The sequence below is a fragment of the Cellulosimicrobium cellulans genome (assembly GCF_042723955.1).
GTDB lineage: Bacteria > Actinomycetota > Actinomycetes > Actinomycetales > Cellulomonadaceae > Cellulosimicrobium > Cellulosimicrobium cellulans_H.
Map to the genome: position 1 here is coordinate 1 of NZ_JBHXIC010000031.1, position 46,114 is coordinate 46,114.

Below are 46,114 nucleotides of genomic sequence, written 5' to 3' on the forward strand. Positions count from 1 at the left end.
GCGCCGCCGCGGCGCCCCCCCGGGCCCCGGCGCCGCTGAGCGGGTCCGCGACGCCCCGGCCGCCCCCCCCCCCCCCCCACGACGATCCTCACACCGACCGGCGCACCGCGCTCGATACGGACTCTCCCGGCCGCGAGCAGGCTCATGCTGGACGGCGTCGTGTCACCAGGACGCGTTGCGCGCGAGCTCGAGCGCGACCTCCTGCCACCACTGGCCGGCGGGCGGCCCGCCGTTGCACGACCCGTCGCTCTCGCCGGGCAGCTTGACCCACAGCAGCGCGTCGAGGTGCGTGCCGTCGTCGACCGCGCGCGGCGGGTCGCCGAGCGCGCGACCCCGCGGGTTGCACCACTCGCCGTTGCTCCCGTTGCCGTTGCGCGACGTGTCGACGACGAACGACACGTCCCCGCCGAGCAGCGCGGCGACCTGCTCGCCGTACGCGCGCGACTCGGCCGTCGTGCGGTAGTTCGACGTGTTGAGCGCGAACCCGACGGCGTCGTCGAGGCCCACCTGCTGGAGGCGGGCCGCGGCGGTCGCCGGGCTCAGCCACGCGGAGTGGCCCGCGTCGACGTAGACGCGCGCACCGGCGTCGGTCAGGATGCGCGCCGCGTCCCGGAGCATGCCTACGCGGTCGCCCTGGCCGGAGCAGTCGCCGAGCTGGGCGAGCGCGTCGGGCTCGAGGACGACCCACGGCTCGCCGACGATGCCCGACGCGACCGTCTGGACCCAGCTCCGGTACGCCGCCTCGGCGGTGCCGCCGCCCGAGTGCGAGCCGCAGTCGCGGCCGGGGATCGCGTAGATCGTCAGGAGCGGCGTCGCTCCCTCGGCCGCGGCCGCGGCCGCGCTCGTGAACGCGGCGACCTTGGCGCGCGACACCTGCGCGTCCGCGTCGGTGACCCACGACGACTGCGGCGTGAGCGCGATCTTCGCGAGCAGGTCCCGGTCCGTGCCCGACGCCGCCTGCCAGGCTTCCCACGCCTGGTTCGTCTCGTCCACGTGGAACGTCACGTCGTCCGGGGTCTCGGGCGGGGCGTCGCCACCGCACGCGACGCCGTCGAGCGTGAAGCGCGCGGGCTCGGCCGGAGCGGACGCGGCCGTGCCCACGAGACCGAAGGAGGCGCTGCCGCCCGTGGCGAGCGACGCGTTCCAGCCGGCGTCGCCCACGGTGACGCGGCCGCCGTCGCGCACCAGCGTGCCGTTCCAGAGCTGGCTGATGCCTTCGCCCGCCGGCAGGTCCCAGGCCAGCTCCCAGCCCGAGCGCGGGGCACCGAGGTTCGTGACGGTGACGTCGGCCTGGAAGCCGCCGGACCACGAGCTCGTGACGCGGTAGTCGACCGTGCAGGCCGCGGCGGGCGCGGCCGCGCTGGACGTCGCGAGCGCCGCGCCGGCGGTCGCCGTGGCGCCCAGCGTCGCGAGGGTCGCGACAGCGGCGACGAGGGTCGCCGCACGGGGTCGTCGGGTGGGGGAGGTCGCTCTCATGCTCGGGGCTCCGTCGCCTCGGGGACAGGACACCGCCACGGTAGGGACCGTTGCGGAGCGGCGGGGAGGGTGCGAAACGTTTCGCCCGCGGCGTGTCGAGCTTCATAGGTTTGTCACGAGGGTATGTTCGTCGCCATGTCATCCAAACCGCTCCAGGAACCCGCGTTCCTCGTCCTGTCGGCGCTCGCCGCCGGTCCGCTGCACGGGTACGGCATCGCGCAGGACGTCGAGTCCAGCTCCGACGGCCGCGTGACGCTGCGTGCCGGGACGCTCTACGGCGCGATCGACCGGCTCGTCGCCGCCGGGCTGGTCGAGGTCGACCACGAGGAGGTCGTCGACTCGCGCCTGCGCCGCTACTACCGGCTCACCACGGAGGGCGGGACGCGCCTCGCCGCCGAGGCTGAGCGTGCCGAGGCCCAGGCCCGCCGCGCGCTCGAGCGTCTCGGTGCCCGACGCCGCGCGTCCGCGGCGGCGCACGACGGGGCCCCCGCGCGCGGCGTACCCCGTGGCCTGGCCGACGGCGGGGCGGTGCCGGCATGAGCGGGGACCGCGGGGACGATCTCCGCGCGGCAGGTGGCGGGACGGCGGACGCACGGGGCGCGGGGAGCCCGACGCCGGAGCCCGGCGCGACGGTGCTCGTCACCCCGGTGCTCGTGCGGGACTACCGCCGCCTCCTGCGGCTCTTCCCGTACACGTACCGGCGGGCGCACGAGGCCGAGATGCTCGGCCACCTGCTCGACGGCGCGGGGCCGGGCCAGTCGCGCCCGACCCGGGCCGAGCGGTGGGACCTGCTGCGCGCCGCCGCACGAGAGTGGACCCTCGCGCCGCTGGGCCCGACCGAGCGGCAGCGTGCCGCGGCGGCCGTCGTCGTGCTCGTCGCGCTGACGGCGGTGCTCGCCGCCCCCGCGTCGCAGGACCTCCTGCGCGTCGGCCTCGCGCTGGGGGACGAGTCGGCGCGGGAGGTGGTGGGAACGGCCGCCTCGCCGGCGTGGCTGGCCGTCGCGACGGCGCTCGTCGCGGTGCCCCTCGCCCCGGCCTGGCTGCTCTGGGCCGGGTCGGTCGTGGCCCTGGCCGCGCGCCTGCGGCGGACCGGGGTCGTGCTCGCCGCGCTCGCCACCGCGGCGGGCGTCGTCGCGGTCGGGTCGCTCGTCGCGGCGGAGCGCGCGTTCGTCGCGTTCCAAGAGACCGGGTGGGTCGTCGCCCTCGTCGCCTCCCTCGGGGCGGTCGTCGCCCGCGTGCGGCAGACGGGTCCCGTCCTGGGGGCGCGCGCGGGTGTGGCCGCGGTCTGGCTGACGGCGGCGTCCCTCGCGATCTCCGTCCCACGGAGCGCGACGGTCGTCGCGGAGGAGGGCGCCTGGGTCGCCGCCCCGGGCTACCCCTTCACGCTGGCGGCGGACGTCGCGATCCTCGTGGGGCTGGCGGTGCTGCTGGTGGCGGTCCGCCCCGTGCGGCAGGCCGCTCCCGTGCTGGCCGGGGTCTTCACCGCACTGTTCCTCAGCGGTTCGGACCTCTTCTGGTCCGGCGCGCTCGACACCACGGCCGTGAACCTGGGCAACGTGCTCGGGGTCGTCGCGCTGTCGGCCGCCGTCACGCTCGTGGCCCGATGGGTGGTCAACCGCCTCGACGAGCTCGCCGCGTCGCGGGCTGCGCACCGCGCGCTCCTGGCGGCGTCGACGGACGGCACGGCGGCCGTCGCATGACCGCCGCAGAGACCCCGGTCGCGGCACCGCTGGTCCCACCTGTGCTCGTCCGGGACTACCGCCGCCTCCTGCGGCTCTTCCCGTACACCTACCGGCGGGTGCACGAGGCCGAGATGCTCGGTCACCTGCTCGACGGCGCGCGGCCGGGGCAGTCGCGCCCCACCCGCGCCGAGCGGTGGGACCTCGTGCGCGCCGCTGCCCGGGAGTGGCTGCTCGCGCCGCTGGGCTCGACGCCGCGGCAGCGGCGGGCGGCGACCGGGCTCCTGTTCGTGCTGCTCCCGGCCGTGCTCGCGATCATGGCGGCGCGCGTCCTCGCGTTCGCCGCCGCGATCGTCCGGGCGATGGGGGACCCGGACGGCAGCGCGCCGCTCGTGGCGACCGTTCCGACGGCGCTGATGTGGGTTCTGTGGGTCGTAGCGGTCGCCCTTACTCTCGTCGGCGCGCGACGCCTCGGACTCGTGGTCGCGGTGCTCGCCGCCGGGGCGGGTGTGGCGACACTCGTCGCGTCGGTCACGGTGGGCAGCGCCTATGCCGCGTACCTCGACGCACCGTGGGTCGTCGGACTCGTCGCGTACGCGGGAGTGCTCGCCGCGCGGCGGACGTGCCGGGTCGGTGCGGAGCCGGTCGCGCTCCGGGCAGCGACCGTCGGAGCCATGGCGCTGGCCCTCGGCACGTTCGTCGTCGCGACGATCTCCGACGCCGCGTACTTCGGGGAGCCGTGGTGGTCAGGTGTCGTGCTGAGCACGTGGACGCTCCAGTCGCTCGCGGCGCCGGTCGTCGTGCTGCTCGGCGCCGCGCTGGTGTGGCGCCGCACACGGCAGGCGGTCCCGGTGCTCGGCGGCCTCGCCCTCGCCGTTCTGCTGAGCCGGTCGGGCTTCTTCTGGTCCGGCACCGTGAGCATCCAGACGGCAGACCTCGGGAACCTCCTCGGCCTGCTCGGGCTGGCCGCCGCGGCGACCCTGGTGCTGCGCTGGGCCGTCAACCGCCTCGACGAGCTCTCCGAGGCGCGCGCAGCGCACCGGGCGCTGCTCGCTGCCACGGGAGGGACGCCGGGACCGGGGTCGCCGCACCCGGGCGAGCCGACCGCCGTCTGACACCCGCGCCGTCGAGCACGACGCCGCGCGCTCACGAGCACGACATGAGGGCCGTTATCCACCGGATATCGGCCCTCATGTCGTGCTCGGCGCTGGGCCGGGTCAGTCCAGGTAGTCCTTCACCAGGCGGGTAGCCAGGCCCGTGTAGGTCGCCGGGGTGAGGTCGGAGAGGCGCTGCGCGACGTCGTCGGGCAGGCCGAGGCCCGCGACGAACTCGCGCAGGCGCACCGCGTCGACGCGCTGGCCGCGCGTGAGGTCCTTGAGGCGCTCGTACGGGTTCTCCATGCCGGGCACGCCCGCGACGGACGCCGCGCGCATGGCGGACTGGATGGGCTCGCCGAGCACCTCCCAGTTCTCGTCGAGGTCCGCGGCCATGAGGTCGGCGTTCGCGGCGAGGGCCTTGAGGCCGCGACGCACGTTGTCGATCGCGAGGAGCGAGTGGCCGAACGCGGGGCCGACGTTGCGCTGCGTCGTCGAGTCCGTGAGGTCGCGCTGGAGGCGCGAGGTGACGAGCGTGGCGCCGAGCGTGTCGAGCAGCGCGGACGAGATCTCGAGGTTGGCCTCGGCGTTCTCGAACCGGATCGGGTTGACCTTGTGCGGCATGGTCGACGACCCGGTCGCGCCCGGCACGGGGATCTGCGTGAAGAACCCGAGCGAGATGTACGTCCACACGTCGGTCGCGAGGTTGTGGAGGATGCGGTTGAAGCGCGCGACGTCGGCGTACAGCTCGGCCTGCCAGTCGTGCGACTCGATCTGCGTCGTCAGCGGGTTCCACGTGAGCCCCAGGCCCTCGACGAAGTGCTTCGACACCGACGGCCAGTCCACGCCCGGGACGGCGACGGTGTGCGCGCCGTAGGTGCCCGTCGCGCCGTTGAGCTTGCCCAGGTACTCGGCCGCGCCGATCCGGCGGAGCTGGCGGCGCAGGCGGTGCGCGAGGACGGCGAGCTCCTTGCCGAGCGTCGTCGGCGTCGCGGGCTGGCCGTGCGTGCGCGAGAGCATCGGCACGTCGGCGAGGTCGCGCGCCATGTCCGCGAGCTGGTCGGCGAGCGCCGTCGCGGCGGGCAACCACACCTGCTCGACGGCGCCGCGCACCATGAGCGCGTACGACAGGTTGTTGACGTCCTCGCTGGTGCACGCGAAGTGCACGAGCTCGCCGACGCCGGGCAGCACGGAGTCCCCGCCCAGGGACTCGGGGGCCGCGGCGAGGCGGCGCTTGACGAAGTACTCGACGGCCTTGACGTCGTGCACCGTCTCGCGCTCGATCGCGGCGAGCTCGGCGATCTCCTCGCCGCCGAACGTCGCGGGGATCTGGCGCAGGTACGCGACCTCCGCGTCGGAGAGCTGAGGAGCGCCGGGCACGACCGGGCGCACCGCGTTCTCGTCGACCGCCTGGACGCCGTTGCACAGCGTGATCAGCCACTCGACCTCGACGTGGACGCGCTCGCGGTTGAGCGCGGCCTCGCTGAGGTGGTCGACGAGGGGGGCGACCGCGGCACGGTAGCGGCCGTCGAGCGGGCCGAGCGCGATCGGCGGGGTCACCTCGGCGAGCGACACGCGGGCAGGGGCGTCTGCGGCAGGGTTCTCGGGCACGCCCCTGATTCTCCCACGCGTGCCCGACGGCGGCCCGCGCCTCCCACAGTCCGAGCACGCGGTCCGGGCGGGCGGGCGATCCGTGGCGCCGCCGGAGTCGTCGCCGTCCCCAGGGACGCTCCGCCGGGGGTCCGTCCACAGGGCACCCTCGACCGTGACGGGCGGTGCACGGCTCTGCGTACGGTCCTCGCCATGTCCTCCTCGTCGCCTCCGCCGCCCTCGCCGTGCGCCGCCGCCCCCTTCGGCGTCTCGCTCGCCCGGACCCGGGTCCTCACCGCTCAGGACGACGTCGCGCGAGCGGGTGCCGCGCTCGTCGCGCCCGACCTGCCGTGGGCGGGTCACGCCCGCGCGTCGTACGACGACGCGGCCGCCGAGCGCCGGAGCGGTCTGCTCCGGCTCGGCATGCTGCTCGACAGTTGCCTCCTGCGCCTCGACGCGCTCACCGTCCTCGCCGAGGCCGAGGTGGCGCGGATCCGGGCCGAGCTCGCCGCGGCGGGCGTGCCGTGAGCGGCCCTCGCCCGGCACCCGTGGTCGTGGTCCGCGGGGGCACGGAAGCGACCGCGGTCGAGACGGCGGCGGTCGTCGGGCAGGCCGTGGCCCTGGGCGCCCGGGCGGACCTCGTCGCCGGGACCGTGGCCGCGCTCCGGGACGCGCGGGACTCCGTGGACGTCGCGACCGCGACGCCCACGGCGTTCGGGGGACGCTTCGCGGCGCCGGCGCCGTTCCCGGCCACGTCGGGCTGGGACGTCCACGCCACGCCGTACTGGTCGGCCGAGGTGCGTGCGGCACGCGCGGCCGCGCTCGAGGCCTTCGACCTCGCGATCGGCGTCGCGGAGCAGCAGGAGGGAGGCCTGAGGTTCCTCGCAGCGCGACTGCACCAGGCCGTCCGCGTGTACGACGCCGGGGACGCTGCCGCGGCCGCCCTGTGGCAGGACCTCGCGCTCCTGGTCGTGGGCGGCATGAGCCCGACCGGGGCGGCCGCGGCGGGGCTCGGCCTCGTCCTGACCACGGGATCCGCGGGTTTCCTGCGCTCCCTCCTCCTCGGCCGACCTTCGGGGGGCGCGATCGCCTCCACCGGAGGGGTGTTCCACGCGGCCACGATCCGTGCGCTGAGCCGCGTGATCGGTCTGGCGGACAAGGAGCGTGCCTGGTACCAGATGCCCACCGTCGGCAACGCCGCGTCCGTGCTGCGCGGGATCATGCAGCCGTTGCGGGACCGGTTCCTCCCCGATCCCGAGGTCCGCCTCGTCGACACGGGCCGCGCGCTGCCGACGCCCACCGACATGCGCTCCGCCCTCGGCGCGGTGTCGGCGCTCGACGCGGACTCGACGCTGAGCATCCAGAAGTTCGTCAAGGACGACGGGACGCCGACCTGGCTCGTCGCCGTCCCCGGCACCCAGATCTGGCCGACCAACCTTCGTACCGTCTTCAACATGACGTCCAACTACGACCTCGCGGACGACGACCTCGCGGTGCGGGCCCAGGCCGACAGTGCGCGCGCCACGATCGAGGCGATGCGGCAGGCCGGGATCGAGCCGGGCGACGACGTCGTCCTCGTGGGGCACAGCCAGGGCGGCATGGTCGCGACGACGGTCGCGGCGGCGACCGTCGGCACGTACAACGTGCGCCACGTCGTGACAGCGGGGTCCGCCGTGTCCAACCACGGCCTGCCTCCGGGGATCAAGGCAACGCACATCGAGACGCAGGGTGAGGGTGTCTCGGCCGCCGACGGAGCGGAGAACCCCGCGACACCCGACCAGGTCACGGTCACCGGCGTCCTGCCGGCACCGGACGGCGGCCCCCCGATCGAGGTCCCGCACAGCGTGCACTTCCACCAGGAGGTCCTGGACGCCGCCGTCGAGGTGGGCGACCGGGGGCTCGAGGAGCACCTGACCGACGTCGAGCGGCTGCTCGACGGCGAGGCGGAGGAGCCCCTCGTCTACGAGGCGCGGCTGGTGCCCGACCCGGACACCACGTTCTGCATCGGGGACGTGACGGTCCCGCGGTCGCTCACGCCCCCGTGGGCCCCGGGCACGCCGTTCCCGGGCGCGCCCGGGGTGCCGTTCCCCGGGGTACCGGCGCCCGGGTCGTCGTCGCCCGGGGTGTCGGGGTACCCCGCCATGGGAGGGCCGGGGGCCGGCGACCTCACCGCACCGGGCCCGGACGGCGGGGGAGGCGACGGTGACGCGCGGTAGCGACGCCGGTACCCGCGGGCCGGGGCGGCCGAGGTCAGCGGTCCTGGGCCTTGGGCACGACGGCCGAGACGGCGAAGTTGATGAGCCCGATGATCAGCGCCGCGAGCAGGGCCCACCAGAACCCGCCGACGATGCGGATGCCCCAGTCCGTCTGCTCGGTGATCCACGCGGTGAGCATGAGCATCAGCGCGTTGACGACCAGGGAGAACAGCCCCAGCGTGAGGATGTAGAGCGGGATGGACAGGATCTGGACGATCGGCTTGATGACCGCGTTCACGAGCGAGTAGAGCAGCGCCACCACGAGGATGATGACGACCTTCCCGCCGGCGGTGTCGGAGCCGACGATCTGGAAGTGCTCGTCGATGAACAGGCTCGTGAGCCAGATCGCGAGGCCGGTGACGAGGACGCGGACGACGAAGCTCATGCCGCCATCCTGTCATCCGGGCCGCGCGGGGGCACGGCACCGAGCCGCGCGCCGCCGGGCTGGGTCGAGCAGGTGGCATGATCGAGGACCGTGGCCCACGAACCCCGCGTCCCCCTGCGTCCCGCCGTCGCCGCGCTGCCGGCCTACGTCCCCGGGGCCCGCGTCGCCCCGGGTGCGGCGGCGTTCAAGCTCTCCTCCAACGAGAACCCGTACCCGCCGCTGCCGTCAGTCGTCGCGGCGATCGCCGACGCGGCGGCGGACGTCAACCGCTACCCGGACATGTACGCGACGGAGCTCACCGAGGCGCTCGCGGCAGACCTCGGTGTCGGTGCCGACCAGGTCGTCGTGGGCAACGGCTCGGTCGCGGTGCTCGCGCACGTGCTCCAGGCGGTCGTCGAGCTGGGCGACGAGGTGGTGTACCCGTGGCGGTCGTTCGAGGCGTACCCGATCGCGGTCGCCGTCGCGGGCGGGACGTCGGTCCAGGTGCCGCTGCGGACCGGGGCCGACGTCGGCCGGCTCGACCTGCCCGCCATGGCCGCGGCGATCACGGAGCGCACGCGCGTCGTGATGGTCTGCACGCCCAACAACCCGACGGGTCCGGTCGTGCACCGCGATGAGCTCGAGACGTTCCTCGCGGCCGTGCCGTCGGACGTGCTCGTCGTGCTCGACGAGGCGTACCTGGAGTTCGTGCGCGACCCCGAGGCCCCCGACGGCCTCGCCGTGCATGCGCAGCACCCGAACGTCGTGCTGCTCCGCACGTTCTCCAAGGCCTACGGCCTGGCCGGCCTGCGCGTGGGCTACGCCGTCGCGCGCCCGCGGCTCGCGGCGGGGATCCGCGCGGTGTGGACGCCGTTCGGCGTCTCCCACGTCGCGCAGCGCGCGGCGATCGCGTCGCTCGCCGCGCGCGACGAGCTGCTCCAGCGGGTCGAGCACCTCGTCGCCGACCGCGCGCGCCTCGTCGAGGGTCTGCGCGACCAGGGCTGGGTGCTGCCGGAGTCGCAGGCGAACTTCGTGTGGTTCGACCTGGGCGAGCGCACCATGCAGCGGGCGGAGGAGGCCCGCGCGGCGGGGGCGATCGTGCGCCCGTTCGCGGGCGAGGGCCTGCGCGTGAGCGTCGGCGAGCCGGAGGCGACGGACCTCTTCCTTCGCGTGAGCGCCACCTGGCTCTGAGACCGCCCGGCCGGCACGGGCACCGGGCCTGTACCTGTTGCCGGGCGCCGGTGGCGCGAGAACACTCGCGTCCATGGACACCATCGATACCGACCAGCTCGTCGACGAGTACGGCTGGGCCTTCGGCACCGCCGCGCTGATCGTCTACGTCGCGGTGGCGGTGATCTTCTTCATCGCCTACGTCCGCATCATCCAGAAGGCCGGCTACTCGGGCTGGTGGATCCTCGTCGGCCTCGTGCCGATCCTCAACGTCGTCATGTTCCTCGTCTTCGCGTTCTCGCGCTGGCCCGTGCTGCGCGAGCGCGACGCGCTGCGCGCGGGCGGCGCGTACCCCCGGTAGGGCGGGCCCCCGACGGCGCGGGGGTCGTCCGGTGGGGATTGGAGGATCCCTACAGCCCGCCGCGGCGGATGTTGGGCGACACGTCGGCAGCCGAACCTACGGTGTCGTAGCCTACGCTTGCGTAGGCTACGGAGACGTAGGTTCCGACGGCGCCCCGACCGGGCGCCTCCTGCCCCCGAGCGGGCCGGCCGCACGGCCGGGCCGCAGCGAAGGAGAGTCGCGTGACCGAGAACGACGCGAGAACCAGCGCGCGGGACGGCGCGAGCACGCCCCCCGACCTCCCCGACGTCGCGGGCGGTCCCGACGACGCCCCCCTGCTCCAGCTCGTGACCCCGGCTGGTGCCCGCGTCACGACGCCCGAGACCGACGGCTACCGGGAGCGGGTCGCCCACCTCGACGCCGCCGCCCTGCGCGGGCTCTACCGCGACATGGTGCTCACGCGCCGCTTCGACGATGAGGCGACGTCGCTCCAGCGCCAGGGCGAGCTCGGCCTCTACGCGCAGGCCAAGGGCCAGGAGGCGGCGCAGATCGGCTCCGGCCGCGCGCTCGCCCCGCAGGACTACGTCTTCCCGTCCTACCGCGAGCACGGCGTCTCGCACGTGCGTGGCATCGATCCGACGGCGCGCCTGCGCCTGTTCCGCGGCGTCGACCACGGCGGGTGGGACCCCACGGCGCACAACGTGCACCTCTACACGCTCGTCATCGGGTCGCACGCGCTGCACGCGACCGGGTACGCGATGGGCGTCCAGCGCGACGGCCTCGTCGGCTCGGGCGACCCGGAGCGCGACGCGGCCGTCGTCACGTACTTCGGCGACGGCGCGACGTCGCAGGGCGACGTCAACGAGGCGCTCGTGTTCGCGGCCGTGAACAACGCGCCCGTCGTGTTCTTCTGCCAGAACAACCAGTGGGCGATCTCCGAGCCCACCACCAAGCAGACGCGCGTGCCGCTCTACCGCCGCGGCGGCGGGTTCGGCGTCCCGAGCGTCCGGGTCGACGGCAACGACGTCCTCGCGTGCTACGCCGTGACCGCGGAGGCGCTCGAGCGGGCGCGGTCCGGCGGCGGCCCGACCTTCGTCGAGGCGTTCACCTACCGCATGGGCGCGCACACCACGTCGGACGACCCGACCAAGTACCGCTCGCGGGCCCAGGAGGAGTACTGGCGCCGTCGCGACCCGATCGACCGGCTCGAGAATCTGCTCCGCGCCGAGGACGCGTGGGACGACGCGTTCGCCGCCGACCTCGCGGCCGAGGCCGACGCGCTCGGCGAGCGGCTGCGCGACGAGGTCCGCGCGCTCGCCGCGCCCGACCCGTCCACCATGTTCGACCACGTCTACGCCACCCCGAACGCCGTGGTCGAGCGCGAGAAGGCGTGGTTCGCCGACTACCAGCAGTCCTTCGAGGAGCCGGCCGCGGAGGTGGCCCGATGAGCGAGAACAAGACCCTGACCCTCGCCCGCGCGATCAACGAGGGCCTGCGCCGGTCGCTCGAGACCGACCCGAAGGTCCTGCTCATGGGCGAGGACATCGGCGCGCTCGGCGGCGTGTTCCGCGTGACCGACGGGCTCCAGAAGGACTTCGGCGAGGACCGCGTGGTCGACACCCCGCTCGCGGAGTCCGGCATCCTCGGCACGGCGATCGGCCTCGCGCTGCGTGGCTACCGCCCGGTCTGCGAGATCCAGTTCGACGGCTTCATCTTCCCCGCGTACGACCAGATCACGACGCAGCTCGCGAAGATGGGCTACCGGTCGGGCGGAAAGCTCCAGGTGCCCGTCGTGATCCGCGTGCCGTACGGCGGCGGGATCGGCGCCGTCGAGCACCACAGCGAGAGCCCCGAGGCGCTGTTCGCCCACACCGCGGGCCTGCGCGTCGTGTCGCCGTCCACGCCGCAGGACGCGTACACGATGATCCAGGAGGCCATCGCCTCGCCCGACCCGGTCCTGTTCTTCGAGCCCAAGGGCCGCTACTGGGAGAAGGGGCCGGTCGAGACCGCCGGGCGTGGCGAGGGCGCGACCGTGCTCGACCGCGCGCGCGTCGTCCGCCCCGGGACCGACCTCACGCTCGTCGCCTACGGCCCGACCGTCGCGACCGCGCTCCGGGCCGCCGCCGCGGCCGAGCAGGAGGGGCGCAGCGTCGAGGTCGTGGATCTGCGCAGCATCTCCCCGCTCGACACCGCGACCGTCGTGGAGTCCGTGCGCCGGACCGGGCGCTGCGTCGTCGTGCACGAGGCCCCGACCTACCTCGGCTCGGGCGCCGAGGTCGCCGCGCGCGTGACGGAGGAGTGCTTCTACTCGCTCGAGGCGCCCGTGCTGCGCGTCGGCGGGTTCCACACCCCGTACCCCGTCGCCAAGATCGAGCACGACTACCTGCCGAGCCTCGACCGCGTGCTCGACGCCGTTGACCGCGCGTTCGCGTTCTGACGCGACCGTAGCGACCTCGACAGCGCCGACCGGGACCACCAGGAGGACCACGCAGTGCCCACCTTCGAGAAGTTCAACCTCCCCGACGCGGGCGAGGGCCTCACCGAGGCCGAGATCGTGCACTGGCACGTCGCCGTTGGCGACGCGGTGACGGTCAACCAGACGATCGTCGAGATCGAGACGGCGAAGTCGCTCGTCGAGCTGCCGTCCCCGTACACGGGCGTCGTCACGGAGATCCTCGCGCCCGAGGGGACGACGGTCGAGGTCGGCGTGCCGATCATCGTCGTGGACACCGACCCGTCCGGTGCCGCGCCGGCGCCGAGCGCGCCTGCCGGCGTCGTGCCCGACGGCGCGGACGCGGCCCCGGAGCCCGCCTCGCCCGCGGGTACGGGGACGGGGACGGGGGGCGAGGCGATCGCCGCGGCCGGCGGCTCCGGCTCGGTGCTCGTGGGGTACGGGACGGTCGAGCCGGGCACGGCCCGCCGCCGCCGCCGCGCTCCGGAGGTGGCCCCGGCCCCGGCGCCGACCGCAGCCGTCCCGGCTCCTGCCCCGGCACCCGCAGCCGTCCCGGCACCCGCCGCCGTCCCCGCGGCGAGCGCGCCGACCCCCACGCCCGCCGCCGTCGGGCACGTGCACCTGCCCGTGCTCGCGAAGCCGCCGGTGCGCAAGCTCGCCAAGGACCTCGGCGTCGACCTGGCGAGCGTCGCGGGCACCGGCCCGGGCGGGATCGTCACGCGCGAGGACGTGCAGGCGTACCACGAGCAGGCGAAGGCGCAGCCGCTCGCGACGTACGCCGACGACGACCAGCCGTGGCTCGCGTCCGGCGCGGTCACCGCGGACGGCCGCCAGACGCGCGTGCCCGTGAAGTCGGTGCGCAAGCGCACGGCCGAGGCGATGGTCACGAGCGCGTTCACCGCCCCCCACGTCACGGTCTTCCACACGGTCGACGTCACCAGGACCATGCGGCTCGTGCACACGCTGCGTGAGGACCGGGAGTTCGCCGACGTGCGCGTCACGCCGCTGCTCGTCACCGCCAAGGCGCTGCTCCTCGCCGTGCGGCGCCACCCGGAGATCAACGCGAGCTGGGACGACGCCGCGCAGGAGATCGTCTACAAGCACTACGTGAACCTGGGGATCGCGGCCGCGACGCCGCGAGGGCTCGTGGTGCCGAACATCAAGGACGCGCACCGCCTCGACCTGCACGGTCTCGCGGGCGAGATCGCGGACCTCACCGCGACCGCGCGGGCGGGCCGCACGTCGCCCACCGACATGTCCGACGGCACGATCACGATCACGAACGTGGGCGTGTTCGGCATCGACACGGGGACGCCGATCCTCAACCCGGGCGAGGCCGCGATCCTCGCGTTCGGCGCGATCCGCGAGCAGCCGTGGGTCCACAAGGGCAAGATCAAGAAGCGCTGGGTCACGCAGCTCGCGCTGAGCTTCGACCACCGCCTCGTCGACGGCGAGCTCGGCGCGCGCGTGCTCGCCGACGTCGCGAAGGTGCTCGAGGACCCGGCCCGCGGGCTCGTCTGGGGCTGACGCGGGCGAGGGCCGCCGCCGTCAGCCCTGCGGCTCCCCGACGAACGGCAGGCGGAACGCGAGCCGTCCGCCGCCGTCGGGGTTGGTGCCCAGGGTGAGCGACCCGCCGCGGTGCGCGATGCGGTCGTGGTGCCGGCGCAGGCCGTGCAGCACGGGGTCTGCCTCGGCGAGCCCCGTGCCGTCGTCGTCGACGACCGTCTCGAAGACCCAGCGGTCGGGCTCGGCGACGGGCTGCGCCTCCGCGCGGACGCGGACGGTGCGGGCACGCCCGTGCTTGAGGGCGTTGGTCACCGCTTCCTCGACGGTGTAGATCACGACGAGCCGCTCGGCCATGGGCATCCTGGCCTCGCCGCGGCGGACCAGGTCGCGGTAGGTGGGGCCGAGCTCGATCGAGGCGTCGACCTGCGGCGGCAGGCGGCGGAGCAGGATCTCGATCGCGTCCTCCGTGCTGAGGTCCGCCCCGGACGGGAAGACCGCGTGGCTCAGGGAGCGCACGTCCTGCTCCCGGATCTCCTCGAGCGTCTCGGCCCAGCGGCGCAGGTCCCGCGCGTGCTCGGCGTCACCCGCGTCGTCGAGCTGCTCGGCCACGCGGTCCAGGCCCGCGGTGACCGTGACGAGGTGGTACTGGAGCGTGCCGTGGAGCTGGTCGAAGACGAGGCGGCGCACGCGGATCTCCTCCTCCTGGAGCTCCTCCACCGCCCACGCGGCCCGCCGCGCCTCTTCCTCGCGGCGCTGCTCCTCGGTCCGGGCACGGTCGACGAGGGTCGCCGCGAACAGCGCGGCGAGCATCCCCACGACGCCGGAGAACAGCCCGAGCAGCCCGACGGCGGCCACGTACACCCCGCTCTCGGGCGTGCTCGTGAGCGCGGAGAGCGCCAGGATCCGGGGCACCGAGGCGACGGTCGCGACGGCGGTGACCACGAGGACCCGGCCCGGCCAGCCGCGCGAGAGCGCGCGGAACCAGAGCGACCCGGCGAGGACGACCGTGCCGTACGCGAGGTTGACCAGCACGACCGCGATCCCGTCGCCGACCACGCCCACGACGCTGCGCTCGTGGGAGACCGCGGTCTGCAGGCCGCCCCAGCCGGCCCAGCCGGCCAGGGACACGACGGCGTAGAGGGAGAAGTTCGTGACGGCGACGACGATCGCGACGCGCAGGCCGTCGAGCGTGCGGCGGCGCGGCGCGGTGGGGTCCGGCGCGCCGTCGGGGCCGCCGGCGTCCGACGTCAGGTCCGCCACGAGCGACCCGTCTGCTCGAGGAACGCGAGGACCGCGGCGACCCGGCGGTTGTGCCCGGCGCCGTCGATCCCGAGGCGCTGGTAGATCGACTTCAGGTGGCTCTCGACCGAGCGCTCGTTGATGCCCAGGCGCTCGGCCGCGGCCTGGTTCGACAGACCCTCGGCGACCAGGCGCAGCACCCCGAACTGAGCCGGGGTGAGGCCCGCGACGTCGGACCCCGCGCGCGGCGTCGAGCGCCGGACGAGGTAGGGGTCGAGCACGACCTCGCCCCGCGCGGCGGCGACGACCGCCCGGACCAGCACGTCGCGGGCGAAGCTCGACCGCTTCGACAGGTAGCTCCACGGCCTGGTCGCCTGGTCCTGCACGGTCGTGAACAGCCCCATGACGTCCTCGCTCGACAGGAGCATGACCGCCAGGTCGGGGTCGGCACGCTGGAGCGCGAGGCCGAGGGCCACCCCGTTGCCGTCGGGGAGGTTGACGTCCAGGAGCGCGACGTCGCACGAGCCGGGGGCGAAGACCAGGCGCGCCTCGGTCGCTCCGGGCACGGCGTGCACGACGCGGACCGACTCCTGGGCCGACAGCGTCTCCTCGAGCATCCCCCGCATGAGGGCCTCGTCCTCGACGATGCCCACCCGGGTGACCTGCGTCACCATCCCCCGATCCTAGGGCGGGGGACGACGGCCACGCCTGCGGGCGGCCCCGCCCGCCCTCGGTCGGCGGGCGAGGCCGACGTCCCGCCGCGGGTCAGACCGCGGCCTGGACGGGGACGGGGACGGGGTCGGTGGCGGGTGCGGTGTCGTGCTGGCCGGTGACCAGGACGGGACAGGCGGAGCGGTGCAGGACGGCCTGGCTGGTGGATCCGAGGAGGAGGCCCTTGATGCCGCCGCAGCCGCGTGCTCCGACGACGAGGAGGTCGGCCGACCTGGAGGCGTTGATGAGGACGCTGGAGGCGGTGCCCTCGACGGCGCGGGCGGTGATGGTGAGGTCGGGGTGGGTGGTGCGGAGGTGGTCGATGGTGTCGTTGAGGTCGGCGCGGGCGGCGGTGAGCAGGTCGTGGCGGAATCCGGGGTGGAGCCAGGGGGAGTGGGCCCAGGAGGCCATGGGTACGGCGCGGACGACGAGGAGCTCGGCTGACCAGGCGTGTGCTTGGTCGATGGCGTGGTCGATCGCGGTCTGGGCGACGGGTGATCCGTCGAAGCCGACGACGACCTTTCTCGTGGGGTGCGTGGTCTTGGCCTTGCGTGCGCGGTCGCCGGCGCGGCCTGTGGGGTGGTAGGGCACGACGACGGTGGGGCAGCGGGAGTGGGCGGGCAGGTTGGAGGAGACGGTGCCGAGCAGGCGTTCGGTGAGTCCGCCGGCGCCGCGGGCGCCGACGACGACGAGTGCGTGGGCGGTGGAGCGTTCGACGAGGACGCTGGTGGGTTCGCCGGTGGCGATCTCGGTGGTGGCGGTGACGCCGGCGTGGGTGGCGCGTTGGTGGGCGACGGTCAGGAACTGTTCGACGCGGTGGCGTACGTAGGGGTCGTCGACGAGGGGGAGGTCGTAGGGGTAGTGGGTGCGGCCGACGAAGCCGGGCAGCATGTAGCTGCTGACGATGTGGACCGGTCGGTCTTCGTGGCGGGCGTAGGTGGTGGCCCAGTCCAGGGCGTGCAGGCTTTCGTCGGATCCGTCGATCCCGACCAGGACGCTGTCGTGGCGAGTCATCTCATGCCTCCAGGGGTGGTGTCGTGGGGTGATCGTGCAGGTGCGGGGGACGCACGGCGCGGGACCGGCGTCGAGGTGCGGGGACGGGTCACGGTCCCCAGCCCCCGTGCCCGCCGACGACCGGGACGGTGTCGCCGACGCCGGCGAGCGCGAGGACGTCGGTGACCGTGGCGGGCGGGTCGACGAGGAGGACGGGGGCGCCCGTGGCCAGGCACGCGCGCCGGACCTGGTCCACGAGGGCGACGCCGGTGGAGTCCATGAACGTGACGTCGCGGGCGTCGAGGAGGACGGGCAGGCCGGGTTCTGCGGCCTCGAGCGCGGCGAGGGCGCCGCGCGCCTCGTCGAGCCGGGCGGCGTCGATCTCCCCGGACAGGTGGATCACGGTGCTCTCGGGGAAGGTGTGGGCGACGATCCCGGTCGTCGGGGCGGTGACGCTCGCGTCGTCGGTGGTGTGCGCGGGTGCGGGTGCGGAGTCGGACCGGGTGTGGTCGAGAGCGAGGCCGATCGCGACGACGGCCGCGGTCATCCCGCCGACCGTGGCGACGAGGGCGAGAGCGAGGGTGCGGGTGGACTGCATCGGTGTCTCCAGGGGTGAGTGCGAGGGGGCGGGTGCGGGCACGGTCAGGCGCGGGGCCGTCGCCGGTCCCGTCGGCGTCCCAGGGCCTTGGCGGCCTCGGTGGCGAGGAGGACCACGACGGCGAGGGCGAGCGCGAGCGCCCACTCCCGGGCGCCGATCGGCTGGACGTCGAACGTGCGCTGCATGAAGGGGAGGTAGAGGAACGCGGCCTGGAGCGCGAGCAGCGCGCCCGCGGACCACCAGACGGCGGGGTTCCCCCGCAGCGCGGCGAGGGTGAGGCTCGACCGGTCGAGGAACCGGCAGCTGAAGAGGTAGGCCAGCTGGCCGAGCGCGAGCATCGTGACGGCGGTGGCCTGGGCTCGCGCGAGCGGGGCGCCCTGCGCGACCTCGAACGCGAACAGGCCGAGCGTCGCACCGCCGATGAGCACCGAGACCAGCGCGATCCGCCGCAGGAAGGCCGCGTCGACGAGCGGGGCGTCGGGGCGTCGCGGCGGGCGACGCATCACGTCCGCCTCGGCGAGCTCGCGCGCGAGCGGCAGCGAGAGGGTCACCGACGTGACCATGTTGATCCACAGCACCTGGGTCGGCTGCAGGGGGAGCGCCATGCCGAACAGCACCGCGACGAGCAGCACGAGCGACTGCGCGCCGTTGGTGGGCAGCAGGAACAGGACCGCCTTGCGGATGTTGTCGTAGACGCGCCGGCCCTCGACGACCGCGCGCTCGATGGTCGCGAAGTTGTCGTCGGCGAGCACGACGTCGGCAGCCTCCTTGGTCGCCTCCGTCCCCTTGATGCCCATCGCGACCCCGACGTCGGCCTGGGTCAGGGCCGGGGCGTCGTTCACGCCGTCGCCCGTCATGGCCACGACCTCGCCGCGCGACTGCAGCGCGCGCACGATGCGCAGCTTGTGCTCCGGGGTGGTGCGGGCGAACACGGGGACGTCGGTCACCTGGTCGCGCAGCACGGCGTCGTCCATCGCCTCGAGCTCGGGGCCGGTGACGGCACGCGCGGTGTCGTCGGCGATGCCCATCTCCCGGGCGATCGCGAGCGCGGTCCCGGCGTGGTCGCCGGTGATCATCGTGACGCGGACCCCCGCGCCTCGTGCCTCGGCGATCGCATCGATCGCCTCCGGCCGCGGCGGGTCGGCGATCCCCACGAGGCCGACGAGCTCCAGCCCGTCCTCGACGTCCCGGGCGCTCAGCCCGGTCGTGCCCGGTCGCGGCCAGGCCCGGGCCGCCGCGAGGACGCGCAGGCCCTGGCTCCCCAGCTCCTCGAGCCGCGCCGACCAGAGGACCGCGTCGAGCGGCTCGGGCGACCCGTCAGGTCCGGTCTGGGTGGTGCAGCTCGAGATCAGGCTGTCGAGCGCTCCCTTGACCAGGAGGTGCCGCAGTCCGTCCGGGTCCTCGTCGAGCGTCACCATGTACTTGGCCGCCGAGTCGAACGGGATCTCGGCGAGCCGACGCCAGCCGTCGTCGACGAAGCGCGTCTTGCGCGCGAGCACGGTCAGCGCGCCCTCGGTCGGCTCGCCGACGACGCCCCACGCCCCGTCGTGCTCGACGAGGTGGGCGTCGTTGCACCGGGCGAGCACCTCGACGAGGCGCGCGAGGTCCGGGTGGCTGCCGGGGGAGACCGGGTTCCCGTCGAGCGTCACCGCACCGCGCGGCAAGTACCCGGTGCCCGCGACCGCGAACCGGTGTGCGCGCGTGACGACCGCGCGCACGGTCATCTCGTTCGTGGTGAGCGTGCCCGTCTTGTCGGAGCAGATGGTGCTCACGGCACCGAGGGTCTCGACGGCGGGCAGGCGGCGCGTGATGGCCCGGCGGCGGGCCATGCGCTGCACCGCGAGGGCGAGCGTGATGGTCACGACGGCCGGGAGGCCCTCGGGGATGGCCGCGACCGCGAAGCCGATCGCCGCTGACGCCAGCTCGGCCGGGGCGAAGTCGTGGACGGCCCACCCGACGGCGACCATGAGCACGGTCGTCACGCCGATGAGCAGCGCGAGCCGCCGGCTGAAGACCGCGAGCGTGCGGGCCAGCGGCGTCTGGAGGGAGCCGACCTCGGAGACCATCGACTGGATGCGGCCGATCTCCGTCGACGCGCCCGTCGCGACGACGACGCCCACGCCGGTGCCCGCGACGACCAGCGTCCCGGAGTAGAGCATGCTCGTGCGGTCGCCGAGCCCCGCCGCGGCGCGCACGGGGTCGACGGACTTCACGGCCGCGGCCGACTCGCCCGTGAGGGCCGACTCCTCGACCTGGAGGGTGGTGGCCTCGACGAGCCGCACGTCGGCGGGAACGCGGTCGCCGGGCCGCACCCGGACGAGGTCGCCCGGGACGAGGTCCCGCGCGTCGACGTCGAGCCACGTCCCGTCGCGGCGCGCGACGGCGGTCGGGGCGAGCATCAGCGCGATCACGTCCAAGGCACGCCGCGCGCGGCCCTCCTGGACCAGGCCGATGCCGACGTTGACGACGACGACCGCGAGGATCACCGCGACGTCGACCCAGTCGCCCAGGACCGCCTTGAGCGCGGCGGCCGCGAGCAGGATCAGGACGAGGACGTCGCGGAGGTGGGCGAGCGCGCGCCGCCACAGCGCGGTGCGCTGCGGCGCGGCGACCTGGTTCGGGCCGACGGCCTCGAGCCGGTCGGCCGCCTCGGCGGTGCTCAGCCCGCCGTGGCAGCTGCGCAGGCCGTCGAGCACGTCCTCGGCGCGGTCGGCCCAGGGGGTCGGGTCCGTGCCAGGGCCGGTGAGCAGGAGGGAGGTCACGAGGAGTCCTTCCGGGGCGTGACGAGTGCTGACGTCCCATGGCAGCGCCCCGGGGCGCGCTCCGACGGCCCGTCTGCGTGGAAACACGCAGCCGGTCACCGGGTAGCAGTGCCGGAAGGCCGCAGGTCGGGACCAAGGTCCCGACCCGCCGGCCCGTCGCCCCAGGTCGCGGGGCGCTCACAGCGGTGCCGCACCGGGTGTGCGGAAGACCTCACACGGGCTTAACGGCGGTCGCGCGCCGGGGAAACACGGCGTTCCTAGCGTCCTGGGTACTGACCGGGACCTGCTGAAGGAGCCGCCATGTCCGCGCCCACGAGCCCCACCACCCACGAGGGTGAGCAGTCCGCAGAGCACCCCTCCGGCCCCGCGCCCACCGTGACCGTCGAGGCCCCCGCTCCCGGGGGCGCGACCACCGCCTCGACGGCCGGTCGCACGGCGGCCGCCCCGACCCACCGCTCGGGTCGCTGGATCGACCGCTGGGACCCGGAGGACCCGACGTTCTGGCGCGACGGCGGCCGCAAGGTCGCGACGCGCAACCTGTGGATCTCGGTGTTCGCGGAGTTCCTCGGGTTCGCGGTCTGGGCGCTGTGGTCGATCGTCGTCCCGCAGCTCCCCGCCGCCGGGTTCACGTTCACGGTCGACCAGCAGTTCTGGCTCATCGCCGTGCCGAGCCTCGTCGGCGCGACGCTGCGCATCCCGTACACGTTCGCGGTGCCGCTGTTCGGCGGCCGCAACTGGACCGTGGTCTCCGCGCTCCTGCTCCTGCTCCCGACGGCGGCGCTCGCGGTCGCGGTGCAGGACCCGGGGACGCCGTTCGGCGTGATGCTCGCGGTCGCGGCGCTCGCCGGCTTCGGCGGTGGCAACTTCGCCTCGTCGATGGCGAACATCTCGTTCTTCTACCCGGAGCGGGAGAAGGGCAAGGCGCTGGGCCTCAACGCCGCGGGCGGCAACCTGGGGACGGCGGTCGTGCAGCTCGCGGTGCCGCTCGTCATCGTCGCCGGGGCGGGCGTCGCGCTCGAGCGCGCGGGTCTCATGATGATCCCGTTCATCCTGCTGGCGGCGTTCCTCGCGTGGCGGTTCATGGACAACCTGTCCACCGCGAAGGCCGACCCGAAGTCGTTCGCCGCCGCGACGCGGAACAAGCACACGTGGATCATCTCGTTCCTCTACATCGGGACGTTCGGGTCGTTCATCGGGTACGCCGGGGCGTTCCCCATGCTGCTCAAGGGCCAGTTCCCCGAGGTGACGCTCTCGATCGCGTTCCTCGGCGCGCTCGTCGGCTCGGTCACGCGGCCGCTCGGCGGCGTCATCGCGGACCGGGTGGGTGGCACGCGCGTCACCATCGCCTCGTACGGCGTCATGGCGCTCGGGGCGTTCGGCGCGATCCAGGCGCTCCAGTCGCACAGCTTCGGCCTGTTCTTCGCGTCGTTCCTCGTCCTGTTCGTCGCGACGGGCATCGGCAACGGCTCGACGTACCGGATGATCCCGGCCGTCTTCCAGGCGAGCGCCGTCCCGGGCGGCGCGCTCGACGGGCCGACGGCGGTCGACGCGGCGGCGCTCGACGAGGCCCGGGCCCGCGCCCGCAAGGCCGCGGCCGGGTGCATCGGGATCGCCGGCGCGATCGGCGCCTTCGGCGGGTTCCTCATCCCGCGCGGGTTCGCGGCGTCGACGAGCCTCGCCGGCTCGCTCGTCCCGGCCCTGTGGGTGTTCATCGGGATGTACGCGGTCATGGCGGTCGTCGCCTGGGCCGTGTACCTGCGCAAGGGGTCGGCGCTCGCGTCGGCCGGGATCTGAGCGGGGGCCACGAGTGCCGTCCGCCCCCACGACCGCCGCGCCGGGGATCTCCGAGGCCCCCGGCGCGGCGCCGGCCGTCGCCGCGCGCGCCGCCGGCACGCACGCCGGCACCCCGCGCGCGGCCGACACGCACTGCCCGTACTGCGCGCTCCAGTGCGGCATGCGGCTGTCGCCGGCCGACCGCGCACGGCACGCCTCGGACGACCCGGCACCGTCGGCCCTGCTCCCGGTGACGGTCGCTCCCCGAGACTTCCCCACCAACCGCGGCGGTCTGTGCCAGAAGGGCTGGACGAGCGCGACGGTCCTCCGCGCGTCTGACCGGATCACGACCCCGCTGCTGCGCGGGAGCGACGGCGCGCTGCACCCGGCGTCGTGGGACGCGGCGCTGGACGTCGTGGCGGCCGGGATCTCGCGCGTGCAGGCCGCGCACGGCCGGGACGCGGTCGCGGTCTTCGGCGGCGGCGGCCTGACGAACGAGAAGGCGTACGCGCTCGGCAAGTTCGCTCGCACGGTGCTGCGCACCGCGAACATCGACTACAACGGGCGCTTCTGCATGGCATCAGCGGCGGCGGGCGCCAACCGGGCCTTCGGCGCGGACCGCGGGCTGCCGTTCCCGCTCGCGGACCTCGCCGGCGCGGACGCTGTGGTCCTGCTCGGGTCCAACCTTGCCGAGACCATGCCGCCGTCGGTCCAGCACCTCGCCGGCGTGCGCTCGCGCGGCGGGCTCGTCGTCGTGGACCCGCGCCGCAGTGCGACGGCGGCGCTCACGGGCGAGCCCGGGGACGTCGTCGGGCAGCGTGCCGGCGTGCCCGACGACGGACGCTCGCCCGGGCGCCTGGTCCCGCCCCCGGGCGCGGGGCCGGTGGGCGACCAGGGCGTGCACCTCCAGCCCGTGCCCGGGACGGACCTGGTGGTGCTGCTCGCGCTGCTGCACGTCGTGGTCACGGAGGGGCTCGCGGACGCGGAGTACCTCGCCGCGCGCACGTCGGGGTTCGACGACGTCCGGCGCTCCGTCATGGCGTGGTGGCCAGAGCGGGCCGAGACCGTGTGCGGCGTCCCGGCCGACCGGCTGCGGTACGTGGCCCGGCTGCTCGCCGCGGCGTCGCCCGCCCGCGGCGGCGCGGGCGCGTACGTGCTCACGGGGCGCGGCGTCGAGCAGTCGTCGCAGGGCACCGCGACGGTGACGGCCGCGATCAACCTCGCGCTCGCGCTCGGCCTGCCGGGCCGCGTCGGCTCCGGCTACGGCGCGATCACCGGCCAGGGGAACGGGCAGGGTGGTCGCGAGCACGGCCAGAAGGCAGACCAGCTCCCGGGCTACCGCAAGATCGACGACCCGGCGGCGCGCGCGCACGTCGCCGCGGTGTGGGGCGTGGACCCGGCGACGATCCCCGGCCCGGGGATGCCTGCCGTCGAGCTGCTGCGCTCCCTCGGGGCCCCGCACCGGACAGCCGCCGATCGAGAAGTGGGTATCCGCCCCGGATCCGGGCAAGAACGGGGCGGAAGGTCACTTCTCGACGGACGGGTGCGCCCGCGTGCGCTGCTCGTGCACGGGTCGAACGTCGTGGTCAGCGCACCGGACGCGGACCAGGTCGCCGCGAACCTGCGCGCCCTCGACCTGCTCGTGGTGTGCGACCTGGTGCCCTCGGAGACGGCGCTGCTCGCGGACGTCGTGCTGCCCGTGACGCAGTGGGCGGAGGAGGAGGGCACCATGACGTCGCTCGAGGGGCGCGTCATCCGCCGCCGTCGCGCGGTCGACGCGCCCGGCGAGGTTCGCTCGGAGCTGTGGATCCTCGCGGAGCTCGCGCGGCGCCTGGGCTCGGACGTCGAGTTCCCGACCGACCCCGCCGTCGTCTTCGACGAGCTCGCGCGCGCCTCCGCGGGCGGCGTGGCCGACTACTCGGGCCTGAGCCACGCGCGCCTCGACGCGGACGAGGACGACGACGGCCCGGGGCTGTACTGGCCCGTCCCGAGCGCCGAGCACCCCGGCACGCCGCGGACGTTCCTCGACCGTTTCGCCACGCCGGACGGGCGCGCGCGGATGGTCGCGGTCGACCACGTCGGGCCGAGCGACGACGTGCGCCCCGACGCCCCGCTCTACCTCGTCACCGGGCGCGTGCTCCAGCACTACCAGTCGGGCGCGCAGACGCGCCGCGTGCCCGAGCTCGACCGCCTCGTGCCGGAGCCGTTCGTCGAGCTGCACCCGGTCCTCGGCCTGCGCCTCGGGGTCGGCGACGGCGACCGCGCCCGCCTCACGACGCGCCGCGGCGAGATCGAGGCCGTCGCGCGGTGGACCGACCGGATCCGGCCGGACACCGTCTTCATGCCCTTCCACTGGAGCGGGGAGGGCAGCGTCAACCGCGTCACGACGGACGCGACCGACCCGATCTCGGGCATGCCCGAGTTCAAGGTGTGCGCCGTGGACGTGCGGCGCGCACCCGGCACCCAGGAGGTGGGCGCATGACGCGCGTCGTCGTGGTCGGCAACGGCATGGTCGGGTCGCGGTTCGCGAGCGACCTCGTGGCACGGTGCGGGACCTCCGCGGGGCCGGCGGCCGTCGAGGTCACCGTGCTGGGGGCCGAGGAGTACGAGCCCTACAACCGGGTGCTGCTCAGCGAGGTCGTCGCGGGCAAGGTCGACGTCGCGGCGATCGGGCTGCCCGGCGCGGACGACGCCCGCGTGAGCGTCCGACGGGGCACCGAGGCGATCGCGATCGACCGTGCCGCGCGCCGCGTCGTCACGGGGGAGGGGGCGCACCCGTACGACGTCGTCGTGCTCGCGACCGGGGCCGCCGCGCGGATCCCCGACCTGCCCGGCCTCACCGACCTGCCCGGTGGACTGCCGCGCGGCGCGCACGCGCTGCGCACGCTCGACGACGCGCGCGAGATCGTCGCGGCGTCGCTCAACGCCCGGCACGCGGTGGTCGTCGGCGCGGGGGTCCTCGGGCTCGAGGTCGCGTGCGGGCTCGCGCGCCGCGGCGTCGCCGTGAGCCTCGTGCACGGCGCGTCGAGCGTCATGGACCGCCAGCTCGACGGCGCCGCCGGGGGAGTCGTCGCGCGCAGCCTCGCGGACCTCGGGGTCCGCACCTGGACCGGCGCGCGCACCGAGCGCGTGCTCGTGGCGGCTGGCTCCGTGCGGGGTGTGACGCTCCGCGTGCCCGACGGCAGGACGTCCGGCGCGGCGCCGACGCCGACGGGCGGCGCCGCGGGGGCGGAGGACGGCGCGACGCGGCTCGTCGACCTCGAGGCCGACCTGCTCGTGCTCGCGTGCGGCACGGTGCCCGAGGCCGGGCTCGCGCGCGCGGCCGGCCTCGCGGTCGACCGGGGCGTCGTCGTCGGGCCCGACCTCGCGAGCCCGGACGACCCGCGCGTGTTCGCGATCGGCGACTGCGCGCAGCCGCCCGAGGGCGGCACCGGGCTCGTCGCGCAGGGGTGGGACCAGTCGCGCCGGCTCGCGGAGCACCTCGCGGGACGGCACGCGGCGGACGAGGGCCCCGGCGCGGGGAGGTCGGGCGCCGCGCAGGGGGCGGCGTCGGGCCGCCCGCGCGTCCGCCTGGGGGTCGACGCCGACCGGCCGAGCATGGCGCTGCGCCTCGCCATGAACGTCGTCGCCCGTCCGATCGGGCAGTCGCCCGTGCCGTCGGCACAGGACCTCCCCGAGGCCGCCGCCCGGCCTGCCCGTACCGGGTCGACAGGCCGTCCGCGCTCCGCTGGGCCGGGGAGTCCCGGTGTCGACGAGCGCCCGCGGGCCGGGACCGACGTCGTGCGCGTCAAGGCCGCGGGGCTCGAGATCGTGACGATGGGCGTGTGCGGCGAGCGGCGGACGCGTGACCCCGCGCACCGCTCCGTGACGCTGAGCGACCCGGCGTCGGGCCGGCACGTCGAGGTGGTCGTCGCGGACGGCCTGCTCGTGGGCGCGACGTGCGTCGGTGCCCCCGAGGTGGGCGCCGACCTCACGGCGACCTACACGCGGCGGGTGCCCGTGCCCACCGACCCGGCCCACCTGCTGCTGCGCCCGGTCGCGCAGGCGCCCGCCCCGGCGTCGTCCCCGACGCACATGCCCGACCGCACGACCGTCTGCACGTGCAACGGCGTGACGAAGGGCGACGTCGTGGGCTGCTGGCACGACGGCGCCCGGAGCGTCGACGACGTCGCGCGGGCCACGCGCGCGACCACGGGCTGCGGAGGGTGCAAGGACGTCGTGTGCGGCCTGGTCGACTGGCTCGCGAAGGCCGACCCGGACCAGCCCACCGACGCGGGAGCGGCACGGGTGGAGGCAGCGCGCTAGGTCGGCACCCCCGGAGCGGATCGGTACCTCGTGCGCCGGTCGGCGGCTCGAGGTGCCGATCACCGGTGTCGGTTGCCGAACCGTGCGCGGCCTTCTCACACGGGGACCCGGTCCTGGGTGAGAAGACCGTTACTGACGGGCAACGGACGGGGCACGGTCGCGAAACCGCCCGTCCGTAGCGTCGATCGTGCCTTCCCGGAAGGCCCCGGGGACCACCCGGTCGGCGGGCCGGGGAGGTGGCCTCCCGCCCCCGATCCACCCAGGAGCCCGCCGTGACCGGACCTCAGACCGATCCCGCCACCCCGGCAGTCACCGCCCCGGGCGCTCCCCGGCACCTCGTCGTCGTCGGTGGCGGCATGGTGGCCCAGCGGCTCGTCGAGGCGTTGCGCGCCCGCGACACCGACGGCGCGTGGCGCGTCTCGCTCTTCGCCGAGGAGCCGCGCAAGCCGTACGACCGCGTCGCGCTGACGAGCTACTTCTCGGCGCGCGACGCCGAGGAGCTCACGCTCGGCGACCCGGCGCTGTGGGACGACCCGCTGGTCACGCTGCACCGCGACTGCGCGGTGACGTCGATCGACCGGGACGCGCAGACCGTCACCGACCGGCTCGGGCGCGTGCACGCGTACGACGAGCTCGTCCTCGCGACGGGGTCGAGCGCCGCGATGCCGCCCATCCCGGGGAACGACCTCCCGGGCGTGTTCGTCTACCGCACGATCGACGACGTCGCGGCCCTGCGCGGGTGGGTCGAGGAGAAGCGCCGGACCGCGACGACCGAAGGCGGCTGGGAGCGTCCGGTGCGCGGTGCGGTCATCGGCGGCGGCCTCCTGGGCCTCGAGGCCGCGGGCGCGCTCAAGGCGCTCGGTGCGCAGGCCACCGTCATCCAGTTCGGCACGCACATGATGGACGCGCAGATCGACCTCGGCGGCGGCGAGGCGCTCAAGCGCCTCATCAACGGCATGGGCATCGCCGTGCGCTGCAGCACCGGGACCAAGGAGATGAAGGTCTCCCGCAAGACCGGCCACGTGGGCCGGCTCGACTTCGCCGACGGCGGCCGGCTCGACGTGGACGTCGTGGTCGTCGCGACGGGCGTGCGGCCGCGCGACGAGCTCGCCCGCGCGGCGGGGCTCGCGATCGGGGAGCGCGGCGGCGCCGTCGTCGACCTCGCGTGCCGCACCGAGGACGAGCACGTGTGGGCCGTGGGCGAGGTCGCGTGCATCGAGGGCCGCTGCATCGGCCTCGTCGCGCCGGGCTACGCGATGGCGGAGGTCGTCGCGGACCGCCTGCTCGGCGGCGAGGCGACGTTCCCCGGCGCGGACACGGCGACCAAGCTCAAGCTCCAGGGGGTCGACGTCGCGAGCTTCGGCGACGCGTTCGGCCGCACCGAGGGCGCGATGGAGCTCGTCTGGGCCGACCCGGTCGCGGGCGTCTACAAGAAGCTCGTGCTCTCCGACGACGCGCGCACGCTCCTGGGCGGCGTGTTCGTGGGCGACGCCGCGCCGTACGCGTCGCTGCGGCCGATGCTCGGCACGGAGCTCCCGGGCGACCCGGGGCTGTTCCTCCTCCCCGAGGGGTCCGGGGGCGGGGCGCCGAGCCTCGAGCTCCCCGACGCCGCCACGGTCTGCTCGTGCAACAACGTCAGCGCGGGCACCATCCGCGGGGCGGTGACCGAGCACGGGTGCACCGACCTCGCAGGCGTCAAGGCGTGCACCCGGGCCGGGACGAGCTGCGGGTCGTGCCTGCCGCTCGTCAAGAAGATCACGACGACCGAGCTCGCCCGGGCCGGGGTCGAGGTCTCGAACGCGCTGTGCGAGCACTTCGACCTCTCGCGCGCACAGCTCTTCGACGCGGTGCGCGTCGCGGACCTGCACACGTTCAGCGAGATCGTCGGGCGGTTCGGTCGGGTGCCCGAGCCCGTCACCGACACGCAGGGTGCGGTGCTGGTGCGCGACGCCGGCCGCGGCTGCGACATCTGCAAGCCCACGATCGCGTCGATCCTCGCGTCGCTCGGCAACGGGCACATCCTCGACGGCGAGCAGGCGACGCTGCAGGACACGAACGACCACGTCATGGCGAACATGCAGAAGGACGGCACGTACTCCGTCGTCCCGCGCATCCCCGGGGGAGAGATCACGCCGGACGGGCTGCTCGTCATCGGCCAGGTCGCCAAGGACTTCGGGCTCTACACGAAGATCACCGGCGGCCAGCGCATCGACATGTTCGGGGCGCGGATCGAGCAGCTCCCGCACATCTGGCGCCGGCTCGTCGAGCACGGGTTCGAGTCGGGGCACGCGTACGGCAAGTCGCTGCGCACGGTGAAGTCGTGCGTCGGGTCCACGTGGTGCCGGTTCGGGGTGCAGGACTCGGTCGGCATGGCCGTCGAGCTCGAGCTCCGGTACCGCGGCCTGCGCTCGCCGCACAAGATCAAGCTCGGCGTCTCGGGGTGCGCCCGTGAGTGCGCGGAGGCGCGCGGCAAGGACGTCGGCGTCATCGCGACGGACAAGGGCTGGAACGTCTACGTCGGGGGCAACGGCGGGTTCACGCCGCGGCACGCGCAGCTCCTCGCCGAGGACCTGGACGACGAGGCGCTCGTCCGGACCATCGACCGCTTCCTCATGTACTACGTCCGCACGGCCGACCGCCTCCAGCGCACGGCCGCGTGGGTCGAGGACTACGAGGGCGGCCTCGACGCGATCCGCGAGGTGATCGTCAAGGACTCGCTCGGCCTCGGCGCCGACCTCGACGCCGCGATGGCCCGCCACGTCGGCGACTACGAGGACGAGTGGCGCGCGGTCCTCGAGGACCCGGAGAAGCTGCGCCGCTTCGGCTCGTTCGTCAACGCACCGGCCGAGCCGGACCCCGACCTCGCGTACGTCACCGAGCGCGGCCAGATCCGGCCCGCCACGGCGGACGAGCGCGCCGCACTCGAGGAGGCCCGCGCCGCGGGTCTCGCCACCGTCCCCGCCGGCCCCGTGGTGATCGCCGGCACGACCCTGGAGGTCCGTCGATGAGCGTCGCGTCAGCAGAGCAGGTCGGTCCCGCGGCGTCGGCGACCGCGGAGTGGGAGCGTGTCTGCCTCCTGCGCGACCTCCTCGTCGAGCGCGGTGCCGCCGCCCTCGTCGGCGGGGTGCAGGTCGCGCTGTTCCGCCTCCCCGACGACACGGTCCGCGTCGTGCAGCAGCGCGATCCGTACTCGGGCGCGAACGTCATGTCGCGCGGGATCGTCGGCACGCGCGGCGGCGTGCCCACCGTCGCCGGGCCCATGTACAAGCAGGTCTTCGACCTCGCGACCGGCCGCTGCCTCGAGGCCGCCGGGTACGTGCCCGTCCAGGGCCTCGCCCCGCACCTGGCGACGTGGCCCGTCGAGGTGCGCGACGGCGTCGTGCACGTGGGCGCCCGGCCGCGCGTCGTGGCCGAGGCCGGTGCCGGATCCGGGGCCCAGGACGGTGCGCCGTGACCACGCTCCTGGGCCTCGACCTCGCCGGGCGCACGGTCCTCGTCGCGGGTGGCGGTCCCGTCGCGGCGCGCCGCGCGCGGGCGATGGCCGACGACGGCGCGCACGTCCGCGTCGTCGCGCCCCAGGTCTGCGAGGACCTGCGCGACCTCGTCGCGGCCTCGCTGCGCGCCCCGCTCCTCGGGCCGGGCCCGGCCCCGGCGTCGGCTCAGCGGCTGCCCGACGGCGGCGTCGGGCCGGGCGGCCGCGTCACCTGGGCGCCGCGCGAGGTCCGCGAGTCCGACGTCGAGGACGCGTGGCTCGTGCTCGCGGCGACGGACGACTCGGGGACCAACCGCGACGTCGCCGCGTGGGCGGCAGCACGCCGCACCTGGTGCGTCAACGCCGGGGCCGCGCACCAGGGCACCGCGCGCACGCCTGCGACGACCCACAGCGGCGACGTGCTCGTCGGGGTCGTCACGGACGTCCCCGCGACGCACCTGTCGGTGGAAGGTCTCGCCCGGGAGCGACGAGCTGCTGACGGCCCGGCCGAGCGGCGCGGCGCCGACCCGCGGCGGGCGCGTGCCGTCCGTGACGCGATCGCCGAGCACCTGCGCTCCGGCGGCGCCGACCAGCGGCGTCACCGCCCGGCGTCCGGCGGGCTCGGGAGCGTGACGCTGGTGGGCGGCGGACCGGGCGCCGTCGACCTGCTCACCGTCCGGGGTCGCCGAGCGCTCGCGGAGGCGGACGTCGTGGTCGCGGACCGGCTCGGGCCGGTCGACGTGCTCGACGAGCTCGCGCCCGGGGTCGAGGTGATCGACGTCGGCAAGACGCCCGGGAACCACCCCGTGCCGCAGCACGAGATCAACGCGATCCTCGTGGAGCAGGCGCAGCGCGGCCGGCGCGTCGTGCGGCTCAAGGGCGGCGACCCGTTCGTCTACGGGCGCGGCGGCGAGGAGGTCATCGCGTGCCGCGAGGCGGGCGTGCCCGTCGACGTCGTGCCGGGCGTGTCCAGCGCGCTGAGCGTGCCGGCGCTCGCGGGCATCCCGCTCACGCACCGGGGGACGGTCGCCGCGTTCCACGTGATCAGCGGGCACGACGGGCTCGACGCCGCCGCGCTCGCCGGGGTGCGCGACCGCACGGCTACGCTGGTGGTCCTCATGGGTGTCTCGCAGCTCGCACGCATCACGGCCCAGGCCCTCGGCGCCGGGGCCGACCCCGCCCTGCCCGTCGCGATCGTGGAGAGCGGCTCGACGCCGCGCCAGCGCGTCACGCGGGCCGCGCTCGGCGAGGTCGTGGAGCGCGCCGCCCAGGTCGGGGTCCGGGCCCCGGCGATCATCGTGGTGGGCGACGTCGCCGCCGAGGGACGGCTCGACCCGGCGACGGTCGCGTGACCGGCACGGGCAGCACCGAGATCGACCCGCCCGTCGCGACGTCGACCCACGGAGGGTCGGTCCCGGACGCCCGGGTCGATCTGGCGTCCGAGCCCTGTGACCGCCCCGCCCTCGGCCAGGTCATGGCCGGCTGCACGGTGCTCGTCACGGCCGACCGCCGCAAGAGCGAGCTCGCCGCCGCCCTGCAACGCCGGGGCGCCGAGGTGCGCCACGCGCCTGCGCTGAGCATGATCCCGCACGCGGACGACGAGCAGCTCCTCGCCGGGACGCGCGACCTGGTCGAGCACCCGCCGGACGTCGTCGTGGTGACGACCGGGATCGGCTTCCGCTCCTGGGTCGAGGCCGCGGACGCGCACGGCCTCGCGGACCGCCTGCTCGAGGTGCTCGCCGACGCCCGGATCGTCGCGCGCGGGCCCAAGGCGCGCGGTGCGATCCAGGCCGCGGGACTCACCGCCGACTGGGTCGCCGAGTCCGAGACGTCCGCGGAGATCGCCGACGTGCTGCTCGGCGAGGGCGTCGCCGGGCTGCGCATCGCCGTGCAGCACCACGGCGCCGGGGCGGACGGCCTCGACGTCGTGTTCGCCGAGGCGGGTGCCGAGGTCGCGAGCCTCGTCGTCTACCGCTGGGGACCGCCGCCCGACCCGGAGGCGCTGCGCGCGTCCGTCGAGGCCGCGGCCGTCGGGGAGATCGACGCCGTCGTGTTCACCTCCGCACCCGGCGCCGAGGCGTGGCTGAGCGCCGCCGAGGAGCACGGCGTGGGCCGACTCGTCGTGTCGCGGTTCCAGGACGGGGCCATGGTGGCCGCGGCCGTCGGGCCGATCACCGCGAAGCCGCTCGAGCACCGCGGCGTCACCCCGCTCCAGCCCGAGCGCGGGCGGCTCGGCGCGCTCGTGCGCACGCTCGTCGCGCACTACGAGCAGGCCGAGACCGTCGCGCTCGCGACCGTCGCCGGCGTGCTCCAGATCCGCTCGCGCGTCGCCGTGCTCGACGGCGAGGTGCTGCCCCTCTCGCCCAGCAGCCTCGAGGTGCTGCGCCTCCTCGCCGCGCGCCGCGGCGAGGTCGTCACGCGCGACGACGTGCTCGACGTCCTGCCCGGCGACTCGCGCGACCCGCACGCCGCCGAGGTCGCCGTGGCCCGCCTGCGCGAGGCGACCGGCCGACGCGACCTCGTCAAGACCGTCGTCAAGCGCGGATACCGATTGGAGCTCGCATGAGCGCGGAGATCCTGGCCTTTCCCTCGGGAGCGTCGTCCGACCCCGGGCCGGAGGCTGCCGACGGCGGGAGGCCCGGCGCCGCGCCCGTGCTGATCGGCTGCTCGCACGGCACGAGCGACCTCACGGGTCGTGACGTGATCCGCGCGCTGCTCGACGACGTGCGCGCCGCGCGCCCCGACCTCGACGTCCGCGAGGCGTTCGTCGACGTGCAGCAGCCCGAGGTCGCGGACGTCGTGACGTCGGTCGTCGACCCGTCCGCGGCGACGGACGGCCCGGACGGCTCCGCGCCGGACGGCGCCTCGGTCGCGGACGGCGCGCAGCCGGGCGACGCGGTCGTCGTGCCGCTCCTGCTGTCCGCCGGCTTCCACGTGAGCGTCGACGTCGCTACGGCGGTCGAGGACCGTGGCCCCGGCACCGGTCGTGCCGCGGCGGCCTCGCCGCTCGGCCCGGACCCGCGGCTCGCCGACCTCCTCGCCGAGCGGCTGGGCGAGGTCGGGGTGCGTCCGGGCGACGCCGTCGTGCTCGCCGCTGCCGGGTCCAGCCGTCCCGGCGCGGCGCGCGACGTCGAGGAGCTCGCCGCGGCCCTGCGCGAGCGCGTGCCTGGCCCGGTGACGGTCGGCTACGGCGCCATGGCCAAGCCCTCCGTGCCCGACGCCGTCGCCGCCGCCCGCGCCGACCTTGCCCCGGGCGGGCGCGTCGTCGTCGCGGCCTACCTCCTCGCGCCGGGCTTCTTCTACGACCGCGTCCTCGAGGCGGGCGGCGACGTCGTCACCGCCCCGCTCGCCCCCGACGCCCGCCTCACCGCGATCGTCCTCGACCGCTACGCCACCGCCGCGGCCACCCTCGCCCCGCCGAGGTAGAACCCTGGTCGTTCGAGGTAGAACCCTGGTCGGTCGAGAGAGGACCCGGGTCGCGTGACCACGGTTCTCCTTCGACCGACCAGGGTTCTCCCTTGCGGGGCCACGGGTCCTTCTCGCCTGATCGGGTTGCTACCTCGTGAGGGTCGGGCGGGTGCGAGGGGCCAGGAGGGCGACGCCCGCCGCGAGCAGCACCGTGACGCCGAAGCAGACGACGTACGACGCGAGGCCGAGCGTCGGGTGCAGGGCCCACAGGAGCGAGCCGGTGACGGCGAGCGCGGTGGCGGCGGCGACGGCGTCGGACACCTGGAGCGCGGACGAGTTGGCGCCCTGCTCGGCCACGGGCGAGAGCTCGAGCGTCAGCACCGAGAGCGTCGGGTGGGTCATGCCCATTCCGAGCCCCGCGAGGGTCCACGCGACCATGCCGACGACGGGCGGGACGGCGGTCCACGTGAGCAGCGCCGCGCCACCGATGCCGAGCGCGACGAGCGTCCCGCCGAGGCGCACGTACCCGGCGTGCTGGAGCCCCCAGGTCGCGCGGCCGCGGAGCCAGGACCCGGTCGACCAGCCGACGGCACCGAACGTGAGCACGGCGCCCGCGAGCGACGGCGCGAGACCGCGCTCGTGCGAGAGCAGGAGCGGGAGCAGCACCTCGGCGCCGGTGAACGCGGCGGCGACGAGGCCGCGGATCGCGATGACGCTCGGCAGGCCGCGCACGGCGCGGGTCGTGCCCCGGGGCAGGAGCCGCGGGACGGCGAGCGCGACGGCGGCGAGCGACGCGACGAGGAGAGCCGCGAGCCCGAGCCCGCGGAGCTGGCCCGCGTAGTTGAGCGCCCCGATCCCGACGGCGGCCACGACCGCCCACGTGAGCGACGCCTGGCGCGCGGTCCGGTCGAGCGGCGACTCGGCGTCGTCGGGCACAGCGGTAGCCGCGTCGTCCGGGGTGGAGCCGCGGGCGGCGCGCATGCCGGGCCGCATGAGGATCAGCGCCGGGACGGCGAGGACCGGGACCGCGAGGAAGACCCAGCGCCACCCGACGTGCTCCACGACCAGCCCGGCGATCGCGGGGCCGACGATCGACGGGATCACCCAGGCGGCGGCGAACGCGGCGAAGACCTTCGGGCGCCGGTCGGTGGGGAACACGCGCGCGACGAGCACGTAGAGCGCGACGATGTACAGGCCCGTCCCGACGCCCTGGAGCACGCGGCCGGCGACGAGGACCAGCATGTCCTGCGCGAGCCCGGCCACCAGCAGGCCGGCGAGGAAGAGCCCGATGCCCGTCCACAGGGGCGTCGTCGGGCCCGCGCGGTCGCTCCAGCGACCGGACGCGACCATCCCGACGACGCTCGAGGCGAGCGACGCGGCGAACGCGAGCGTGTACAGGGTGAGGCCGTCGAGCTCGACGGCGACGGTCGGCATGGCGGTCGCGACGGCGAGCGCCTCGAACGCGCCGAGGAACACGAACGCGACCATGCCGAACAGCACGGTGCGCTGCGTCCCGGGGGAGAGCGCTACGGCGGCGGGTTCGGTGGGGGCGTCGGGGGTGCCGTGCACCGGCGCGTCGGCGTCGGTGCGAGGGTCCGCCGTCATACGAGAACGACCTTTCCGGTGGTGGCGCGCGCTTCGAGCTCGCGGTGGGCGCGCGCCGCCTCCGCGAGGGGTACCTGGTGCGTGACGACGTGCCACGTCCCGTCCGCCGCGAGCGCGAGCGCGCGCTCCTGCAGTTCGAACAGGTCTCCCCAGGGTCGGGCCCGGGGTCCCACGGCCCACCGTACGTCGTGGGTCGCCGCCGCGGCCCCGGATCTCCCGGCGTCGTGGTCGACGTCACCGGCGCGGTTCGGTGCGCCCGCGGACCACCCGAAGAGCACGAGACGCCCGTCGGGTGCGACGAGCGCGGCGGCGTCCGTGCCGGCGTCGCCGCCGACGCCGTCGAGCAGGACCGTCGCCCCGGCCGGGGCGTACCGCACGACGGCGGACCGCGCCTCGTCGAGCCAGCCGTCGGCCCGGTAGTCGATCACCACGAGCCGGTCGGCGTGCGCCTCCCCGGCGAGCGAGCGCAGGAGCGCGACCTTCTCCGGACCGCCCGCGAGCGCGACGACCCGCGCCCCGGCCGCGAGCGCGCTCTGCACGAGGAGCGTGCCGAGCCCGCCGGCCGCGGCCGTGACGAGCACGGCGTCGGACGCGTCGAGCTCGGCCAGGTCGAGGATGCCGACGGCGGTCCGGCCGGTCCCGATCATGGCGATCGCGTCGGGCGCGGTGACGTGGTCGGGGACGCGGTGCAACGCCTCGACGGGCACGACGGCCAGGCGCGCATACCCGCCGCCGTCGGGCGTCGCGCCGAGGTGCGCCGCGACCCGTCGCCCGCGCCACACGGCGTCGACCCCAGGCCCGACGGCATCCACGACCCCCGCCACCTCGCGTCCCGGGATCGTGGGCAGGGCGGGTAGCGGGAGGGGGCCGCCCGTGGCCTCACCGCGGCGCAGGGTCGTGTCGAGCAGGTGCACGCCGTGCGCCCGGACGGCGACGCGCACCTGACCCGGTCCGGGGACGGGGTCGGGTACCTGGTCGAGGACGAGGTTCTCGGGCGGTCCGAACGCGTGCAGGCGGATGGCGTCCACTGGTGCTCCTCGGGTCTGGTTCGGCGTCGGCTGAGGGCCGCGCCGGAGCGACGGCACGCGACCCGGTCCGGGCGCGCCCTGCTAGTCTCGAACCTCAACAAATGTTGAGGTCAAGCACCCGCGGCGCGTCGTCGTCGCGGCCGTCCGGCGAGGAGACCGCGTGCCCGACGACGCCCCGTCCCCGAACGACGAGCTCACCGTCGGCCAGCTCGCCGCGCGCAGCGGCGTCGCGGTGTCCGCGCTGCACTTCTACGAGCGCGAGGGGCTCATCACGAGCCGCCGCACCCCCGGCAACCAGCGGCGCTTCGCGCGCGAGACGCTGCGCCGGGTCGCGTTCGTGCGCGCGTCGCAGCGCGTCGGCATCCCGCTCGCGCGCATCCGCGCCGCGCTCGCGACGCTGCCCGGCGACCGGACGCCCACCGCCAAGGACTGGCACCGGCTGTCGGCCGGGTGGCACGCCGACCTCGACGCGCGCATCGAGCAGCTCACGCGCCTGCGCGACCACCTCACGGACTGCATCGGCTGCGGGTGCCTGTCGCTGCGCAAGTGCGTGCTCGTCAACCCGCACGACGCGCTCGCCGACGAGGGCCCCGGCCCACGGACGCTGCTCGTGGACGGGATCGAGGACTGAGCGCCGGGCGTCAGGCCGGCGCGAGCACCGAGCCGAAGCTCGGGCGGCGGCGCAGCGCGAACCCCAGCCGCTCGTACACGCCGATCGCGCCGGTGTTCTCGGCCGCGGCGTGCAGGAACGCGCGGTCGCCGCGCTCCTGCACGTGGAACGCGACGTCGCGGACCAGGCGCGACGCGAGACCACGACCGCGGTGCGCAGGGTCGGTCGTCACGGCACTGATCTCCGTCCAGCCGGCGGGCTGCAGGCGCTCACCCGCCATCGCGACGAGCCGGCCGTCGTCGTCCCGGAAGCCGACGTAGCGCCCGAGCAGGTAGGTGCGCGCCTCGAACGGCCCGGGGCGGCTCCGCTCGACGAGCGCGAGCATGTCCGGCACGTCAGCCGCGCCGAGCACGACCGCCTCCGGGTCGGGCCGGGTGACGAGGCGATCGGTCTCGACGAGCTGGACGCCCTCGACGCGGAACTCGAGCGTCCAGCCGTCCGGCGGGTCGACGCCCTCGGGCGGCGCCGAGAAGTGGCCGCCGGGCCCGACGAGCGCCGCGATCGCCTCCCACACGCCGGGCTCGTCCCACGAGCGCACGCCCGTGATGGGCGAGACGTCGGCCGGATACCGGCGCACGAGGTCGTCGCCCTCGGCGAGGTGCGCGTGGGCGCCGGTGAGGGCGCTCCACGACGGGTTGTCGAGAGCGGCGTCGTCGACGCCGGTGGCGTCGGTCTGCGTGCTCGTCGCGGTCATCGTGCTCCTCCTCGCCCGGTCGCCCGGGGCCGTGCCGTCGCCACGGTCGTCCGGCCGTGCGTGTCCTCCAGGGCGAACGCGCGCGTACCCGCGCTTCTTCCTGGGGTCCGGGATCGCCGCGCGCGGCCCGGCGCGGGCCGCGCGCTGGTGCGTCCGCCGCGGACGCGGACGAGGCCGGGCCGTCACCAGTTCTTGGTGCCGCTCCCGCTGCCGTCGCCCGGGTCGCTGCCGGTGCCGGGCTGGTCGCCGTAGAGGTCGCGGTACTCCTGCTCGAGGCGCTCCTGCTCGTCGCGCGCCTCGGAGCCCTGCTGCTCGAGCTCCTCCTGGCGCTGCTGCTCCTCGCGCTCGGCCTGGCTCTGCTGGTCCTCGCCCTCGGAGCCCTCGCCACCCGAGGCCTCGGACTGCTCGTCGCCCTCGGAGCCCTCTCCCTCCTGCGTGTCGCCGCCGCCCTGGTTCTCGGGCTGGGAGTCCTGCGCCTGCTGCTGCTTGTCCTGGAGGCGCTGCTGCGCGGCCTCGTTCTGCTCCTCCTGCTCGGGGGTCTGCTCGGACTCCCCGCAGTCGGGCCAGCCGCGGATCTGCTCGGCCGTCGCGTACTCCTGCTCGGCGTACTCGTACCAGTCCTGGACGTCCTGGCGCAGCTCCTCCGGGTCGGGCTCCTCGCTCCCGTCGCCGTACGGGTCGAGGATCTCCTCGTCGTACGGCAGCCCGGCGTCGCGGGCGGCGATCGCCTCCTCGACGAGCGCGAGCTCCGCCGCCTTGTCGTCCGCGTACGCCATGTCGCCGTCGCCCTGGATCTCGTACGCGAGCGAGAGGTTCGTCTGGATCATGCAGCGTTCCTCGGGCGACTCGTGCTCCGCGAGGTCGTACGCGCGGTCGAGGGACGTGATCGCGTCGTACAGCGCCCACGAGTCCTCGGACCGGGCGAGCGCCGTCCCGTGGTTGTAGTGCGCCTTCCACGGCTCGACGATGTTGAGGACCCGCTGGATCCCGTAGTAGTCCGCCGCGGTCGTCGCCTCCCCGCCGTCGTAGCGGTCCTTGCCCGTCGCGGCGATCGGCGCGAGGAGCGCCAGCTTGACCCCGAGGACGAGGAGCGCGAGGACCACGGGCAGGGTCCCGACGAGCCACCACGTGCGGCGGCGCAGGCGCGCGGCGCGCAGCGCGGCGACGCCGGTGGGGCGCGGCTTGCGCGTGCCGGTCGGCGGTGTCGGGTGCGGGGTCCAGGTCATCGGCGCACCTCCACCCGGTCCGTCGTGGGCGTGCCCGACGGCGGTCGGTCGCCGTCGCCCTGCCCGTCCGGCTCTCCTGCGCCCGGGTCGGGCACGGGTCCGCCGGTCGCCGACGGCCGGGGCGCCGTCGGGCGCACGAGCGAGCGGCTGGCCGAGCGCGACCAGAACCACGCCTCGAGGCCGAGCAGCGCGACGAGTGCGAGCGCGAACGGCCAGACCACCGGGCGGTACGCCGTGACGTCGCGTCGCCCGTCGGCCGCGACCTGCTGCGGGTCGACGCCCGCGACGAGCGACGCCGTCTCGGACGGCTCCTGCCGGTGCACGTACGGCACGCCGAGCTGGTCCGCGAGCGCGGCGAGCGACTCCTCGTCGAGCATCGACAACGCCTCCACCGGCTCGCCGTCCTCGCTCGGCTGCGACCAGTCGATGATGTACTCCGCGTCCTCGGGCTCCACGTCGGGGTCGTACTCCTTCATGCGCCCGCCCTCGGCCGTGCCGTAGCCGAGCACCGCGCCGCCGTCGACCAGCGGGGCCAGCTCGGCGAACGAGCGCGGCTCGCCCTCCGCCGTCTGCTCGCCGTCGGTGAGGAAGAAGACGAGGCGCACGTTCGCCGGGTGCTGCTCGACGGACCCCTGGAGCGCGGACCGCAGCTCGTCGAGGGGCCGGTCCGTGAGCGATCCCTGCGAGTACCGCGTGATCTCGCGGTGGAACGTGTCCGCCCACGACGTGATCGCGCGCGCGTCCGTCGTCAGGGGGAGCTGGCGCGAGGCCTGGGAGTCGAACGAGATGATCGAGTAGCGGGCGCCCGGGATCGCCTCGGTGAGGCTCGCGATGTCGTGCCGCACGCCGTCGAGGCGCTCCTGGCCGCCCTCGGGCCCGTAGTCCTCGGCCGCCATCGAGCCCGTGCGGTCGACGACGAAGAACATGTCGACGTTCGCGACCGACGTGTCGCGGTCCGTCGACGCGACCGACGGCGCGAGCCCGATGATGCCGAGCAGCACCACCGCGCCGGTCCGGCGCAGCCAGGCCGCGCGCGGGGCGCCGGGTCGCGGGGCGCCGTCGGGCCCGGGGCGCCCGGCCACGACCGCCTGCCACACGGCGAGGCCGAGCAGCGGCAGCACGAGCAGCGCGAGCGCCCACAGGGGCACGAGCGGCTGGAGCGTCAGTCCGGCGAGCTTCATCGGCCCGTCACTCCTTCACCCGCCACGCGACCACGAGCAGCAGCGCGACGCCGAGGACCGCGACGAGGAACCAGCCCGCGGGCCGGTCCGTGACGATCACCTCGGGCGACGCGTCGAGCTCGACGGCCTGCTGCGCGACCACGTCGTCGACCATGCCCTGCACCGCGGCCGGGTCGTCGGCGAGGAAGTAGAGACCACCGCCGTCCTCGACCGTGCTGCGGTACTCGCTCTCCTCGGGCGTGCCCTCGTAGCGCTGCGAGCCGCCGAAGATCCCGTGCAGCGTGATGTCGCGCGACGCGACGAGGTCGGCCGCCTGGGGCAGCGTGTAGATGGGCTCACCGGAGACGTAGTTGTCGGTCGCGAGGATGATCGAGCGCGAGCGCTCGGTCTCCTCCGCGTCGAACTGGAGCGCGCAGCTCGCGAGCCCGTCGCCGATCAGGCTCGCGCCCGAGAGGTTCGCGGTCGTGCCCGCCGTGAACTGCGCGAACTCGAGGATCTCGGCGTCGTCCGACCCGCCCGTGTAGTCGAACGTGGACGGGTCCTTGTCGAGCGCGTCGATCCCGGCCTGGAGCTCCTCCTGCACGAGCGTGTAGTCGTCGGTGAGCGGGAAGACCGTGCGCGACGAGGAGTTGAAGATCGACAGCGCGATCCGCTCGCCCTCGAAGTTGTCCACGAGCTCCTGGAACACCTTGAGCACCGCGCCGTCGTACTCGATCATCGAGCCCGACACGTCGAGGCACAGCACGATGTCGCGCGTGCCGAGCCGGTCGACGACGACGTCCGTCTCGACCGGCCGCGCCGCCACCGCCCCTGCACCGACGACCGCGACGAGCAGGCCGGCCGCCGTGAGCCCCTGGAGCACGCGGTAGCGCCGCACCCAGGCGGCGAACGCGGGCACGCGCGCGAGGTACTCGGAGTTCGCGACCCAGAGCACGTCGGCGTCGACGTCGCGCGCCCGGCGCCGCCGGGCGAGCCACCAGGCGACCGCGCCCGCGGCGAGGACGGCGACGACGAGCGCGCCCCACAGCCACGGCCACAGGATCGACGAACCCTGCGGCCCGGGGACGACGGCCGTGCTCGCCGCGAGCGCGTGCCTCACCATCCGCGCACCACCGATCGCGCGCGGTCGATCGAGTCCTCGGCGTCGGTCGAGCGGGCCGCGGGGTCGTTGTCGTGGTCCGCGAACGACGGCCGGTAGTACCGCGCGATGACCTGGGTGAGGCGTCCGGCCTCGCCGATCTGCTGGATCTCCGAGAGCGTCATGGACGACGCGTCCTGCCCGAGGCGGCCCGTGGCGAAGCCCCGCATCTCGGCCGAGAGCGCGAGGTGCAGGGCGCGCTCGTCGAGCTCGCCCGCGCGGAACCGCTCCGCGACGGCGTCCAGCCGCTGCTCGTACTCGGCGCGCAGCGACGCGTACGGGTCGTAGGGGCCGGTGGGGAGCAGGGGCGCGGGGGGCGGCGCGGCCTTCTCCGCCGCGCTCGCGCGCGTCAGCCAGACGACCAGGAACACGACGGCGGCCGCCGCGAGGACCAGCACGATCCCCAGGACGGTCCACCACCCCGAGTAGCCCACGGGGTCGACGAGCTCATCGACGGGCACGCTTCTGCCTCCCCAGGAGCTCGACGAACCGCTGCACGACGTCGTCCGAACCCTCGACGAGCACGCCCTCGATCTGGAGGGTGCGCAGCCGGTCCGCGACCTCGGCCCGCCGCGTGGCGAGGGCCTGGGCCGCGGACTCGGCGAGCGCGGCCCGGCCGCGCAGGAACGCCGGCAGGCGCAGCGTCCCGTCGACGTCCGCGACCTCGCCGGTGGCGTGCGGTCCCGCGCCCGCCCCGACGGGGGAGAGGTCCGCGACCTGGACGACCATGACCTCGTGGCGCACACGCAGCGATCGCAGGAGCTGCTCGTGCTCGGCCGCGGGCCGCGCCTCGTCGGTCACGACCACGATCAGCGAGCGGCGCCGGAACGCGGACCGGGCGCGGTCCAGCGGGCGACCCAGGTCGCTCGCGGGCGCGTCGGGCCGCCACAGGTCCTCCACCGTGCGCAGCAGCACCTCGAGGTCCTGCGTGCTCGCGCGGGGAGGGAGCTGGACGAGCCGCCGGGCGTCGCCCGCGACGAGCGCGACCCGGTCGCCCCGGTCGCGCGCGAGGTACGCGACGAGCGCGCAGCAGAAGCTCGCGATCTCCGCCTTGGTCTCGCCGCTCGGGGCGGTCGCGCCCATCGTGCGGCCGGTGTCGACGACGAGCACGAGGTTGAGGTTCGACTCGCGCACGAACCGGCGGATGATCGGGAGGCCCGCGCGCGCCGACGACTTCCAGTCGATGTCGCCGACGTCCTCGCCCGGCGCGTAGAGGTGCAGGTCGTCGAAGTCCTGGCCGTGCCCCTTGAAGACCGACCGGTGCCGTCCCTCGAGCAGGCCGGACGCCCGGCGCGCGACCGGGAGGTCGAGCCGGGCCCGGACCTGGGCGAGACGGGAGACGTCGGGCACGTGGTGCTCTCTCGAGAAGGTGAGGGGGTCGCTCAGGGCGTCGGGACGGCGTCGAACACCGCGTCCACGAGCTGCTCCGGCGGCACGTTGTTCGCGAGCGCGTCGAACGTGCGCACCAGGCGGTGCCGCAGCACCGAGTAGCGGACGGCCTTGATGTCGTCCGGGATGACGTACGCGCGGCCCGCGAGGATCGCGAGCGCCTGGCCCACGCGCATGAGCGCGATGCCGCCGCGCGGCGACGCGCCCACGCGCACGTGGCGGTCGAGGCCGGGGATCGGGCGCGGGCCGGAGAGGCGCGTCGTGTTGATGAGGTCGACGACGTAGCGCTTGATCGAGTCGTCCACGTACACGTCGTCGACGAGGCCGCGCAGGAACCGGACGTCGTCGAGCGAGATCGGCTGCGCGGTGAGGGGCTGCGTCATCTGCCCGGTCGCGATGCGCTGGAGGATCTCGAGCTCCTGCGGCGGCGTCGGGTAGGTGAGCACCTCCTTCATGAGGAAGCGGTCCATCTGGGCCTCGGGCAGCACGTACGTGCCCTCCTCCTCGATGGGGTTCTGCGTCGCGAGCACCATGAACGGGTCCGGCAGCACGAAGTTCTCGCCGCCGATCGACGTCTGCTTCTCCTGCATCGCCTCGAGCATCGCCGACTGCGTCTTGGCGGACGAGCGGTTGATCTCGTCGAGCAGGACGACGTTGGCGTGCACCGGACCGAGCTGGGTCGTGAACTCGCCGGTCGCGTAGTTGAAGATCTGCGTGCCGACGATGTCGTTCGGCATGAGGTCGGGCGTGCACTGGATGCGGTGGAACGACCCGTCGACCGCCGCGGCGAGCGTTTGCGCCGCCGTCGTCTTGGCGAGCCCCGGCACGGACTCGAGCAGGATGTGCCCGCCCGCGAGGAGCGAGCTGACGAGCGCCGTGCGCAGCGCGTCCTGGCCGACGACGCGCTGGTCGAAGACCTGGCCGACGCGCTTGAGCAGGTGGCTCGCGCGGTCGAGGTCCTGCGTCGAGATGCTGCCGTGCCCTGCGGCCATCGATCGTCCTCCGGGTCGTGCGTGGGTCGTGCGGGTGTGGTCCCGTGCGCGGCCGGAAGGGTGGACGGAGCGTCGCGAGCCCCCGGCGAACCCGGCCCAGTATGCCAGCGCGGCCCCCGTCGGACCGGGCGTCGTCCACAGGTCCGGGTGGGGAGAGGTCCCCACCGGTTCTCCGCACGGCCGGCCCTGGGGAGCGTCTCGCGCGCATGTCGGGAATGTCGTGCGGGCGCCCGGAGGTTGGGTCGTCATGAGCACCGACGCCGTCGGCACGACCGACGCCACCGCCCCTGACGTCGCCGCTGCCGGGCTCGGCGAGCCCGCGCTCCTCGCGCTCGTCGCCGCACGCCACCAGGGCGTGCTCGCGACGGTCAAGAAGGACGGGCGACCCCAGCTCTCCAACGTCCTCTACGCGTGGGACCCCGATGCGGGCGTCGCGCGCGTCTCCGTCACCGCCGACCGCGCCAAGACCCGCAACGCCGCGCGCGACCCGCGCGTCTCGCTCCAGGTGAGCGCCGAGGACTTCTGGAGCTACGCCGTCGTGGAGGGCGACGCGGAGCTGAGCGCGGTCGCGCTGGACCCGCACGACGACGCCGCCGACGAGCTCGTCGACACGTTCCGCGCAGCCTCCGGGAGCGAGCACCCCGACTGGGAGGATTTCCGGCGCGCGATGGTCGCCGACCGCCGCCAGGTGCTGCGCGTGCGCGCGACGCGGGTCTACGGGATGGCCCGGCTCCCGCAGCCGTGACGCGATGACCGGAGGGGTCCGCGCGCTCGATACCCTGGTCCGGTGACCACGACTGCCCTGCGCCGCGCGCCGTCGGACGCCCGACCCGCGAACCCGTGGTGGCTCGTCCTCGCCGGACCGTTCGCCGTCGTCGTCGCCGTCGTCGCGGTGCTCGCCGCCGGCGCGTTCTCGGCCGCGTTCACCGTCCCGGCCGGCTTCCCCGACCCGGGCGCGCTCGCGCGCCTCGGCACCCCGGTCGTCACGGTCCTCACCGAGCTCTCCGTCGCGCTGACGCTCGGCTCGCTCGTCCTCGCGGCGTGCGTGCTGCCCGCCGGGATGCCGGTCCGCAAGGCGCTCGGGGTCGCGGGCGCGTCGGCCGCGACGTGGGCCGTGCTGTCGGTCGTGCAGGTCGTGCTGCGCTACTCCTCGATCTCGAGCACGCCCATCACGGGCCCGACGTTCGGCGACCAGCTCGGCCTGTTCGTCTCGCAGGTCAGCCTCGGGCGCAACTACCTCGCGATCATCGTCGTCGCGGCCCTGACGTCCGCCGCCGCGCTCGCGGTGCGCAGCGCGACGGGCGCGATGTGGACGGCCGCGCTCGCGCTCGTCGCGATCGCGATGCAGGCCAACACGGGTCACGCCGCGGGCGCGGTCAGCCACGAGCTCGCGGTCTCCTCGATGTTCCTCCACCTGGCCGGCGCCGCGCTGTGGGTCGGTGGCCTGGGCACGCTCGCCGTCGTGCGCGTCCGCGGCGGGCTGGGCCGCGCGGACTTCGCGGCGTCCGTCGCGCGGTACTCCGCGATCGCGCTGTGGTGCTACGTCGCCGTCGCCGTCTCGGGGATCGCGAACGCAAGCATCCGCGTCGACACGCTCGCGGGCCTCACCACCGACTACGGCATCCTCCTGCTGACCAAGCTCGCGCTGCTGCTGGTTCTCGGCGCCGTGGGCTTCGCGCACCGCGAGCTCGTCGTGCGGCGGCTCTCCGGCCCGACGGCGGTCGCGCGGCCGGGCGCCGACCGCACCTCGTCGAAGGGTTCCTCGAAGCCCGCGGCGAAGGCCTCGTCGAACGGCTCGTCGAGCAAGGCGGCGACGTCGTCGTCCACGGGCGCGAAGGGCGCCGCCGCGGAGGGCACGCGCTGGCTGTTCTGGCGCCTCGTCGCGGTCGAGCTCGCGATCATGGGCGCGGTGTCCGGCGTCGCCGTCGCGCTCGGGTCGACCGCGCCGCCGGTGCCGCAGGAGGAGCCGCTCGACACCTCCGCCGCGTACCAGGTGACGGGGCACGCGCTGCCGCCCGAGCCGACGCTCGCGCGCTGGTTCACCGAGTGGCGCTGGGACCTGCTGCCCGCGTTCGCGTGCGTCGCGGCGCTCGTCGTCTACCTGCGCTGGGTGCGTCGCCTCGCGAAGCGCGGCGACTCCTGGTCGGTGGGACGCACGGTCTCGTGGTGCCTCGGCATCCTCATCCTCTTCTGGGTGACCTCGGGCGGGCCGGCCATGTACGGCCACGTGCTGTTCAGCGCGCACATGGTGCAGCACATGATCCTGGCCATGGTCGTGCCGATCTTCCTCGTGCTCGCCGCGCCCGTGACGCTGCTCCTGCGTGCGGTGCCGCCGCGCAAGGACGGGTCCCGCGGCCCGCGCGAGTGGGTGCTCGCGATCGTGACGTCGCGCGTGGGCCAGTTCTTCGCCAACCCGATCGTCGCCGCGGTGAACTTCGCCGGTTCGATGATCGTCTTCTACTACACGCCCGCGTTCGAGTACGCCCTGACGACGTACGCCGGGCACCTCGCGATGCTCGCGCACTTCACGCTCGCGGGGTACCTGTTCGCCAACGCGCTCGTCGGGATCGACCCGGGCCCGCACCGGCCGCCCTACCCGCAGCGCCTGCTCCTGCTCTTCGCGACCATGGCGTTCCACGCGTTCTTCGGCGTCGCGCTGACGTCGGGCGAGGTGCTGCTCGTCCCCGAGTGGTTCGGCCTGCTCGGCCGCGAGTGGGGCCCGAGCGCCATCGCCGACCAGCAGCGCGGCGGCGGCGTCGCCTGGGGCATCGGCGAGCTCCCGACGCTCATCCTCGCCATCGTGGTCGCGGTCATGTGGACACGCTCCGACGAGCGCGAGGCCCGGCGGAGCGACCGCCAGGCCGACCGCGACGGCGACGCCGAGCTCCAGGAGTACAACGCCATGCTCGCCGAGATGTCGAAGCGCGACGACTGACCCCCTTCCCGGGGGGGGGACGAAAAATATGTGGAGGTGTTGAAAAAAAAACACAAGAGCAAATGAGGT

General features: G+C 75.1%; 38 protein-coding genes. 21 read left to right on the forward strand and 17 right to left on the reverse strand.

Features of this window, described 5'->3' with window-relative positions; translation table 11 throughout:
* Window positions 1-162 precede the first annotated feature (162 nt).
* Entirely contained in the window at window positions 163-1,476 is a 1,314-nt protein-coding gene (locus tag ACFWH7_RS10530) for a glycoside hydrolase family 6 protein (protein WP_378216455.1), read from the reverse strand.
* 135 nt (window positions 1,477-1,611) lie between these two features.
* Here ACFWH7_RS10530 and ACFWH7_RS10535 point away from each other — a divergent pair, with 135 nt between their 5' ends.
* From ACFWH7_RS10535 to ACFWH7_RS10545, 3 genes are read left to right on the forward strand one after another with little or no spacing between them, the layout of a single operon-like run.
* Window positions 1,612-2,016, forward strand: coding sequence for a PadR family transcriptional regulator (locus ACFWH7_RS10535; RefSeq protein ID WP_378216456.1), 405 nt, complete (start codon window positions 1,612-1,614; stop codon window positions 2,014-2,016).
* Window positions 2,013-3,176, forward strand: a complete 1,164-nt coding sequence (locus ACFWH7_RS10540; protein WP_378216457.1) for a hypothetical protein — start codon at window positions 2,013-2,015, stop codon at window positions 3,174-3,176. Before ACFWH7_RS10535 ends, ACFWH7_RS10540 begins: the two co-directional genes overlap by 4 nt.
* Window positions 3,173-4,270, forward strand: coding sequence for a hypothetical protein (locus ACFWH7_RS10545; RefSeq protein ID WP_378216458.1), 1,098 nt, complete (start codon window positions 3,173-3,175; stop codon window positions 4,268-4,270). The genes ACFWH7_RS10540 and ACFWH7_RS10545 overlap by 4 nt, the downstream gene beginning before the upstream one ends.
* A gap of 102 nt (window positions 4,271-4,372) precedes the next feature.
* On the opposite strand, the gene purB is transcribed toward ACFWH7_RS10545, so the two are convergent.
* Entirely contained in the window at window positions 4,373-5,860 is a 1,488-nt protein-coding gene (gene purB, locus ACFWH7_RS10550) for an adenylosuccinate lyase (protein WP_378216459.1), read from the reverse strand.
* A gap of 192 nt (window positions 5,861-6,052) precedes the next feature.
* On the opposite strand from purB, the gene ACFWH7_RS10555 reads away from it, so the two are divergent.
* Window positions 6,053-6,367, forward strand: coding sequence for a hypothetical protein (locus ACFWH7_RS10555; protein ID WP_378216460.1), 315 nt, complete (start codon window positions 6,053-6,055; stop codon window positions 6,365-6,367).
* The gene (locus ACFWH7_RS10560; protein ID WP_378216461.1) at window positions 6,364-8,055 is read left to right on the forward strand and encodes a lipase family protein; all 1,692 of its coding nucleotides are present in this window, start codon (window positions 6,364-6,366) and stop codon (window positions 8,053-8,055) included. Before ACFWH7_RS10555 ends, ACFWH7_RS10560 begins: the two co-directional genes overlap by 4 nt.
* Window positions 8,056-8,089: 34 nt before the next feature.
* Here ACFWH7_RS10560 and ACFWH7_RS10565 read toward each other — a convergent pair whose 3' ends face one another.
* A complete protein-coding gene (locus ACFWH7_RS10565; RefSeq protein WP_047231835.1) occupies window positions 8,090-8,479 on the reverse strand; it encodes a phage holin family protein in 390 nt (129 codons plus the stop codon).
* Window positions 8,480-8,569: 90 nt separating this feature from the next.
* Between ACFWH7_RS10565 and hisC the strand changes: the two genes are divergently transcribed.
* The 5 genes from hisC (at window position 8,570) to ACFWH7_RS10590 (ending at window position 13,947) form a co-directional block, all read left to right on the forward strand.
* On the forward strand, window positions 8,570-9,649 hold the full coding sequence (gene hisC, locus ACFWH7_RS10570; RefSeq protein WP_378216462.1) for a histidinol-phosphate transaminase: 1,080 nt from the start codon (window positions 8,570-8,572) through the stop codon (window positions 9,647-9,649).
* A gap of 73 nt (window positions 9,650-9,722) precedes the next feature.
* Window positions 9,723-9,989, forward strand: a complete 267-nt coding sequence (locus tag ACFWH7_RS10575) for a DUF805 domain-containing protein (RefSeq protein ID WP_378216463.1) — start codon at window positions 9,723-9,725, stop codon at window positions 9,987-9,989.
* 221 nt (window positions 9,990-10,210) lie between these two features.
* Window positions 10,211-11,416, forward strand: a complete 1,206-nt coding sequence (gene pdhA / locus ACFWH7_RS10580) for a pyruvate dehydrogenase (acetyl-transferring) E1 component subunit alpha (protein WP_378216464.1) — start codon at window positions 10,211-10,213, stop codon at window positions 11,414-11,416.
* Window positions 11,413-12,405, forward strand: a complete 993-nt coding sequence (locus ACFWH7_RS10585) for an alpha-ketoacid dehydrogenase subunit beta (protein WP_047231837.1) — start codon at window positions 11,413-11,415, stop codon at window positions 12,403-12,405. Before pdhA ends, ACFWH7_RS10585 begins: the two co-directional genes overlap by 4 nt.
* 54 nt (window positions 12,406-12,459) lie before the next feature.
* Complete coding sequence (locus tag ACFWH7_RS10590; RefSeq protein ID WP_378216465.1) at window positions 12,460-13,947, forward strand: dihydrolipoamide acetyltransferase family protein; 1,488 nt, start codon at window positions 12,460-12,462, stop codon at window positions 13,945-13,947.
* A 21-nt stretch (window positions 13,948-13,968) separates the two neighbouring features.
* Here the strand turns inward: ACFWH7_RS10590 and ACFWH7_RS10595 are convergent, their stop codons facing one another.
* From ACFWH7_RS10595 to ACFWH7_RS10615, 5 genes are all read right to left on the reverse strand, one after another.
* A complete protein-coding gene (locus ACFWH7_RS10595; RefSeq protein ID WP_378216466.1) occupies window positions 13,969-15,186 on the reverse strand; it encodes a sensor histidine kinase in 1,218 nt (405 codons plus the stop codon).
* Window positions 15,174-15,839: a response regulator transcription factor gene (locus ACFWH7_RS10600; RefSeq protein ID WP_378216467.1), complete on the reverse strand. Its 666-nt coding sequence runs from the start codon at window positions 15,837-15,839 to the stop codon at window positions 15,174-15,176. The genes ACFWH7_RS10595 and ACFWH7_RS10600 overlap by 13 nt, the downstream gene beginning before the upstream one ends.
* A gap of 91 nt (window positions 15,840-15,930) precedes the next feature.
* Window positions 15,931-16,890 (reverse strand): universal stress protein, encoded by a 960-nt coding sequence (locus ACFWH7_RS10605; RefSeq protein ID WP_378216468.1) that lies wholly within the window; start codon window positions 16,888-16,890, stop codon window positions 15,931-15,933.
* 88 nt (window positions 16,891-16,978) lie between these two features.
* Window positions 16,979-17,467, reverse strand: coding sequence for an STAS domain-containing protein (locus ACFWH7_RS10610; protein WP_378216469.1), 489 nt, complete (start codon window positions 17,465-17,467; stop codon window positions 16,979-16,981).
* A 44-nt stretch (window positions 17,468-17,511) separates the two neighbouring features.
* Window positions 17,512-20,229 (reverse strand): HAD-IC family P-type ATPase, encoded by a 2,718-nt coding sequence (locus ACFWH7_RS10615; RefSeq protein ID WP_378216470.1) that lies wholly within the window; start codon window positions 20,227-20,229, stop codon window positions 17,512-17,514.
* A 300-nt stretch (window positions 20,230-20,529) separates the two neighbouring features.
* Here ACFWH7_RS10615 and ACFWH7_RS10620 point away from each other — a divergent pair, with 300 nt between their 5' ends.
* From ACFWH7_RS10620 to ACFWH7_RS10655, 8 genes are all read left to right on the forward strand, one after another.
* Window positions 20,530-22,023, forward strand: coding sequence for an MFS transporter (locus ACFWH7_RS10620; RefSeq protein ID WP_378216471.1), 1,494 nt, complete (start codon window positions 20,530-20,532; stop codon window positions 22,021-22,023).
* Window positions 22,024-22,183: 160 nt separating this feature from the next.
* Complete coding sequence (locus tag ACFWH7_RS10625; RefSeq protein ID WP_378216490.1) at window positions 22,184-24,484, forward strand: molybdopterin oxidoreductase family protein; 2,301 nt, start codon at window positions 22,184-22,186, stop codon at window positions 24,482-24,484.
* Window positions 24,481-26,307, forward strand: a complete 1,827-nt coding sequence (locus ACFWH7_RS10630; RefSeq protein WP_378216472.1) for an FAD-dependent oxidoreductase — start codon at window positions 24,481-24,483, stop codon at window positions 26,305-26,307. Before ACFWH7_RS10625 ends, ACFWH7_RS10630 begins: the two co-directional genes overlap by 4 nt.
* 356 nt (window positions 26,308-26,663) lie before the next feature.
* On the forward strand, window positions 26,664-29,315 hold the full coding sequence (nirB, locus tag ACFWH7_RS10635; RefSeq protein ID WP_378216491.1) for a nitrite reductase large subunit NirB: 2,652 nt from the start codon (window positions 26,664-26,666) through the stop codon (window positions 29,313-29,315).
* Window positions 29,312-29,761, forward strand: coding sequence for a nitrite reductase small subunit NirD (nirD, locus tag ACFWH7_RS10640; RefSeq protein WP_378216473.1), 450 nt, complete (start codon window positions 29,312-29,314; stop codon window positions 29,759-29,761). The genes nirB and nirD overlap by 4 nt, the downstream gene beginning before the upstream one ends.
* A complete protein-coding gene (gene cobA, locus ACFWH7_RS10645; protein WP_378216474.1) occupies window positions 29,758-31,131 on the forward strand; it encodes a uroporphyrinogen-III C-methyltransferase in 1,374 nt (457 codons plus the stop codon). The genes nirD and cobA overlap by 4 nt, the downstream gene beginning before the upstream one ends.
* A 122-nt stretch (window positions 31,132-31,253) precedes the next feature.
* Window positions 31,254-32,345, forward strand: a complete 1,092-nt coding sequence (locus tag ACFWH7_RS10650) for a uroporphyrinogen-III synthase (protein ID WP_378216492.1) — start codon at window positions 31,254-31,256, stop codon at window positions 32,343-32,345.
* The gene (locus ACFWH7_RS10655) at window positions 32,342-33,205 is read left to right on the forward strand and encodes a sirohydrochlorin chelatase (protein WP_378216475.1); all 864 of its coding nucleotides are present in this window, start codon (window positions 32,342-32,344) and stop codon (window positions 33,203-33,205) included. Before ACFWH7_RS10650 ends, ACFWH7_RS10655 begins: the two co-directional genes overlap by 4 nt.
* 129 nt (window positions 33,206-33,334) lie before the next feature.
* On the opposite strand, the gene ACFWH7_RS10660 is transcribed toward ACFWH7_RS10655, so the two are convergent.
* Together ACFWH7_RS10660 and ACFWH7_RS10665 are read right to left on the reverse strand one after the other, a co-directional pair.
* Window positions 33,335-34,792: an MFS transporter gene (locus ACFWH7_RS10660; protein WP_378216476.1), complete on the reverse strand. Its 1,458-nt coding sequence runs from the start codon at window positions 34,790-34,792 to the stop codon at window positions 33,335-33,337.
* Window positions 34,789-35,820, reverse strand: a complete 1,032-nt coding sequence (locus ACFWH7_RS10665; RefSeq protein WP_378216477.1) for an alcohol dehydrogenase catalytic domain-containing protein — start codon at window positions 35,818-35,820, stop codon at window positions 34,789-34,791. The genes ACFWH7_RS10660 and ACFWH7_RS10665 overlap by 4 nt, the downstream gene beginning before the upstream one ends.
* 160 nt (window positions 35,821-35,980) lie before the next feature.
* On the opposite strand from ACFWH7_RS10665, the gene soxR reads away from it, so the two are divergent.
* Window positions 35,981-36,451, forward strand: coding sequence for a redox-sensitive transcriptional activator SoxR (gene soxR / locus ACFWH7_RS10670; RefSeq protein WP_047231846.1), 471 nt, complete (start codon window positions 35,981-35,983; stop codon window positions 36,449-36,451).
* 10 nt (window positions 36,452-36,461) lie between these two features.
* Here soxR and ACFWH7_RS10675 read toward each other — a convergent pair whose 3' ends face one another.
* The 7 genes from ACFWH7_RS10675 to ACFWH7_RS10705 all read right to left on the reverse strand — a co-directional run bounded on the left by ACFWH7_RS10675 (window position 36,462) and on the right by ACFWH7_RS10705 (window position 43,110).
* Window positions 36,462-37,184 (reverse strand): GNAT family N-acetyltransferase, encoded by a 723-nt coding sequence (locus ACFWH7_RS10675; protein WP_378216479.1) that lies wholly within the window; start codon window positions 37,182-37,184, stop codon window positions 36,462-36,464.
* A 182-nt stretch (window positions 37,185-37,366) separates the two neighbouring features.
* Window positions 37,367-38,410, reverse strand: coding sequence for a hypothetical protein (locus ACFWH7_RS10680; protein WP_378216480.1), 1,044 nt, complete (start codon window positions 38,408-38,410; stop codon window positions 37,367-37,369).
* The gene (locus ACFWH7_RS10685; protein WP_378216482.1) at window positions 38,407-39,591 is read right to left on the reverse strand and encodes a vWA domain-containing protein; all 1,185 of its coding nucleotides are present in this window, start codon (window positions 39,589-39,591) and stop codon (window positions 38,407-38,409) included. The genes ACFWH7_RS10680 and ACFWH7_RS10685 overlap by 4 nt, the downstream gene beginning before the upstream one ends.
* A 7-nt stretch (window positions 39,592-39,598) precedes the next feature.
* Window positions 39,599-40,693 carry a vWA domain-containing protein gene (locus ACFWH7_RS10690; RefSeq protein WP_378216483.1) on the reverse strand — a complete coding sequence of 365 codons (1,095 nt, stop codon included), beginning with the start codon at window positions 40,691-40,693 and terminating at the stop codon, window positions 39,599-39,601.
* On the reverse strand, window positions 40,687-41,190 hold the full coding sequence (locus ACFWH7_RS10695; RefSeq protein ID WP_378216485.1) for a hypothetical protein: 504 nt from the start codon (window positions 41,188-41,190) through the stop codon (window positions 40,687-40,689). The genes ACFWH7_RS10690 and ACFWH7_RS10695 overlap by 7 nt, the downstream gene beginning before the upstream one ends.
* Entirely contained in the window at window positions 41,177-42,079 is a 903-nt protein-coding gene (locus tag ACFWH7_RS10700) for a DUF58 domain-containing protein (RefSeq protein ID WP_378216486.1), read from the reverse strand. Before ACFWH7_RS10700 ends, ACFWH7_RS10695 begins: the two co-directional genes overlap by 14 nt.
* Before the next feature lie 32 nt (window positions 42,080-42,111).
* Complete coding sequence (locus ACFWH7_RS10705; RefSeq protein ID WP_378216487.1) at window positions 42,112-43,110, reverse strand: AAA family ATPase; 999 nt, start codon at window positions 43,108-43,110, stop codon at window positions 42,112-42,114.
* A 247-nt stretch (window positions 43,111-43,357) separates the two neighbouring features.
* Here ACFWH7_RS10705 and ACFWH7_RS10710 point away from each other — a divergent pair, with 247 nt between their 5' ends.
* Window positions 43,358-43,855 carry a PPOX class F420-dependent oxidoreductase gene (locus ACFWH7_RS10710; protein WP_378216488.1) on the forward strand — a complete coding sequence of 166 codons (498 nt, stop codon included), beginning with the start codon at window positions 43,358-43,360 and terminating at the stop codon, window positions 43,853-43,855.
* A 42-nt stretch (window positions 43,856-43,897) separates the two neighbouring features.
* Window positions 43,898-46,045 (forward strand): bifunctional copper resistance protein CopD/cytochrome c oxidase assembly protein, encoded by a 2,148-nt coding sequence (locus ACFWH7_RS10715; protein ID WP_378216489.1) that lies wholly within the window; start codon window positions 43,898-43,900, stop codon window positions 46,043-46,045.
* The last annotated feature ends 69 nt before the right edge of the window (window positions 46,046-46,114 follow it).

Coding starts and splice junctions, on each gene's coding strand:
- ACFWH7_RS10530 (WP_378216455.1), bottom strand. CDS start 1,476: ATGAGAGCGACCTCCCCCACCCGACGACCCCGTGCGGCGACCCTCGTC.
- ACFWH7_RS10535 (WP_378216456.1), top strand. CDS start 1,612: ATGTCATCCAAACCGCTCCAGGAACCCGCGTTCCTCGTCCTGTCGGCG.
- ACFWH7_RS10540 (WP_378216457.1), top strand. CDS start 2,013: ATGAGCGGGGACCGCGGGGACGATCTCCGCGCGGCAGGTGGCGGGACG.
- ACFWH7_RS10545 (WP_378216458.1), top strand. CDS start 3,173: ATGACCGCCGCAGAGACCCCGGTCGCGGCACCGCTGGTCCCACCTGTG.
- ACFWH7_RS10555 (WP_378216460.1), top strand. CDS start 6,053: ATGTCCTCCTCGTCGCCTCCGCCGCCCTCGCCGTGCGCCGCCGCCCCC.
- ACFWH7_RS10565 (WP_047231835.1), bottom strand. CDS start 8,479: ATGAGCTTCGTCGTCCGCGTCCTCGTCACCGGCCTCGCGATCTGGCTC.
- ACFWH7_RS10575 (WP_378216463.1), top strand. CDS start 9,723: ATGGACACCATCGATACCGACCAGCTCGTCGACGAGTACGGCTGGGCC.
- ACFWH7_RS10585 (WP_047231837.1), top strand. CDS start 11,413: ATGAGCGAGAACAAGACCCTGACCCTCGCCCGCGCGATCAACGAGGGC.
- ACFWH7_RS10600 (WP_378216467.1), bottom strand. CDS start 15,839: ATGGTGACGCAGGTCACCCGGGTGGGCATCGTCGAGGACGAGGCCCTC.
- ACFWH7_RS10605 (WP_378216468.1), bottom strand. CDS start 16,890: ATGACTCGCCACGACAGCGTCCTGGTCGGGATCGACGGATCCGACGAA.
- ACFWH7_RS10610 (WP_378216469.1), bottom strand. CDS start 17,467: ATGCAGTCCACCCGCACCCTCGCTCTCGCCCTCGTCGCCACGGTCGGC.
- ACFWH7_RS10620 (WP_378216471.1), top strand. CDS start 20,530: ATGTCCGCGCCCACGAGCCCCACCACCCACGAGGGTGAGCAGTCCGCA.
- ACFWH7_RS10625 (WP_378216490.1), top strand. CDS start 22,184: ATGCGGCTGTCGCCGGCCGACCGCGCACGGCACGCCTCGGACGACCCG.
- ACFWH7_RS10630 (WP_378216472.1), top strand. CDS start 24,481: ATGACGCGCGTCGTCGTGGTCGGCAACGGCATGGTCGGGTCGCGGTTC.
- nirB (WP_378216491.1), top strand. CDS start 26,664: ATGGTGGCCCAGCGGCTCGTCGAGGCGTTGCGCGCCCGCGACACCGAC.
- nirD (WP_378216473.1), top strand. CDS start 29,312: ATGAGCGTCGCGTCAGCAGAGCAGGTCGGTCCCGCGGCGTCGGCGACC.
- ACFWH7_RS10650 (WP_378216492.1), top strand. CDS start 31,254: ATGGCCGGCTGCACGGTGCTCGTCACGGCCGACCGCCGCAAGAGCGAG.
- ACFWH7_RS10655 (WP_378216475.1), top strand. CDS start 32,342: ATGAGCGCGGAGATCCTGGCCTTTCCCTCGGGAGCGTCGTCCGACCCC.
- ACFWH7_RS10660 (WP_378216476.1), bottom strand. CDS start 34,792: ATGACGGCGGACCCTCGCACCGACGCCGACGCGCCGGTGCACGGCACC.
- ACFWH7_RS10675 (WP_378216479.1), bottom strand. CDS start 37,184: ATGACCGCGACGAGCACGCAGACCGACGCCACCGGCGTCGACGACGCC.
- ACFWH7_RS10680 (WP_378216480.1), bottom strand. CDS start 38,410: ATGACCTGGACCCCGCACCCGACACCGCCGACCGGCACGCGCAAGCCG.
- ACFWH7_RS10685 (WP_378216482.1), bottom strand. CDS start 39,591: ATGAAGCTCGCCGGACTGACGCTCCAGCCGCTCGTGCCCCTGTGGGCG.
- ACFWH7_RS10690 (WP_378216483.1), bottom strand. CDS start 40,693: ATGGTGAGGCACGCGCTCGCGGCGAGCACGGCCGTCGTCCCCGGGCCG.
- ACFWH7_RS10705 (WP_378216487.1), bottom strand. CDS start 43,110: ATGGCCGCAGGGCACGGCAGCATCTCGACGCAGGACCTCGACCGCGCG.
- ACFWH7_RS10710 (WP_378216488.1), top strand. CDS start 43,358: ATGAGCACCGACGCCGTCGGCACGACCGACGCCACCGCCCCTGACGTC.